Consider the following 47,995-nt stretch of genomic DNA (forward strand, 5'->3'; position numbering starts at 1 on the left):
TCGTGCTGCCGCCCGCCGACTGGCAGGCGCTTGCCGACCGGCTGAAAGGCCATGGCGTCGAATTCGTCATCGAACCGCACACGCGCTTTGCCGGCCAGCCGGGCGAACAATCGACGATGTTCTTCCTCGACCCGGCGGGCAATGCGCTGGAGTTCAAGGCCTTCGCCGACGTTGGACAGTTGTTCGCCAGATAGCGGCTAGTGCCCGCCGCCCATCGATATCTGCTTCGGGCGCGGTGCGAACCACACCGCTATCGCGGCCAGCACGAATACCACCGCCGCCGCGAGGAACAGGTGCAGCACGCCGAGCGTCGAGGCCTGGACATCGACGAGGCGCTCGATCGCGGCCCGCGCCTGCTCGAGCGTGAGCCCGGCATTCTGCAGCGAGGTCATCGCCGCCTCGGGATTGTTCAGCGACGACACGAGCTCGGAGCGCGAGGTGCGGCTGGCATCGTCCCACGCGGTCGTTGCGACCGCGGTCCCGATCGCCCCGCACAGCGTGCGCAGGAAGCTCATCAACCCGGCGGCCGACGTCTGGTGTTGCGCGGGCACAGAGCTCAGCGCGAGCGCGGTGAGTCCGACGAAGAAGAAGGGCATGCCCATCCCCTGCAATATGTGCGGTAGCGCCAGCGTCCAGTAACCGACATCGGCGTTCCAGCTCGCCCGCAGAATCGACATGAGCGCCATCCAGAGGATACCTCCCGAGATGGTGATGCGGACATCGACCTTCGTCATCAGGCCCGCCGCGACCGGCGACAGCAGGACGGCGAACACGCCGAGCCAGGCAACGATGAAGCCGGTCTCGGTCGCCGTATAACCCGCGACCTGCTGGAGCCATAAGGGCGTCAGCACGACCTGCGCAAAGAAGGCGCCGAAGCCGAGCGAGATCGCCATGGTCGCGAAGGTAAAGCCGCGGAAGCGGAAGATGCGCAGGTTGACGACCGGATTGGCGTCGGTGAGCTCCCAGATCACGAAGGCGGCGAAGCTGATCGCGGCGACGATTGCGAGCCCGACGATCCACGTCGATTCGAACCAGTCATGCTCGCGCCCGGTGTCGAGCATGATCTGGAACGCCCCGACCGACATGACGAGCAGGATCAGGCCGATGACGTCGATCCGCGCCTTTGCGCGCTTCGTCTCGAACGGCGTGAGCAAGGTGAAGACGCCGAATGCGCAGATCGCAACGACCGGCAGGTTGATGAAAAAGATCCAAGGCCAGGTCCAGTTGTCGCTGATCGTGCCGCCGAGGATCGGACCGAGGATCGGCGCGGTGGTCGTCGTCATCGCCCAGATTGCAAGGCCGACGCCGGCCTTTTCCTTGGGAAAGATACGCAGCAACAGGATCTGCGACAGCGGCATCAAGGGTCCGCCCGACAGCCCCTGCAGCACGCGGAAGAGCACCAGCGCGTCGAGCGTGCGCGAAACGCCGCACAGGAAGGAGAAAATGCCAAAGCCGACGATCGAGACCATGAACCATCGCACCGTGCCGAACCGCATCGCGAGCCAGCCGGTCAGCGGTACGCTGATCGCGTCGGCGACCGCATAGCTGGTGATCACCCATGTCCCCTGCGTCGGCGACACCGCAAGGCCGCCCGCGATATGCGGGACCGAGACATTGGCGATCGTCGTGTCGAGCACGACGACGAAATTGGCGAGCGCGAGCGCGAAGGCTGCGACGATGAGCCGCACGCCGGTCAGCGGTTGCGGTTCGGCCGGAATGGCGGATACGGCGGCGGCGCTGGCCATGCTCAGCTCATTTCCCGCGCGTGTCGATCACTGCTTCCATCGACAGCCCGACGCGCAGCGGATGCTCTTTCAGATCGCGGGGGTCGATCGCGATGCGCACCGGCAGGCGCTGCACCACCTTGACCCAGTTGCCGGTCGCGTTCTGCGCCGGGATCAGCGCGAAGGCCGCGCCGGTGCCGCCCGCGATGCCGATCACCTTGCCGCGATAGACGACATCGCCGCCATAATAGTCCGAGGTGAGCTCGACCGGCTGGCCGATGCGGATGCGCCTGAACTGGCTTTCCTTGAAATTCGCGTCGACATAGGCGGTCGCGACAGGGACGATCACCATGATCGGCGCGCCCGCGGCGATCCGCTGGCCGACCTGCACCTGCTTGTTGGTGACGACGCCGTCGACCGGCGCGCGGATCACGGTGCGCGCGAGGTCGAGCTCGGCCTTCTCCAGCCGCGCCTGCGCTGCGGCGACGTCGGGGGCGGTGTCGATCGTCGTGCCGCGCACCACCGCTTCGGCGGCGCCGAGATCGCCGCTCGCCGAACCACGCGTTGCTTCGGCCGAGGAAATTCCCGCCGCCGCAAGGTCGCGCGCAGCGATTGCCGAGGCGAGCGCGGTGCGCGCGGTCGTCAGTTCCTCGGCGGAGACCGCGCCGGTCCCCGCGATGCTTTCGCGCCGCGCCAGTTCGGCGCGCGCCTTGGCAACCGCCGCGTCGGCGTCGCGAAGCCGCGCCCGCGCCTGCGCGATATCGGCGCCGCGCGCGGCGACGCGCGAGCGCGCCGCATCGGCGGTCGCGCTCGCCTGGCCATAGCGTTGGCGCGCCTGGCGCAGCGCGGCCTCGGCATCGGCGACCGCAATCCGCTGGTCGGCATCGTCGAGGATGACGAGGATGTCGCCCTTTTTAACCACCTGCGTGCCGCTAACGCGGACATCCTTGACCGGGCCCGCGACGAGTGCGGTCACCGTCGCCGAATCGGCGCCGACATAGGCGTTGTCGGTCGACACGCGTCCCGCCTGCGTCAGGAAATACCAGAGGCCCCAGATCGCCGCGATCGACACGACGGCGATTGCGAGGATGCGGAGCAGGCGCGCGCGCTTCGCGGTGCGCGTGGCCGCCGCTTCGGCGCTTTCTTCGGCGGTTTCGGGGGTCGGCGCAGCCGTATCGTCGGCCATCGTCATTCTCCTGCGTTTGTCTGGTAACCGCCGCCAAGCGCGCGGATCAGGGCGATATCGAGGGAGAGCCTGCGCGCTTCGAGGTCGGAGACCTGCCGCGCGAGCTGGGTCATGCTGTCTTCGGCGGTCAGCTGCGGCAGCTGGGTCGACAGGCCCGCGCGATAGCGGAGGCCCGCAAGCTGCGCCGCGTCGGTCGCCGCCTTGAGCGCCGCGCGCCGGTCGCCCAACTGCCGCTCGGTCGCGGCGCGGCTCTGGGCGATATCGGCAACGTCGCGCAGCGCCGCGATCAGTGTCCGGTCGTAATTCGCCACGGCCGTGTCAAATTCGGCGCGGGCGCCGCGATAGCGGCCCGCGAGGCGCCCGCCTTCGAAGATCGGCAGGCTGATCGCGACGCCGCCATTGCCATAGTCCGATCCCTTGTCGAACAGCTTCGACAGGCCGAGCGACTGGAACCCGACGAGTGCCGAGAGGTTGATATTCGGATAGAAATCGGCCCTTGCAACGTCGATGCGCTTCGCCGCCGCCTCGGCGCGCAGCCGCGCCGCGACGATATCGGGCCGGCGTCCGACAAGATCGATCCCCGCCTGCGGCGGCAGGTCGATATCGGGCGAGGCAAGCGTCGGCCGCGTGATCGCGCGGCCGCGGTCGGGGCCCGCGCCGACGAGCGCGGCGAGCCGGTTGCGCGTCGTCGCGATCGCCTCGTCGAGCGCCGCGATATCGCCGCGTGCCGCCGCGGCGCGGCTTTCGGCCTGCCGCTCGGCCGACTGGTTCTCGATCCCCGCCAGCGTGCGCTTGGCCGATACATCGGCGCTCGCGCTGCGCACGCGAACCGCTTCCTCTGCGACGTCGAGCGCCCGGTAATAGCCCGCAAGGTCGGCATAGGCCGAAGCGATACCGGTGGTCAGCATCAGCCGCGCCTGCGCTTCGTCGACAAGCGCGGCCTCGGCCTCGGATGTCGCGGCGGCGAGCGCCGCGCGATTCTTGCCCCACAGGTCGAGATCGAAGCCGAAGGTGGCGGCGACATGGCCGGTGTCCTGAATGCCGTCGGGCACGAACTGCGGCGGGATGCCGTTATTCTTGCTTTGCTGGACGCCGCCCGCGCTGCCCTCGACCCCGACGCGCGGAAGCAGCGCCGCCCCCGCCTGCTGCGCCATAGCTTCGGCGGCGCGGACGCGCGCGGCGGCGGTGGCGATATCGGGCGAGCCCTTCAGCCCTTCGGCGATCAGCGCATCGAGCTGCGGATCGCCAAGAGCCTGCCACCAGCCCTCGACCGGCCAGGCACCCCGTGAATCGGCAAAAGTCGCTGACGATTCAAGCGAATCGGCCGCAGCCGGGGCCGGTCTTGGACCGAGATCGGGAACGCTGGCGCAGCCCGCAAGCAGGCTCAGCACAAGGGCGGAGGGGAGAATCCTATTAGGCATGGCATCCAGTGATACTAGCTGGTATCATGCGCCATTGCACCTTGGAGATTCAGTTGTCAATCGAAATGATACCAGCCAGTACGGCCGGCCTCGACGATGCCGCCGCGGCGCGCCGCAAGGCGTTCGTCGACGCGGCGCGCGAGGCCTTTTTCGCGAACGGCTATGCAGGCACCACCATGTCCTCGATCGCCAGCAAGGTCGGCGGGTCGAAAACGACGCTCTGGAGCTATTTCCCGTCGAAGGAGGAATTGTTCGAGGCGGTCGTCGACGACATCGTCGAGCAATACGGCCATATGCTCACGATCGACCTGCCGGTGGACCAGCCCGTGCCCGGCGTGCTCCGCGGCTTCGGCACCATATTGATGACCAAGCTCACCGCGACCCCGCTGCTTTCGCTCTATCGGCTCGTCGTCGGCGAGGCCGACCGCTTCCCGCACCTCGCTGAGACCTTCTACGACCGCGGCCCGCGGCGCGGCAAAGCGCGCGCCGCCGAATGGGTTGCCGAAAAGATGGCGCGCGGCGAGATCCGCATGGGCGATCCGATGCGCGCGGTGCAGCATTTCTCGGGCCTCTGCCAGTCGGGCGTCTATCAGTTCGCGCTGCTCTGCCTGCCCGGGGGGAACGACCCCCAACGCCTCGCGGCCGAGGTCGACGATGCGGTCGAAACCTTCTGCCGCGCCTGGTGCCTGCCCGCACCCGAATAAAGCCGATTGCCAAAATATGCCATCGCGCTATGGGCGGCGGCGCGGGGCCTTGGCCTCGCATGATCGCGCCGGTGCCCCGAAAGGGGCTTAATAGGGAACACGGTAGGAAGGATGGCACGCGCCGCCCTTCGAAGCCGAGGCTGTCCCTGCAACTGTAAGCGGTGAGCGCGATGCACCGCCCCGGACCCGTCCGGGGCAGCCACTGGGCCCAGCCCGGGAAGGCGTGCATCAAGCGATGACCCGCGAGCCAGGAGACCTGCCGGCGTGGGTCGCTCAATGCCTTTGGTCCAGGGAAAGACCGGGGCACGGGATATTCCGTCGAGCGACGACCAGGCGGCGGGTCCGCCGCGGTGCAGGATGCGTGGGCTCTTTACGCCACCCCGCTCCCTGCGCCGGCCGGTCGCAGGACGTGCCCGGCAGGCCCCGCCTTCGTTGCTGGCGTGCGGGGGATTCCCATGTTGAAGAGCATTTCCATTTCCGTGCTTACCCTGGCGGCGACGCCTGCCCTTGCCGAAACCGGCGACATCGCCGACCGGCCGGGCGAGGAAATCATCGTTTCCGCGTCGCGATCGGGCGAGGGTGTCGAGGCCGACAAGCTCGGCGCCTCGGTTACCGTCATCGCCCCCGATACGCTCGAGGCGCGCCAGACGCGCATCGTCTCCGACGTGCTGCGCGACGTCCCGGGTGTCGCCGTGAACCGCATCGGCGCCGTCGGCGGCCAGACGCAGATCCGCATCCGCGGCACCGAGGCCAATCACGTCCTCGTCCTCATCGACGGCATCGAGGCCGCCGACCCCTTTCAGGGCGAGTTTGATTTCGGCACGCTGATCGCCGACCCCGCGGCGCGGATCGAGGTGCTGCGCGGCCAGCAATCGTCGCTCTACGGCTCCGACGCGATCGGCGGCGTGATCAACTATATCACCCTGTCGGGCCGCGAGGCGCCGGGCTATGCCGCGCGCATCGAGGGCGGCAGCTTCGGCACGATCAGCGGCGGCGCCCGCGCCGCGGGCGCATCGGGCGATTTCGACTATGCGCTGTCGGGCTCCTACTACGGCACCGACGGCTATGCGACCGCGCGCGGCGGCACCCGCGACGTCGGATCGGACAGCGTCGGTGCGACCGCGAAGCTGGGCTGGGCTCCGGGCGAGGCCTTCAAGCTGACCGGCGTGCTCCGCTACAGCTATACCGACGCCGATACCAACAACAGCGAGTTCGATCCGACGAGCCCGCTCTTCGGTTATACGGTCGACAGCCCCGGCGTGCATTACACGAACGAGGCCTTCTACGGCCTGCTCTCGGCGCAGTTCAGCGCGCTCGACGGCCGTTGGGTGAGCACGCTTTCGGGCCAGTTCGCCGACGCGACGCGCAAGAGCTATACCAGCGTCGGGCTCGACTATGGCAACAAGGGCCAGCGCTACAAGGGCAGCTTCACGTCCAGCCTGTCGCTTGGGACCGCGGCGCTTACCCATCGGCTGACCGCCGCGGTCGACGTCGAGCGGGAGAATTTCCGCAGCCTCAGCCCCTTCGCCTTTCAGGGCAAGCGCCACACCGACAATCTCGGCATCGTCGGCCAATATGAGCTGATCGGCGACGCCTTCTCGCTGGGCGCCTCGGTGCGCCACGACGACAACAACCGTTTTGCCAATGCGACGACCTGGCGCGTGCAGGGCAGCTATCGCCTGCCGACCGGCACCCGCATCCGCGCCGCCTATGGCACCGGGGTCAAAAACCCCGGCTATTACGAGCTCTATGGCTTCATCGATGGCGTTTACATCGGCAATCCCGACCTCAAGCCCGAAAAGTCGAAGGGCTGGGAGGCCGGGATCGAACAGAGCTTCGGCGCCGACAATTGGGCGACGCTCGGCGTCACCTGGTTCGATTCGAAGCTGACGGACGAGATCTTCACCGACTATCCGCCGCCGAATTTCGTCGCGACCCCCTCGAACCGCACGACCGACAGCAAGCAGCATGGCATCGAAGCCTTCGCGACCGCGCAGCCGATCCCGCAGCTCCGCTTCGATCTCGCCTATACCTGGCTGAAATCGCGCGAGAATGGCGTCGCCGAAATCCGCCGACCTAAGCATGTCGCGAGCTTCAACACCACCGTGACCAGCGCCGACCAGCGCCTCGCGGGGACGCTGACGCTGCGCTACAACGGCCGCACCACCGACAGCGCCTATATCGACCCGAGCTATATTCCGGTCACCGTCGCGCTGAAGGAATATGTCCTCGTCAACCTCGGCCTCGATTACAAGGTCAGCCGCGCGATCTCGGTCTTCGGGCGCGTCGAGAATCTGCTGGGCGAGGATTATGAGGAGGTTTTCAGCTTCGTCGGCTCCGGACGCGCTGCCTATGGCGGCGTGCGGCTGAGCTTCTGACGATGAAGCCGCAACGCCCCGGCGTTGACCGACGCCGCAGACTCATCCCCCAAGCGGCGCCGTTAAAGCGTCCGTTCCGCGAACCGAAGGTTCGCGCGCAGGCGGGCTTCGGGGTTTGAGGCACACCCGCCTGGCCCTCGGTGCGCTGTTGGCGGCGACCGGCGCGGGCGCGCTCTGGGCGGCAGTGCCCGCGAGCGCGCCCAAGGCGCCGGCCGCGCCGGCCGCGCCCGACCGCATCGTCTCGATCAACCTCTGCACCGACCAGCTCGTTCTCGCACTCGCCGACCGGCGCCAGATCGCGGGGTTGACGCGCAACGCGATCGACCCCGAAATGTCGGGTGCCGCCATCGCGGCGCGCGGCCTGCCGCTGCTCGGCAATTCGGCCGAGCAGATCCTCGCGATCGATCCCGACCTTGTCGTCGGGATGCCCGCGAGCCGCAGCGCCGCGCTCGCCGCGCTGCCGCGCCAGACCTACCCGCTGCTCGATGTCGACAACGCGACCACGCTGGACCAGATCTACGCCTCGATCCGGCAGACCGCCAAGGCGGTCGGCCACGTCGGCCGCGGCGAAGCGCTCGTCGCGCGGATGCAGGCCGAGCTCGCGAACCTGCCGAAGCCCGGGCGTGGCCGCGTCGCGGCCTATTACCAGCGGCGCGGCTATATGACCGGAACGGGCACGCTGGTCGACGAACTGATGGGCCGCGCCGGTCTCATCAACCTCGCCCGAAAGCTCGGCAAGCCGCCGCTGTCGCAGCTCAGCCTCGAGGAGATGGTCGCCGCGCAGCCCGATTTCCTGATCGTCGAAAGCGCGACCGACACCGTCACCGACCAGGGCAGCGAAATGCTCCATCATCCCGCGCTGAAGCACATTCCGCGCATCAGCATTCCGGAGGCTTGGACCGTGTGCGGCAGTCCCGGCTATGCGAGCGCCGCGCGCGCGATCGTCGCGCAGATCGCCGCGATCGACCGGGGCGGCCAATGAGCCGCTCGCTGCTCCTCGCGCTGCTCGCCGCGCTGACGCTCGCCGCCGCGATCGCCTCGCTGCTGTTCGGCCCCGTCGACCTGTCGGTCGGCCGGTTGCTTGCCACCGCATCGGGTCATGGCGATTCGATCGCGACCACGATCCTCTTCGAACTGCGCCTGCCGCGCACGGTGCTGGCGCTGGTCGTCGGTGCGATCCTCGGCCTCGCGGGCGCAGCGCTGCAAGGCTATCTGCGCAACCCGCTTGCCGAGCCCTCGGTGCTCGGCACCTCGAACGCCGCCGCGCTCGGCGGGGTCGCCGCGCTCTATTTCGGTTTCGCGCAAATCCACCCCGCGGCGCTGCCGCTGCTTGCGATCGGCGGCGCGCTGCTGTCGCTCGCCGTGCTCTTCGCGCTCGCCGGGCGTTCGGAAAGTCCATTGACGCTGATCCTCGCCGGGCTCGCGGTCGGCACGCTCGCCGTCGCCGGAACCAGCCTCGCGCTCAACCTGTCGCCCAATCCCTTCGCGGCGATGGAGATCATGACCTGGCTGCTCGGCAGCCTCGAAAACCGGTCATTCGAGCATGTCTGGATCGCGCTGCCGTGCGTCGCCATCGGTGCGGCGATGCTGCTCTGGAACAGCCGCGCGCTCGACGCGCTGACACTGGGCGAGGATGCCGCGCAGGCGCTCGGCGTCGATATCCGCCGCCTCCGGCTCCGCCTGCTTGTCGGTACCGCGATCGGGGTCGGCGGCGCCGTCGCGGTAGCGGGCGCGATCGGCTTCGTCGGGCTGATCGTCCCGCACCTGATGCGGCCGCTCACCGACCGCAGCCCCTCGGCGACCCTGCTGCCCTCGGCGATCGGCGGCGCGGCGCTGCTGGTGCTCGCCGACATCGGGGTGCGGATCATCCCGACGACGAACGAGCTGAAACTCGGCGTCGTCACCGCCTTCCTCGGCGTCCCGATATTCCTTGTCCATCTGATGCGGGAGAAGCGGATATGGTGACGCTCACGCTCGATCGGGTCGGCGTCGCGCTCGGCCGCCGCCCCGTCGTCCGCGACGTCAGCGCCGCGTTCGCCGCAGGCACGCTGACCGGCATCGTCGGCCCCAATGGCGCGGGCAAGTCGACGCTGGCGCGCGCGATGCTCGCGCTCGTCCCCGCGACCGGCGCCGTGCGGATCGACGGCGACGATGTGGCGGCGCTGCCCCGCGCCGGGCTCGCGCGCCGCATCGCCTACCTGCCGCAGGGCCAGACCCTGCACTGGCCGCTCACCGTCGAGCGGCTCGTCGGCCTCGGCCGCCTGCCGCACCTCGCGCCGATGTCGCGGATCGCCGCTGGCGACGCCGCCGCGATCGAACGCGCGATGGCGCGGGCCGACGTGCTCGATCTCAGGGACCGTATCGCAACCGAGCTTTCGGGTGGCGAGCGCGCGCGGACACTGTTCGCGCGCGCGCTCGCGGTCGAGGCGCCGGCGCTGATCGCCGACGAGCCGCTCGCCAGCCTCGACCCCGGCCACCAGATCGACGTAATGGAATTGCTCCGCGCCGAGGCCGACACGGGCAAGCTGGTGATCGCAGTGCTCCACGATCTCACCATGGCGGCGCGCTACTGCGACCGGCTGCTTGTCATCGACCGGGGCACGATCCTGGCCGACGGCACGCCGCGCGACGTGCTGACGCCCGACCTGCTGCGCGCGGTCTATGGCATCGACGCACGGATCGAGACCGGCGGCGACTGGCCGACCGTCACCACCTTCGGCCGCGCGCAACCACCCGATTAACCGCCGCCCGCGATTCGCGCCGACGCCCGCGCCGCGACAGATTCCCCCGCGACGGCGCCGTAATCGAGTAGGGACCCTACGCCGCCTCGAACCGGATCGGCAGCCGCTTCAGCCCGCCGACGAACACCGATTCGACCCGCGCCGGCTCGCCCGCCAGTTCCAGCTTTTTCAGCCGCGGCAACAGCTCTTCCATCATGATCCGCATTTCCATCCGCGCGAGATGCTGGCCGAGGCAGACATGCGCGCCGAAGCCGAAGGCGATCTGCGGGTTCTTGTCGCGGTCGGGGTCGAAGGTGAAGGGATCGGCGAAAACCTCCTCGTCGCGGTTGCCCGAGACATAGCTCAGCATCAGCCAGTCGCCTTCAGGGATCGTCTGCCCGCCGATCTCGACGTCCTCGCGCGTGCTGCGCATGAAATGCTGCACCGGGGTCGTCCAGCGGATCGCTTCCTCGATCAGCCCCGCCTTGTCGGTCCCGGCATCGCGAAAGCGTTCGAACAGCGCCGGGTTCTTCGCCAGCTCCATGATCGCCCCCGCGGTCGAGGCGCTCGTCGTGTCGTGCCCCGCGGTCGCGATGATCATATAATAGCCGGCGAGCTCGCGGTCGGGGATCTGTTCGCCGCCGACCATCGCGTTGGCGATCACCGTCGCGATATCCTCGCGCGGATTCGTTCGGCGGTCGGCCGTGAGTTCGCGGAAATAGGTCTCGAAATCGGCGATCACATAATGCAGCATCGCGATCGCCTGTTCGGCGCTGGTGATCTCGACCTTGTTGCGGTTGAGTTCGGGATCGGTCGATCCGAACAATTGCTGCGTCAGCATCAGCATCCGCGGCTCGTCCTCGGGCGGAACGCCCAGAATATCCATGATCACGCGCAGCGGATAATGCGCCGCGACGTCGCGGGCGAAATCGGTCTCGCCGCCTGCCTCCAGCATCCGGTCGACCGTCTCGCGCGCGATAAGGCGGATGCGGTCTTCGACGATCTTCAGATTCTTCGGCATGAACCAGCTCTGCGTCAGCAGGCGGTATTTCATGTGGTCGGGCGCATCCATCTGCACCAGCGAACGAATGAGGTGGCCGTCATTGTTGGGTGTCGCGGCGCGCGCCAGGGCTTCGCCGTCGCGGTTGGTGAGCACGGTCGGGCGGATGCCGTTCGCAAAGCGCTGCGGATCGCGGCTGATCGCCATGATGTCGGCGTGCCGAGTCACCAGCCAGAAGGGATCGTAATCGGGGTTTTCGGCCACCGCGAGCGGCGCGTTGGCACGCGCCCACGCGAGCTGCTCGTGAAGGGGTTCCCAATCGCCATAGGCAACCGGGTTGACGACGGCGGCGGATACCTCTCCGGGCAATATAGGTTTTGTCATGAAACCAAAACTGCCCCAACTCCTGTCGTCTGTCGAGACTTGTCGCGAATCCACCGAAACTTGTCTTTGCGCAAAGCCGGACGTGGGCTTAGGCGCGCGCAAACCATATCGGGGATCGCCATCATGAAAAAATATCCGACTCGCCATCTGCTCGTCGCCGCCGTCTCGTCGCTCGGGCTTGCCGCCTGCGCCGCACAGCCTGGAATCGCCCCCGCCGCGCCGGTCGCCGCCGCGCCCGCCTTCACCGGCGCCCCGCTCGACGCCAGCGTCCCCAGCCAGCTGCCCCGAATCGCGCGCCCGCTGCACTATGCGATCAGCGTCACCCCCGATGCGCAGGCGCTGACCTTCGCCGGCGAGGCCGCGATCGACATCGAGCTCTATGAAGCGTCGGCGACGCTGACGCTCAACGCGCTCGACCTCAAATTCGCCGGCGCGACCCTCACCGGCGCCGACGGCAAGTCGGTTCCGCTGACCGTCGCGACCGATGCCGCGGCGCAGACCGCGACCTTCACTGCCCCCGCGCCGCTCGCGCCCGGCCGCTATCGCCTGACCACCGCCTACACCGGCGTCATCAACACGCAGGCGAACGGTCTCTTCGCGCTCGACTATCCCGACAAGGCGACGGGCAGGGAGGTGCGCGGGCTCTTCACCCAGTTCGAGGCGCCCGACGCGCGCCGCTTCGTCCCCAGCTTCGACGAGCCGAGCTACAAGGCGACCTTCGACCTCGCGGTGACCGTGCCCGAGGGCGACCTCGCGGTCAGCAACATGCCAGTGGCGAGCGAAACCCCGGCCCAAGGCGGGCGGAAAAAGGTCGTGTTCCGGACCTCGCCCAAAATGTCGTCCTATCTCCTCTTCTTCGCGACGGGCCAGTTCGAACGCCTCGCGGCGAAGAGCGAAAGCGGCGCCGAGGTCGGCATCGTCTCGCCAAAGGGCTCGGGCGAGCAGGCGCGCTTCGCGCTCGACAGCCTCGGCCCGCTGCTCACCTACTACAGCGACTATTTCGGTCAGCCCTATCCGCTGCCCAAGCTCGACAATGTCGCGGGGCCCGGCCAGTCGCAATTCTTCGGCGCGATGGAAAATTGGGGCGCGATCTTCACCTTCGAACGCATCCTGCTCGACGACCCGAAGATCACCAGCGATGCGACGCGGCAGGAGATCTACACGACGCAATCGCACGAGGTCGCGCACCAGTGGTTCGGCGATCTCGTCACGATGGCATGGTGGGACGATCTCTGGCTCAACGAGGGCTTTGCGAGCTGGATGGAAACCAAGTCGACCGACCATTTCCATCCCGACTGGCAGCCGCTGCTGGACCGCGTCGGCGGGCGCGAGCGCGCGATGAGGCTCGACGCCTTCGCGACGACGCACCCGATCGTCCAGACGATCCGCACCGTCGAGGATACCAATCAGGCTTTCGACGCGATCACCTATCAAAAGGGCGAAGCCGTCATCACGATGCTCGAATCCTATGCGGGCGAGGATGTGTGGCGCGATGGCCTCCGCGCCTACATGGCGAAGCATAAATATGCGAACACGCGCACCGACGACCTGTGGAACGCGGTCGAGGCCGCAGGCGCCAAGGGCCTGACGGCGATCGCGCACGACTTCACCGGGCAGCCGGGCATCCCGCTGCTCCGCGTCGGCGCTGTGAGCTGCACGGGCGGCACCACGACCGTCGCGCTGACGCAGGGCGAATTTTCGCGCGACCGCAAGGACAGTATCGAGGCGCAGGGACGCCGCTGGCAGGTGCCCGTGCTCGCACAAGCCGGCAAGGGCGCGATCGCGCGGCAGGTGGTGTCGGGCGGCGCCGGTACGCTGACCTTGCCCGGCTGCGGTCCGGTGCTGATCAACGCCGGGCAGGCGGGCTATTATCGCACCCTCTATTCGCCCGCGGCGCTCACCGCCTTGCGCGGCCGGTTCGCGGCGCTCGCCCCGATCGACCAGCTCGGGCTGCTCGGCGACAATTTCGCGCTCGCCAACGCCGGTTACCAGCCGATGGGCGCCGCGCTCGGCCTGCTCGCAGCGACGCCGAAGGACGCCAACCAGAAGGTGCTTGCCGAAGCCGCCGGCCGCTACGAAATCCTCTACGACTATTTCGACGACCAGCCCGCGTTGCGGGGACAGGTCGCCGCGCGCGCCAGCGCCGCGCTGTCGCCCGCGATGGCGCGCCTCGGCTTCGACCCCCGTCCCGGCGAGCCGGCGCTCGACGCGATCCTGCGCTCCGACCTGCTCGATTCGCTCGGCGCGATGGGCGACCCGGCGGTGCTGGCGGAGGCGCGGCGCCGCTTCGCAAGGCTCGACCGCGATCCCGCCGCGCTCGACGGCCCGCTGAAGTCGCGCTGGATCGGCATCGTCGCAGCCAACGCCAGCGCGGCCGAATGGGACAAGCTGCGCGCGATGGCGAAAGCATCGAAATCGGCGGTCGAACGCAGCGCCTTCTACACGAGGCTCGGCAATGCCAAGGATGCCGCGCTCGCGAAGCGCGCACTGGCGCTCGCGCTCACCGACGAGCCGGGCAAGACCGTCAGCGCCGCGATCATCAGCACGGTCGCGCGCACCCACCCCGAACTGGCGGTCGACTTCGCGCAGGCGAACCGCGCCGCGGTCGACGGGCTGATCGACGCCGCGTCGCGCGCGCGCTTCGTCGCCGCGCTGGCCGCCTGGTCGAACGACCCGGCGATGATCGCGAAGCTCGAAGCGATTGCGGCGCCGCTGCCCGCCGACGCCCGCAAGCCCTACGACAAGACGATCGCCAGCCTGAAGGAACGCGGCGCCAGCCGCCCGCGCATCAAGGGCGAAATCGCGGCTTGGCTGAAGGGCAACTAGGGTTGGGTGGCCGATCCCGTCATCCGGGCCTTCGCGCGGATGACGGGAATCGCTATTCGGCGAGCTGCGGCGCTCCCGCGGGCATTGCGCTCTTCCATTCGCTGCGCGCCTTGCGGATCATGGCTTTCAGCGCGTCGGCGTGGCGCAGCCATGCCGCGGCGGCCTCTGCGGTCCATTCGCTCCCGGCCGCGCTGCCAAGCTCCTCGACTGTCATGTCGATGAAGGCGTCATATTCGGCGATCGGCAACGCGCCATAGCTGCGGTGCGTGAACACCAGTTCGGTCACCAGCGGCCAGACCCAGGCCTCGCCCTTTGCGAGGCCCAGCATCATTTCGAACGTCTCGTCGGTCATTCGCCGCGACGCGGCATCGACCGAGATGAAGCTCGCGCGCCGCTCGGGAAAGGCCGCGAAGAAGCTCTCGAACAGCGGCAGGCGTATATCCGCGCCGGCGGCGGCGATCAGGCTCGCTTCCATCGCCGCCGCCTCGCTCATTTGAACAGACTGCCCAAAATGCCGCGCATCAGCTGCCCGCCGAACTTGCCCGCGACCTGTCGGCCGAGGCTGGTCGCCGCCGACCGCGCCGCCGACTGGATCATCTTGTCGGCCATCGACGGCTTCGCAGCCTCGCGCGCCGCCGCCTTTTCCTGTTGCAGCCGCACGCGCTCCTCGGCGGCCTTGCGCTTCGCCTCTTCTTTCGCGGCGATCGCGGCCTGCTTGTCGGCCTCGGCCTGCGCTTTCGCCTCGACCGCCGCCGCCTGCGCCTGCTCGGCCTTGGCGGCAAGCAATTCCTCGGCGCTTTCGCGGTCGACCGCCGTGTCATATTTGCCCGCAACAGGCGAGATCGACTGGATGATCGCGCGCTCCCTGGCGTCGAGCGGGCCGGCGCGCGAGCAGGGCGGCTTGATCAGCGTGCGCTCGACCGGCGAGGGCGCACCGTCGGCCATCAGCAGCGAGACGAGCGCCTCGCCGACCTTCAGCTCGGTGATCTCGCGTTCGACATTCACCTTGGGGTTGGGGCGAAAGGTGTCGGCCGCTGCCTTGACCGCCTTCTGGTCGCGCGGGGTGAAGGCGCGCAGCGCGTGCTGGACGCGGTTGCCGAGCTGGCCGGCGATCGTCTCGGGGACGTCGATCGGGTTTTGCGTGACGAAATAGACGCCGACCCCCTTCGAGCGGATCAGGCGGACGACCTGCTCGATCTTTTCGGTCAGCGCGGGCGGCGCGTCGTCGAACAGCAGATGCGCCTCGTCGAAGAAGAAGACGAGCTTCGGCTTGTCGGGATCGCCGACCTCCGGAAGCGTCTCGAACATTTCCGACAGCAGCCAGAGCAGGAAGGTCGCATAGAGCTTCGGGCTGGCCATCAGCTTGTCGGCGGCGAGGATATTCAGGTAGCCGCGGCCATTCTCGTCGGTGCGGATCATGTCCTGGATGTCGAGCGCGGGCTCGCCGAAGAAATGGTCGCCGCCCTGGCTTTCGAGCGTCAGCAACTGTCGCTGGATCGTGCCGACCGTGGCCTTCGACACATTGCCATATTTGGTCGTCAGTTCGTCGGCATTCTCGGCGCACCAGGCGAGCATCGCCTGCAAATCGCCGAGATCGAGCAGCAGCAGATTTTGTTCGTCGGCGACACGGAAGGCAATCGCGAGTACGCCTTCCTGCACCTCGTTGAGCCCCATCAGCCGCGCGAGCAGCAGCGGTCCCATTTCCGAAATCGTCGTGCGAATGGGATGCCCCTGCTCGCCGAACAGGTCCCAGAAGATCACCGGATTGTCGTGATAGGCCCAATCGCTGTCGCCGATCTCGGCGGCGCGCGCGGCGAAAATCTCGTGCAGCTTCGATGTCGGGCTGCCCGCCATCGCCATTCCGGCAAGGTCGCCCTTCACGTCGGCGACGAACACCGGCACGCCGACCGCCGAAAAGCCCTCGGCCAGGCCCTGCAAGGTCACCGTCTTGCCGGTGCCGGTCGCGCCCGCGATCAGCCCGTGGCGGTTCGCCCGCTTCAGCACCAGCGACTGGCGCGGCCCGTCGGGCGCTCCGCCGCCGCCGAGGCCGATGTAGATTTCGGTCGCTTCGCTGCCGTCGCTCACTCTGCATTCCTCCATTCGGGCACCCGATCAATGGTCTAGTGCGGCGGACAAGGTCAGGCAATCGGCAAAGCCGCGCGCGACGGGCGCACGCCACAAGCCTTGCCAACCCCGCCGCATCGCGCCATCGCTGGCCCGATGCTTTCGCGCCTCTTCCCCGACCGTTTCGTCCCCGTCCTGCTCGCGACGCTCCTGCTCGCCAGCCTGCTGCCGGTGCGCGGCGCTGCGGTGCCGGTGGCGCAGGGGCTGTCGACCGCCGCGATCGTCTTTCTCTTCTTCCTGAACGGCGTCCGCCTGCCGCGCGACGAGGTGCTCCACGGCATCCGAAACTGGAAGCTGCAGGGCAGCGCGCTCGCCTTCTGCTTCGGCGTCATGGCGCTGCTCGGCCTCGCCGCGCAGGCGGCGACCGCGCCCGTCCTGCCCGCCACCCTCGCATTGGGATTCCTCTTCCTCGGCATTCTGCCCTCGACCGTCCAGTCGGCGACTGCCGCGAGCAGCCTCGCCGGCGGCAATGTCGCCGCCAGTGTCGTCGCCGCCGCACTGCTCAACCTCACCGGCGTCGCCGCCTCGCCGCTGCTTTTCGCCGCGCTCGCGGGGGCCGAGGGTGCGATTCACGGGCAAGCGGTGCTACGCATCGTCGCGATCCTGCTGCTGCCCTTCATCGCCGGCCAGCTCGTCCAGCGCTGGCTGCGTCCGTGGGTGCTCGCGAACCGCGGCCTCGCGACCTTCATGGACCGCACCGCGATCGCCATCGCCGTCTACGTCGCCTTCTCGGCCGCGGTCGTCGCGGGCATCTGGGGCCTGCTCGACGGGCGCGAGATCGGCATCGTGTTCGCGGCCGTCGCCGCGCTGCTGGCGCTCTCGTTCGGCGGCGCCTGGGCGCTCGGCGGGCTGCTGAAGCTCGCCCGTGCCGACCGGATCACCCTGCTTTTCTCGGGCGCGCAAAAGAGCATCGCGGTCGGCGCCCCGCTCGCCGCGACGCTCTTCCCGCCCGCGACCGCCGGCATGGTGCTGGTCCCGATCCTCGTCTATCATATGGCGCAGCTGATCCTCTCGGCGTGGATCGCGCCCGTGCTCGCGCGGCGTCAAGAGGTGTAGTGCTTGAATAACACAGGACTGCATGCCATATAGTTTGGCGGCATAGGGGTTGGAAGGAACAGGAATGAGCGAAGAGACCGCGACGGCCACCGCACCCGAAACACTGACGCTGACGCCGCCCGAACCCGTCCCCGCCGTCGCGCCCGAAAAGGCCGCGGGCCTTGTCCCGCTGTCGGGCGAACAGAAATCGAAGCTCGAGGAGCGCGTCGACGGCTTCATCGACGACCTCGTCGCGCAGGACGAGAATTCGCCCGAATTCGGCAAGCGCGTCGACCAGATCACCAACATGGGCCGCAAGGAAATGCTGGAGGCGGCGGGCCACAGCAACCGGTTCCTCGACCGCCCGATCCGCGCGATGGACCGCGACACCGACATCGGCCAGAGCCTCATCGAACTCCGTACCACGGTCGAACGGCTCGACCCCTCGGCGAACGGCAAGCTGCTCAGCAAGCGCGGCTTCCTCGACAAGATCTTCGGCAGCAAGATCAACAATTATTTCGCGCAGTACCGCAGCGCGCAGACGCATATCGGCGGCATCCTGACCGCCTTGTCGAACGGCAAGGACGAGCTCTTGATGGACAATGCCGCGATCGACGTCGAGCGCCGCAAGATGTGGGAATCGATGGGCAAGCTCGAACAGATGATCCACATCGCCAAGACGCTCGACGAGCGGCTGGAGGCGAAGGCGACCGAGCTCGACGGCAGCGATCCCGCCAAGGCGAAAATCATCCGCGAAAATGCGCTTTTCTACGCGCGCCAGCGCACCCAGGATCTGCTCACGCAGATGGCGGTGACGGTGCAGGGCTATCTCGCGCTCGACCTCGTCAAGAAGAACAATGTCGAGCTGGTGAAGGGGGTCGACCGCGCCTCGACGACCACCGTCGGCGCCTTGAAGACCGCGATCACCGTCGCGCAGGCGATGACGAACCAGAAACTCGTCCTCGAACAGATCACCGCGCTCAACACCACGACCGCGAACATCATCGACGGCACGTCGAAGATGCTGAAGGACAACACGGCGCGCATCCACGAGCAGGCGGCATCGAGCACCATCCCGATGGAAACGCTGCAGCGCGCGTTCCAGAATATCTACGACACGATGGACGCGATCGACACCTTCAAGCTCAAGGCGCTCGACACGATGAAGACGACCGTGACCACACTCGAAGGCGAGGTCGCCAAGTCGAAAGGCTATATCGCGCGCGCCGAGGGTGCATCGCAAGCGCAGGCGAGCGTCGGCGGCGAGGGCAGTCCGCTCGCCGCGATCGAGGGCTGACGATGTCGATGAGCGAAGTCGATCAGGTCCGGCTCTCGGCCGCCTCGGCGATCGAACGGTCGCGCGAGCGGCGCCGTCCGATCGGCACCAAAAGCGTCGCGCTGCGCCGCCAGCATCTCTACAGGAAGCTCGGCCGCGTCCTCGTCGCGGGCGGCATCGTGCTGATCGGCGCGGCGCTGTTCGGCGCGCTGATCCAGCCTTTGGGCTTCACCGGCCTGCTCGCGCTGTTCGTGCTGCTGATCGGCGTCGCGGTGCTGTTCGGCAAATGGCCGCCCTTTCCCGAGCCGCGCCAGCAGGATCTGCCCAAGGCCGACCTCAAACAGCTCGCAGGCCGCACCGAGATCTGGCTCGAGGCGCAGCGCCCCGCACTCCCCGCGCCGGCGCGCCAGCTCGTCGACGGCATCGGCGTCCAGCTCGACCTGCTCGCGCCGCAGCTCCAGACGCTCGACGCGTCGAGCCCGGCGGCGGCGAACATCCGCAAGCTCGTCGGCGAAGACCTGCCCGAACTCGTCGCGGGCTATCAGCGCATTCCCGCGGGCCTCCGCAAGGAAGCCCATGCCGGGCGCACCCCCGACGAAACGCTCGTCGGCGGGCTCACGATGCTCGAACGCGAAATCGGCGACGCCGCGCGCAGCCTCGCCGCGGGCGAACTCGACAAGCTCGCGACGCGCGAACGCTATCTCCAACTCAAATATCAGGGAATCGAGGGCGAGGAACCGCTCCAGGACAACCGGTCCTAGCGCCGCTTGCCAAGCGCGAAGCCCGACGCCACAAGACCCTGATGTTCGATCAGCTGCTCGCGTCCGAAAATGTCTTCTTCAGTTCGGCCTTGCTGCTGATGCTGTTGATCGGCACGGTACAGGCGACGGGGCTGTTCGGCGACATCGACGGGATGGATATCGATGCCGACGGCGATGCGGGCGTCGCCGACGCGCTGCTCGCCTGGGCCGGGATCGGGCGCGTCCCCTTCCTGATGTGGCTCGTCCTCTTCCTCGCGCTGTTCGGCGCGATCGGGCTCGGGCTCCAGCAACTCATGACCGGCCTCACCGGCGGGCCGGGTTCGAACCTGCTGATGGTGCCGCTGACCGCCGTCGCCGCGCTGCCGCCGACCGGCGTCGCCGCGCGGCTCGTCGGAAGGATTTTTCCCGGCCTCGAAACCACCGCGATCGACCGCGACGAACTGATCGGCCTCTATGCCGAAATCAGCATCGGCATCGCGCGCGAGGGCCATCCGGCGCGCGCGACGGTGACCGACCATCACGGGCAAATCCACCAAATCATGGTCGAACCCGACAGTCCCGGCCAGTCGTTCCAGACCGGGGAAAAACTATTGCTGGTCAAACGCGAAGGCGAATTGTTCAAGGGTTACTCCAAGGGCGATTTTTATTTACCCCGGCTCGACTAACCCTAATATTCGCGCATGACCTTCCAACTCTGGAAGCGCGAATCGGGGGTTAAAACAGTCCATGATTGAAATTGGCATTTACGCGGGGATCGGCCTTGCCGTCCTCCTGATCCTGGGACTCATCATCACGCGGCTCTATCGCCGCGCCACCAAGGAAATCGCGTTCGTCCGCACCGGTTTTCGCGGCGAGCGCGTCGTGATGAACGGCGGCGCGCTGGTGCTGCCCGTGCTGCACGAGACGATGCCGGTGAACATGAATACCGTGCGCCTCGCGGTCGAACGCAAGAACACCGACGCGCTGATCACGCTCGACCGGCTGCGTATCGACGTGAAGGCCGAATTCTACGTCCGCGTCCGCCCCGACGGCAGCGCGATCGCGATGGCTGCGCAGACGCTCGGCCTGCGCACCATGCAGCCCGAGGCGCTGAAGGATCTGGTCGAGGGCAAGTTCGTCGACGCGCTGCGCTCGGTCGCCGCGGGCATGACGATGAACCAGCTCCACGAACAGCGCGCCGACTTCGTGCAAAAGGTGCAGCAGGTCAGCTCGAACGACCTCGCGATGAACGGGCTCGAGCTTGAATCGGTGTCGCTGACCGGGCTGGACCAGACTTCGATCGAGCATTTCAACGCGAACAACGCCTTCGACGCCGAGGGTTTGACCAAGCTGACCGAGCAGATCGAGATGCGCAAGAAGACGCGCAACGACATCGAACAGGACACGCGCGTCCAGATGGAGACGAAGAATCTGGAGGCCGAGCAGAAGTCGCTCGCGATCCAGCGCGAGGAAGAATTCGCCAAGCTCAGCCAGTCGCGCGAGATCGAGGTGCGCCGCGCCGAGCAGGCCGCCGAGATCGCGCGCGAACAGGCGCAGCGCAATCAGGAGGCCGAAAACGCCCGCATCGCGGCGAAGCAACTGATCGACGCCAAGCAGATCGAGGCCGACCGCGCGATCGAGGAGGCGCGGATCGCGCAGGAGCAGGCGATCGAACTCGCGCGGCAGGAACAGCAGATCCTGATCCAGAACAAGAGCCGCGAGGAAAGCCAGGCGCGTGCCGAAGCCGACAATGCGCGCGCGCTGGCGGTCGCCGCCGAGGAGCAGGTCGCGACAGCGCGCGAGACGGAGGTCGCCGAGCGCTCGAAGCGCATCGAACTGATCGAGGCCGCAAAGGAAGCCGAACGGCAGGCAATCTCGGTCAAGGTGCAGGCCGAGGCCGAAAAGGAAGCCGCAGCGAACCGCGCCTCGGCGCTCCGCCTCGAAGCCGAGGGCGAGGCCGAGGCCGAGAAATTGCGCGCCGAGGCTGCGCGCGTGCGCTTCGAGGTCGAGGCCGCGGGCCAGCGCGCGATCAACGAGGCGGCTAACATCCTCTCCTCAAGCCAGATCTCGCTCCAGACAAAGATGGCGCTGCTGAAGGTGCTGCCCGAGGTCGTGCGCGAGGCAGCGAAGCCGATGGAGGCGATCGATTCGATCAAGATCGTCCAGGTCGACGGCATCAGCCAGTCGGCGGGCGGCGGCGCGGCCGGCGAAGGCGGCAGCGGGAACCTCGCCAGCAACGCGGTGTCGGCAGCGCTCGCCTACCGCGCGCAGGCGCCGGTGATCGACAGTCTGATGAAGGAACTCGGCTTCGACGGCGGCTCGCTCGACGCGCTGGTCAAGGGCGCGGCGGCCACACCCGCCGAGCTGCCCGCCGCCGAAGCCCCCGAAAAGCCGAGCCGTCGCCGCGCGGCACCGCCGCCGCCGGTCGAGGACGACGACGAAGAGACCTGATCGCCCGTCCCATTCGCCGTCAAAGCCGCCGCAGCCGCTGCGTCCCCGCAAACCACAGCGCGAGGACCAGCAGCAGCGGCGGCGCAAGGCCCCAGTGCGCGGGCCCCGCGAGCGGCGCGAGCAGGTCCGACGACGACAGCAGCCACAGCGCCGCGAGCAACGCGCCGATCGCCAGCGCCTCGAAACCGAAACTCTTCCAGAAGCGGCGCTCGGCGCGCGCCAGCGCCGCCTCGGCGTCGATCCGGTGCTCGACGCGGACCAGAAACGCGCGGTCGCCCGGCCGCTCGGGTGGTGCCAGCGCCGCGCCCAGCATCGCGTCGAAAGCCTCGTCGGGCTGCGTCATGATGCGCCTCCTTCGCCGATCATCTTCTGCGCCTTCGCGCGCCCGCGCAAGACCAGCGATTTGAGCGTACCGAGCGGCACCCCCATGATCTCGGCCGCCTCGCCGTGCGAGCAGCCATGGCCGAAGCACAGGGTGAGCGCGGCGCGTTCCTGCGGCGACAAGCCGGCGAGCAGGCGTTCGGCGTCGATCGCGGCGTCGCTTGCCGGCCGCGGATCGCTCGACGTCGGGACATCTTCGCCGGCCGCCAGCCCCTCGCGCCGCCGCGCCGTGCGGCGCTGGTCGAGGAAAAGCCGCCAGCCGATCCCCATGACCCACGCGCCATAGCTGCCCTGCCCCCGATAATCGCGCGCGCGGCTCCAGGCCCGCACCAACGCCTCCTGCGCCAGATCGTCGGCATCGCTCCCCGCGACGCGCGACAGGAAGCTCCGCAATCGCCCCTCGTGCCGCAGCACGAGGAGCTGGAATGCGGCGCGATCTCCCCCGGCAACGCGCTGGTTGAGCGCCCAATCGGCATCCGCGGCAACTTCACCGTCACGCAGCGCCGCGCTCCTCGGCGGCGGCCGCGCGCGCGAGGCGGCGGCGATAGAGCAGCGCGGCGCCGACGAAGGCGGGGAACAGCGCGGCGCCCGCCGACAGGCGGATCAGCTGCTCATGCCCCTGGATCAGCCCGAAGCCCGCCATCGCGAGCCCGATCGCCAGCAGCACCAGCCCGTTGCGGTCGTCGCCGGGCGCGTCGCCCGACTTGCCGAACCCGATGCCAAGCTGCTCGTAGGGCTTGTTGAGCTTGTCGATCATCGGCAGCGCCGCGTCGGACTTTGCCTCGAGCGCGCGGCGGATCGAACGGTGTAGCATCCACGCATGGAGCAGCCGCGCGAGCAGGAAGAAGCCGATCACGAACAGCGCGACCATCGTGATATTCTCGAGCAGGTTGAAGAAGCTGTCGCTTACCGCAACCAGCTCGGTGGTCGGCGGCGGCGGCGGCATGAACGAGGCGATGTCGCGCGGGTCGATATAGGCGGCGACGTCGGCGGCGCTGATCACCTCGCCCGGCGCGACCGGCACGGTAACGCTTGCGGCGGGCACCGGCGCGGCGGGAACCGCGGCGGCTGTGGCGGCGGCGGCGGCAAGCAAATAGCTCATTCTCTTTCTCCTTCACGCCCGGGGCGTGTGAAACCACAGGCGGCGGCTCCCGGCAAGGCGGGACGGCTGCGCCGGGGAACGCAAGCCGAGCCCGCGCGGAGCCGCCGCCAGGACCGGCATCGCGCCGATCATCGACTGGACGGCGTCGCGGCGCCAATCGGATGCAGGCCGGGCGATATTTTTTTGGGCCACGGCTATTCGGGCCCAATTTTGGTTGGGGGCAGGAGGTGATCGTTCCAGTACAAGCGTGCGCGCCGCCACCTGGTCTCGCCAATGTCGGAAATGGGGTGGATTCCAAATATTCGTCACCCCGGACTTGATCCGGGGTCCACGACTTCAACGCCGCGCTGGATCCCGGATCAAGTCCGGGATGACGAAGAGGGGACGTCTAAATTGGGGTGGTTTCCAGACCGTCCCCTATTTCCGTTCGTGTCGAGCGAAGTCGAGACACCCGGCAGCCTTGCGCCTAGCCGGGGGGCATCTCGACTTCGCTCGATGCGAACGGATTAGGTTGGCCGTCACGTGCACAACCGGTCGCTTCCTGTCATCCGATCCAGATCGGCGCCGAGGGGAGCCGATGCCCGAACCCCGTCGCGCCACCCCGCGATCGACATGACGTCCCCGACACGGCGTTTCGGCGCGATCCGCGTCTCAGCTCGAAAGCGCGGCCTCGCGGCCCGGCGCTTCGCCGGGCGGGTCGTTGAGGCAGCGCTGGATGACGACGCAGTCGCGCCCGCTGCGCTTGGCGTCGTACAGCGCTTCGTCGGCGAGCCGGTAGAGCTGCTGGAAATCGCTTGCGGGCCGCACTTCGGCGACGCCGACGCTCGCGGTCACACTCCCCTCGCCGATCACGACGCTATGGTCGCAGGCGGCGATGCCGCGCCGCACGCTTTCGGCAAAGCGCGCCAGCACCATCCCTTCCATGCCCACGGTCAGCAGGCCGAACTCCTCGCCGCCGAGGCGCGCGACCGAGCACATCGGCCCTTCCCAGCGTTCGATCCGGCGCGCGACCTCGCACAGCACGGCGTCCCCCGCGTCATGGCCATGGACGTCGTTGATCGATTTGAAACGGTCGATGTCGACAACCAGCAGCGCGGCGGCCAGATCATCGGCGTGCGCGCGGTCGAGCAGCGGGGTCACGCTCTCGACGAAGCCGCGGCGGTTGAGCAGCCCGGTCAGCGGATCGCGGCGCGCGAGCTGCTGCGCAAAGGCCTCCGCCGCGCGCGCGCGGTCGCGCTCGATCCGCAGCTGCGCGAGTCGCCGCGTCGCCGACGCCGACAGCCACAGCGCCTGCCAGGTCGCGGCGAGCAGGACCATGACCTTCGACCCGCCGCCCCACAGGCTGTCGTCGACATCGACGATATGGATAAAGGCAAGCACCGCCATCGGCAGGCACCAGGCGGCGAGGAAATCGCGCGCCTCGACCGACCCGCGCCGCCAGGCGATACCGAGGCAGGCGGCGACCGCGGCGAGATCGGCGAGGATGACCAACCCCAGCAGATCGCCCCACCACGCCAGATTTTCGCTGCGGATCAGCGCCAGCGGCACGCCGACGACGCCGACGAACCCGCCGAGCGCGAGCGCCGCCAGTCGCAGGCGCCGCGCCACGAGCCGCGCGTCGATGGCGAGCACGGCGCTGGCGGTGGCGATAGCGATCGCGAGGCAGGCGAGGAAGGTTCCGATCTTGGCCGACGCGGTGCCGGCGAGCCCCGGCAGCAGGCCGAGATGCGCCTGCGACCAGACCGCGCCCCACAGCAGCATCGTCGCCGACCAGCCGGCCTGCCACGCGAGATAGGAGCGGCGGACCGCGACCGCGAGCGACAGGCTGTAGATGCCGCTGACGAGCAGCAGGGTCAGCGCCGCGCCGATCGCGATCGCCATGCCGGTCGACTGGACGATCGCGTCCCCCTTCGGGATCAGGCGCGCGCGGAGCAGGTCCACGCTCGCCAGCCGGTCGAAGCGCATTGTCACCGCGGTCAGCGGTACCGTCCGCTCGGGCGCCTCGAACAATATCTGCCCGCCCGCGCGCCAGTGCGAGCCATAGTCCCCCTGACGCACCTGCTGCCAGCGGGTCTGCCCGTCGGCATAGGTGAAGGCGACCGCGAGCCGGTCGAAGCGCGACTGGTGGATCATCAAGGCGGCATCGCCGCGCCAGCGCTGCCCGCGCTCCGGCGCGGCGCGCAGCCAGAGGCTCGCCTTATGGTATCCGGCGGGCGAGCCGGCGCAGGAAAAGACCAGCGAGCGAAGACCGGCATCGGGCAGGGCGAGCGGGCTTTGCGCATGGCAAAGCGGGGCACCCACTTTGAGCGTTTCGGCGCGCGACGGCGCCGCCGACAGGGCGCAGACGAGCATCGCCAGCCCCGGCACAAGGCGGCCGCGCAGCATCGTCCACAGATTGCCCCCCGCAGTCATGTGCCTCCTATTGCATGAAAATCTTCGAAAATCTTTACCGGCGTCAGCCGCGCGGCCGCCCGACGCGCAGCCGGACCGCGATCCGGTCGCCGCGACCGATCGCTTCGGCGCGCTGCACCGCGACCTTGACCGGCACCAGATAGCCGCCGTCGCGCGGGAACAGCGAGGTGGTGAATTCGGTCGACCCGACCCGCGCGACCACCGGCACGACCCCCCAGCCATAGCTTTCGGTGAGCGCGGCATAGCGGATGTCGGCGACATGCGCGTCGGGCACGACCGCGAACAGATAAGGCGCGGGGCCGCGCCATTCGATCACCTCGGCCTCGAATGCGATATCCTCGTCCATGCCTCAGTTCCGCGGCGCCTGCCGCCGATAGCTCAGCGCTTCGGCGATGTGGATGCGGCCGATGGCGTCCGCCCCCGCCAGGTCGGCGATCGTCCGCGCCACGCGCAGGATGCGCGTATAGCCGCGCGCCGACAAGCGCATCGCTTCGGCGGCCTGCGCCAGCAACTGCCGGCCGGGCTCGTCGGGCGTCGCGACGGCTTCGAGCAGTTCGCCGTCGATCTCGGCATTGGTGCGCGCCTTGTGGTCGGCGTAGCGCGCGGTCTGGATATCGCGCGCCGCCGCGACGCGCGCGGCGACCTCGGCGCTGCCCTCGGCGGGCGGCGGCAGGACGAGGTCGGCGGCGCGCACCGCCTCGACCTCGACATGCAGGTCGATACGGTCGAGCAACGGCCCCGACAGCTTCGCCTGATAGTCGGCGGCGCAGCGCGGCGCGCGGCTGCACGCGAGCGCGGGGTCGCCGAGGTGGCCGCAGCGGCACGGGTTCATCGCCGCGACGAGCTGGACCCAATTTGCGACGCATGTAGAACAAAATCCGTTAACGGCTGTCCTGTAAGCGGAACCCAAGATGACCCAGAATGCAATCATATACGCTCGTTTTAGCACCGCAGAACAAAGCAAGGGCTATAGCCTAGAACGACAGAAAGCCACGGCAATTGAATTTGCTGCCAATCGTGATTGGTTGGTTGAAAAGACCATCACAGACGAAGGGCGAAGCGCATTCCACGGCGCAAATCGTTTGGAAGGGTCAGCCCTTCACGATTTTGAACTGGAGGCACGAAATGGCCTCCATCGTGGCAAAGTCCTAGTCGTTGAAAACATCGACCGTTTGAGCAGACAGGGAGCCAAGGCGGCTGCTCAGCTTATCTGGTCCCTCAACGAAGCTGGCGTTGACGTCGCCACCTATCACGATAGCCACATTTATCAGGCTGCTAACAACAGCGACATGATGGACTTGTTCAAAGTCATCATCCTTGCCCAGCAGGCGTATGATGAAAGCGACAAGAAGAGCAAGCGCACGAAGGCCAGTTGGGACGACCGCTTTAACGCAATCGAGAACGGCAACCAAAAGCCTGAAAAAGTCCCACATATGCCCAATTGGGTGAAGCGCGTTGATGGCGCTTATGTGCTAGATGAACACCGAACGAAGGTGCTCAACGAGATTTTCGACCTCTACATAAATGGCGTCGGCATCCATCGGATTGTCACCATTCTGAATGAGCGTGGAGAGCCAAGCTGGACCAGCATCTACCATAAGCGGAACGTCAATGGCTGGTTCTATAGCTATATCTATCGGCTGCTCACCAAGCGCACCGTGTTGGGCGAATATGTCACAAGCGATGGCCGCATACTGGCAACCGATTTTTACCCTCAGGCTGTCACCGCAGAGAAGTTCAATCTAGCCCAAGCTGCCTTAGGAATGAGAAAGGGCAACCAAAAGCGGACGGGCACCAATCGAAATCGGAACCTGCTTAGCCAACTCGTTGTTTGCTCAGAATGTGGCGGCGGCGCTCATTTCAACCACACAACCGATACCGTCCAAAAATACACCAAGGTCAGCGGCGAGGTGGTCAACTACCGCCGTAAGACATATCGAAAGATGCGCTGTGACCGCGCCCGCAGAAAGCATAACTGCGACAACCAGACGATCCTCAACTACGATGTGATCGAAAAGACCGTGCTGGACGAATTGCTCCCGCTTCTGGTGGACAAGCCGACGAACAACCGTGCTGCCAATGAACTCAGTGAAAAGATCGCTGAGCTGGCACGGCTCAAAGATGCCAATCAATCGCGCTTAGACAACCTCATTGATGCCGTGGCTGACGGCGGTTCAAAAGCACTCGTCCAGAGGATCGAGAAGCTAGAAGCAGATATGGAACGCCAAGCAGCCGAGATTGATGAATGGCAAAAGCAGCTTGCCATCGAACTCGCGCAGCCGTCGAACGATGACGACATTGCCCTAGTGGACAGCTTGCGTGACGAGCTTATCAGCGATGATGACGAGATTAGGACTTACACTCGCGGGCGGGTCAACATCGCATTGAGGCGGTTGCTCCATCGTATCGACATTTTGCCGAACGACACCTTTCGGATTTGGTCTAACGAAAATGCTTGGTGGCTGTTCGATGATGCAGGGACGCTGTTGGAAGGCGAACAGACCCTAGCGGCGCAATCTGCTCACCAGATATTTCCATTGGTCCTCTGAGCTAGGAAGCCAGTTGATCGTTGGCTCAGCGTCCGTAGGAACCAGCGTTGCCCGCTTTACGTGACATTGGGTGCAACGAAAGCGTCGTGCTGCCTGTCGCTTGTCCCTGTTCCATCGATGGCACATGGCTGCCATGACTTATCAGGATGCAAACTACGAAACGATATATACCGCCGCAGTATCGATCATGCGTATGGAGATGAAGGTATTTTGTTTAGCGGATTACGTCATCAACAATGCCGCATCTTCTGAATTTCGTCTTTGGTTTCAGAGTGAAGAGGATCTAGATTTTTCTCTAACGGGCCTCGAGGTTTTTTTGAATATCGTGATGAAGATATCGCCCACGTTCGGTGGCCATGAACAGCGAGAATCGATAATCAAGACCCTCAATGCCTACATGCTTGAAGATGGCTTTGGCTTCCAGTTTGAGGGCGGTCAGATCATCGAGATTGGTTCAACTTACGTCCACAAGGAAGTGGTCGTGCCAGTGCTCGGACTTCTATCTGACCCGCAATATGCGACGGTCAATCAAGAGTTCCGCAAGGCGCACACAGAGTTCCGCCAGGGCGACTATGAGGACTGCATTCACGATTGCTGCAATGCGTTTGAGAGCTTGATGAAGATCATCGCTGCCAAGCGTGGATGGACTGAGATAACCGAAAAATCGACGGTGAAGGACCTCGTCAAAGCGATCTTCGACCATCAGTTTATCCCTGCCTACATGAGCACAGAATTCACAGGCCTACGGACGATCCTAGAAGGCGGTGTCAACGTGGTCCGCAACAAGGCAGGTGGCCACGGACAAGGAGCAACACCGCGCACGATCGACAAGCAGGTGGCAGAGTTCCAGCTTAACCAAACCGCTGCGGCATTGAAGCTGCTGGCTGAATACGACACATAATCGCGAAGCCACAGAAAAGCCCGCCCAATGACATGCTGAGCGGGCCTTCTCGCGTCTACCGTGTGGGGAACGCAGCCACGACCTGATTGGTCCCGTTCATCAACAATCCGCACTGAATGTCAGCAACGAGAACCGTAGCATTGACCGTCACGTCTGTGGGGTTGCTGATCGTCGTATCGCCATAGGGATAAGTCGCGCGAACCACGTAAGGTAGTTTGGGAACGGCGACGATTGCGATCTTCGCTTGCGGCTTAAACGCCTGCGCTTCCGCTACGCTCATTGGCACCCGTCCAACGACAGCATCCTTGTCTGAGATAAACAGGTTGTCGTTGTAGCGAGCTGGTTCGCCTTCAAAGATGGCCTTTTCCGTGCGCGTTATCTTCGTCACCGTGGTTTTGGCGCCAAAGCCGTTCTGAGCAGAGTATGTGCCCGTTTCGACCTCGCTGCTCGATATTGTGACGTCCAGATTGCCCATCGTGCTGGCCTTGGGCGACGTTACCTTGGCGTAGTAGAAGGTGTCCCATGCACTGAAATTGGTGTTGTCAAAGAGATAGGACTTCACCTCAAATGCGCCCGCGTCGGCATTGTAGGCCAGGTATTGAGCACCTTCGATCTTCTTGGAGATTATGAGGGGGCCAGAACCGCCAGATGAAGCAAGGCGCGCCTGATAAGCATCGCTGGTTTCGAACTCGCCCTTGGGCGCCACAGGCTTGATGCTCCCAACGGCTTGATCGAATGTCAGGGGCGCGACCGTTGTTCCTACATAGGACGCGCACGTCGATTGAGCTTGAGCAGCGGCTGGCGCAGCAACGAGCAGCACGCCAAGAAAGGTATTTTTCATTCCATCCCCCATATTTTGGAACAGGCCAGCAATGCGCTTCATCCCTTAGAACTTACGGGCTGGGAAGCCGGTGAATGGCGCAGGGACGCAAGTGCCCGACCTCATGCTCGTGAATGAACCGATCTTGATCGTTGAGAGATAAGCACCGCTTTCCCTGTTGACCTTCACGAAAGAGGCCAGCGTCTCCGAATTATTGAGATATTTGAAGACCAATTCCGTGTCCGTAACGGCTTCGAGCTGCGACGTGCTTTCACACTTATCCATGCAATAGCGACGGCCATCCAGATCAATTCGATACACCATGGTAAAGTCGTCAGACGTGGTTTTGGCGCTTGGCCCTGTGCCAACCACGGTCAATCCGGTGCCAGAGCATATCAGATTGAACGCCGCGGCCGCCGCCATCAAAGCTGTAGCAGTCATTGCGAACCCCCTTTGAGATGCCAGCCACTATCCGTTCAGGCTTAATTTCGCCCTAACGCTAGGCCTGTGCTTCCCCGCCCTTCTTGCCAAGGTAGCTGACGAGCATTTCCACATTGGTCATCTGGGCTTCTAAGCGTCCAACCCTGTCATCCATCTTCTCAAACAGGTCATCGAAGCGGCCTGATGGTTGGCCTGAGATAGCAATCGCTGGCGCTGACGCACATCGAGCAGGAGATGACGCGCTCATGCTTACTGAGGCTGTCGTGATGGCTGATTGGTATGATGCCTTTGCCTGTTGGGAAGACGCCATAGCAGCCTTCGTTGGCTTATCCTTGAACCATTGCCCTATGTCAGCATCCAGCTCAAAAGTCTGATGGATGAAGTTAGGCGTGTCGATCACGTCGGACCCAATCTCAACGACCTTTGCCGTATCGGTTGGATAGAAAGCGAACGTGCCTGCTTGGCATCCGCCTATCAGATTGTAGCACCCTATGATCGTTGAAAGGACCGACGCAAGGCGCGTGTATTGCCCAGCAGCAGCGGGGACAGACAACGGGAAGATGACGGCAAAGCCGTTCACTGTGTCGATGACAAAGCACTTAGAGCCTAGCTGATTTAGGACCGCGCTAACCGCTGCTCTCTCGCCTTCTTTGTATTCTAGCGCAACGGCAGATGCCTCAACGAAATTGCTCATATGATGCGAGCCATTCCAACTGGACATATTCCAAAGACGCGGTTCGCCCACTCTATTGGCCTGTGCCTTGATGAATTTACGGAATGATATAGCGGGATAGGTAGGATCGATTGCTTCGACCTTTTGAGCTTTGTGATTGCCACCTAAACGGTGGAATAGGGAAATATATATCGACATAATCATGTGACCTCAATTAAAATAAACAAGTGTGGTCTCCGCCACATCTATATTTATAAAAATCGGTCATTCTGGCGCATTTATGCCGCCAACTGCTAAATACAAATGCGAGCAATGCTCGCTTTCCTCCTTGCAGAGGTCTTTTTACAACTAGCCCGTCAGAATCTCGGTTTTGGCGGGCTTTTCAGTGAATTCGAGCGATTTGGGCGATGTCAGGCAACCAAGGCCCATGTGCTATAGCTGACCGTGAAAATCGCTGTTTTCATGCCCTTCAAACCCGCAGAAAAGGGTGCGTTTTTCATACCCAAAACCATGAAATCGCCAGAATCGAGCTTTTTTCCGGGCTATCTGACCCCGTAAAACTCATCTCGTTGATAGCTACATTCACGGATGATCCTGAAACGAGCATCCTCATCAAGCTCAGGGAATGACGCGCCATAGCCGTATCGTTTCTCAGTCTCGTCTCTCCAGCATTGAACACGGTCGAACTTCGGACGCTCAGCATATGGAGTGATATGGACGGGCGGTGCAGGCGGAAGAATGCCAACGTATCTGAGACTGCCTATCACCAGACCAGCCACCATAAGCAGCAAACCCGGTGTCGCGATGATAATGGACACCCGTTCGCCACCTGTCCGCTTAGCCCACCATTCCTTCATTCAAGCCCCCTTTGAATTCAACGCCGTATATACGCTCTCACGATGGCACCCAAGCTGATTGACGATTGCGCGCACTGAACGGCAACAAACCCATCTGAGCACATGCGCCAAATTGGCCGTTTTTGGCCGCGCGCCTTCGCGGGCCAGGAAAAATCGCTTTTCGCGACATTTTTTTGCATAATTACTAAATACAAATGAAGCAAAAAACGATGTTTTCCGCCGCTGTATCGTGCCCAAAGCATCAACATAAAAGAGCGATCACGTCGTTTTTTGCTTTCCGCTTTTTGGGCAGCGGTGATGATGCAGACGAGATTTCAAAAAATCTCCTTCTTCACAAAAAATCCAAAAATGACATTGCTGCTTTTACAAAGCCCAAGCTCGAATTCAGGACGAGATGGTTGAGCGCGCAGCACGCGAACAAGAAGACAGAGTTATGCTGGCGACAGCATAGATGGCACTTGTATAAAAATGCACTCTCTTAGGCGACGATAAGCACTGAAACGGCAGTTTGGTAGGTGAAATAACGTGGCTAGGACTGGACGTAGGCAACGCGCTGACAAGCACGACCTACAGTGCTGTGACGGCTGATTTGGTGGTCGTCATTGCATACCGCCGCATTACAGATGAACTGACAGCAAACAAGACAGGGCGACCCCTTGGCTGCGAAAGCAGCGTCAGACCAAGTATGTTGAAAGCGATGGACTCAAGCGCATAACGCGATCCTCACAAACATAATCATCCCCCTTCCGTTTCACGAAAAAGGCCAGCCATCAAAGCTGTTTCTATTTGTGGGGCGGAGGGGGGATAAAAATGTATCTGCTCCATGCCTAAGCGCATGGATCAAAGAATCCAAAAAAATCATCATTCATATCATCGAAATTAATCAAAAGATAAAGCCAAACAAATCACATCGAGCATTGGTAAACGGAAACGAGCGTAAGCGAGTTGGAGTGCGAGCAATGCGATGATGTTGGATTGCTAAGCGATAGCGAAGGCAAGCCATTGTAAGGCCAAACAAGGCCATCGAAAATCATATCCCGATAAATATCAAGAGCGATCATCTAGGAGAAACGCAACGAGTGATATTCCAAGTCCATCCATCAAAAAAATGGCGCTTCTATTCCACTGACATATTCCGTCCGCATGAAGCGATAGGTGTTATATCTGGCGCAAAAAAGGATATGGCAACATCAGGAAATAGATTGCTCGATCACCTGATATTGGAAGGACGCATAGCCTTGATATAATTGATGAGCCGAATTGGCCCATCAATGAAAATAGTTTTTGCTCTTTGGTATATGCTCATCACATCGGTATTTATCCGAAGTGTGTTGATCCTTAGGCTTCTGGTTCAGGGCTTATCGGCTCGATTGGTTCTTCCGTAAGCTCATTGTGCCGTGCGATGATGCGTGGAAAATCGCCGCCTATAACGATGCTAAGCCTATCCAAGCACTGGCGAGTATTGAAGTCTTGTGAAGCCAAGACAGCTTCCCTGATTGCTTCCATAACAAGCTCATAATCCAAAGTCTCAATCAAGCTGCTCAATGCGGCTGCTTCTGTTTGTTCTGTCATTCTTTGTCGCCCTCTCAATGTGGTTTGTTCTGTATTTATAAATACCGAAGAACACCCACGTTCATGTCGGAAAATCAGACATGATCGCGTAATTATACGTCTGGTTTAGATCGTTTTGTGTCCCTCCAGAGTGTAATGTGAACAGTGTTCACATACTTAGGAGAGACAGGAAATGATGAAGGAATTGATGATTGGCGTTGCATCGCTAGTGAGCTTGATGGGTGTTACGGCCGAAGCCCGCACAACCGTAAAGCTAGGCAATTCGATTGTAGAGATTGCCAATAGCGCAACCGCTTTGGAAAGTGGCGATTTGGCGTTGATGGAGCAGCACCGTAAGGCACTTGAACCTATCCATCGCGTAGCAGCGTTGCCTATCGAGACCGTGGCTTCGTTGCCTGATGCGCGTGACGTTGGTTACGGCGATTGCAAAACCCTTGCAAAGACCTTCCGCACCATGATGGCCAACGAAGGCTTCGTTCCAGATTCGATGTTGATCGCGCTTGTGACCACAGAAAAGGGCGATCCTCACGCTGTTCTGGTTATCCGTGCTATTAAGAACGAAAAGGTGGTCAGTTATGTGTATGACATTCGCGTTTTGAGGATCGAAACGCTGGATGAATCCTTGCGTCGTGGTTACAAATATGAAGCTATTGAAGCATATCCTGAGGGACAGTTTTTGGGCTGGAATGGCAAGGAATATCTCTAATAGCCTGTCACGTCGCACATCATAACGCCTGAGCCAGCTTGTCTGGTTTCCCCTCCTGCGAAGAACTCAATCGCTTCACGTCTGAATGCTACGTTGCCGTTTGACCATGCGGCTGTTGCCCGCATAGAGAAGCGTGGATTGATGAGACCGTCATAATGATCGTAGATTGTTTGCGCTGTCCCAAAAGCGAAGAAGGCATAATCGCGTCCAGTTGGTAGGGTGACGTTCACGAGTCCAGCCGTTCCGCCGGGGACAACTCCTCCAAGGCTAGGCAACACATATTTCGAGCATTTGAGGATTTTTGGCTGCTTCGTCGTGAAGTTGACCTTGCCTGTTGCTGGATTGACTATTTCCATACCAAAGCCGCTAGTTGAAGGAGTCAAGGCTGTGTAGCTGCGGAAGACCCACCAATCGACAAAGCCGCCTGTTCCTTGGATTTGAAGGGTTGTTGTGGTGTTCGCCGCTACCGTCGATGGGGCCACATCCGTAATGCGAGGCCGCGCGCCTCCACGCCCTCGAACAGCCATTATGTCATATGCCACTGTGGGAGTGATTTCGACGGCACCTGAACTGAAATAGAAATTGGTGGCATTGCCGCTTCCATCGACCGCGCAAGCTGGGGCGGTCACTGTCCCTTTTTGGATGCAATAGTAATTTGCTGCCGAAGCGCCGATTTGGAGTTTTCCGTAGGCGTTGTAGAGTTCCATCCCCCAAGCCATCGCGATTAAACTTCCAATACCCTTGCGGCCATACGGAACGCGCCGCCTCCACCTCCGCTAACGACAAGACGCTGATTTGCTACGTCTGGGATAATCTGAGGCGGTATTCCTGATCCAGAAACCTGATTCACCACGACAACGCTATTGCTCGTCAAAGGAACGCTGTTGATGTTTCCTGTTGATGTGATGTTGTCGTTGAAATATGCGCTCATATCTTTGAGCGTATCGTCGGTTATATCCAACGTGATGTTGCCCGTTGCAGGGTCGTATAATCTCAATCCAAATGCCATACTGTATTTAGTAATCAGAGGGACAAGTTGCCCATTTTCATAACGAGGTTTCCGCTGTCATCGTAGATTTTTATCACGTTCTTGAAGATATTGACGCGGCCACCTGATGTTCCACCGACATTTAACTCCCCTTTGAAGGTGGCAACTCCGCTGTTGATGGTTAGACCGCCTCCTGTCGTGCCGAGTTTAATTTCATCGGCTGTTAGGCTGATTTGTGATGCTGCTGATCCACCTGAATCTAAGGCAGTCAGCTTCAATTCGGCTGTGCCTGCGCCCGCGCTTACTCGCGTTAGGTAGGAGGCCAGTTTCGTGTCGTGTGTCGCGAGGACGCTTGAATGAGTGGCAACCGTTGCTTCCATAGGAGCGAGAACGGTTTTGTCCCGCACCTCTGTCTGGTCAGCGTTTCGGAAAACAGCTTTGAAGACGTTGAACCACTTATATGGGTTCGTAGCGGTGCTATATCCAAAGACACCATATTGGTATGCGCCACAGATGCCCATATCGGCGAACTCGGCACCCGCTGGGGCTTGGACCAGCTTGGACCACACTTTCTTGCCGTAGCCTGATCCTGCTGACCCTGCTGTGGTTCCGTCCGTTGTAATGTCAGTGTTGAAGTCCAGCTTTGAAACTGAGATTTCCCCGTTGCTGCCATTCTTCCATGAAACGAGAACACCAGAGCCAGCCCATGAGCCTGAGCCCATTTCAGCTTCGACATAGACGACATACCATGAGCCTTGCTGGACGCGCATTTGTGGCGCCCAGATCGAGTTGAACGCGGTTCCATTTCCTTGCTGTAGCTGCGCTGAATATGGGCTGTTCGTGTTCTTGTTGTTGCCAGCTACCCGCTCAAGGGCCGTCCCCGCGCTGTTGGTCCCTGCCTTATACCAAGTCGCGTGATTATACTGGTCCGTCCAGTTGACGAACGCAGGGTCTTTGTTGAGGCTGCTCTGCCCAATGCTGGCAGCTAGAACGGCGCTGGTTTGAGCAGCACCGGCTTGGGCGGTGGCAATCGCAGCTTGTGTGGTGGATATGCTGGCCGACGTTGCGGCACTTTCGCTTTCGGTCACGTCCTCTAACCAGAGGCTATCCAACCCCCAAACCTGTGACGCTGCGCCATTGTAATTCAGGAAAGCAAGGATGCGACATTGCTTCGTGCCGCCGCGCCACCAGTTGGATGTGTCTGCGTTGATTCCTTCGCCAGTTAGGACTTGGCTTTCTATGTCATACCAGCCAGCCGCCTTGGTGGCTGGAGCCCAGCCGACAATGTAATTATGCCCTGTATTCGCTCCGATCGCCGCACCCGCTCCATCATGTGATGTTGCCCCGATGTAGATATTTCCTGAATGCCCGCTGGAATATACCCGCCCTCTGATCTTGTATTTTCTGCTAGTGTCGATTGGTATTAGGGCTGAGTATAGATAGCTGCCGGGATTGGTGCCTGTGTTGCTAACCCAGACGCCAGACGCACCTTGAAAGCTCGCATTCCACGAACCACGTAGCGGAGGGCCAGACGCTGGATCAGTGTGGACAGCAAACCAGCTATCCATCCCCGAATTAAATCGAGCATTTGGTGTCAGCCCCAATGTCTGAGCATTCGACTGCGCTGTTGTGGCATATGCGGCAGACAGGTTGGCTTGGGTGGTTGCGACTGCCGCCTTATCGTTTGCTAGAGTGGCCTGTGTGGTGGCAATTCCTGCCTGTGTTGTGGCAATTTCTGCTGCGTCAACGTCGATCAATTCTAGGGCATAGACACGCTGAGCAGCGGTATATGGCGCGGGATAATTCATCACCACGCAGGGGGTGATGAATGCTCCAGCATTGGTTGATGTTAGGACAGCTTCAATCCAAACGGGGGTTGAAGATGATAAAACTGGATCGCCATAAACCGTTGCGGTGACGTAGCTGCCACTGTTGACCGATGGAAAGTATTGTATGCGAAGCTGAATGCGCCCTGCTGTCCCGCTGACGTGCTGGACGAGCGCGCGCACTTTCCACTTTTTCCCGTTGGTAGTCGGGACGCGAGTTTTCCACGCGACGGCACCATAACCGGCCGTATTGCTAACTTGATAATATGGGCCGTAAGTTGGGTCTGTCCCTAGAACAGCGTTGGAAGGATTAACCTCGTCACCGATGCCAACATGGTAAAGCAGACCATTTTCAAATGTGGTTGGCTTTGATGCTAGAGCGGCCTTCTGGGCAGCGGTGGAGTAGGTAGCGGATAAGCTGGCATTAGTGGCAGCAGATGACGCAGAATCTGACGCATCGACCGCAGCACCACTGGCAACACTGGCTGATACTTCTGCCTGATATTCCTCAGTGACGTCCCTTATCGTCAATGAAGAGACTTGAATGAGGCTGTTGCCGTTTGTCCCGCCATTACCCCAATTGAAATACACCCTTGGACGAATCCAAGCGTTCGGAATTGAGTTAGGAGCAAAGTCCTGATTGAGCGTTATCCAACCATCCGAAACCGTTATGTTGTCGCTGGCAACGCCGTGCAAAACGCCGTGGCTTCCCAGTGTTGTCTCGACGTTGAATGATGCATTTAACCCAGTAAAATCGACGGCAGCAAAAACGCCTCCACCGTTTGATGCATCAACGGTGCAACGAAGCCGAGCAGATACCCTGTATCGACGGCCAGTTATGGGCTTGATAAGTCCTTTTGTGCAAACCTGCCCAAAGCTGTTATATGTGAAAACTCGACCAATACCGCTGACGGTTACGAATGTGTCTGGCCCGCCTAGATCGGCAGGAAATTCACCGTTGAGGTCACCTGAGAAGTATTTTCCATCGTCTCTAAAATCATTCGGGAACAATGCGGCTGCTGCCCTGATCGCAACAAGAGCATTTGCGCTTGATGAAGAAGCAGATGCACTAGCTGCGGTTGCAGCATCAATTGCATCATTTTTGGCGTCAAGAGCGGCGGCAGCAGAAGCAGACGCAGAAGCTGTGTCACCATATGTCTCGATAAGGTCGGCAAGCTGCTCCTGAGCCGCCTCCAATTCCTCATTCAATTCCGAAAATATGTCCTGAGCAGGGTCAGTCGGTGTTGTTATCTCGACTTCGTTCTCAATCGCACCATCATCACCAAACGCATCGTATCCGCTATATCGGACATAATAGGTGGTGGCTGGCTCAGCCTTGAAACTGACGATTGGATTAGGACCAAATGCCTTTTCGTTTTCGGAGGTTTTAGCAACAGGTGAGGTTTCGCTTGCCCAAACATGATACCCCACAAAGTCCGAGTCAGTCCCCGGATAGAAGTTCATTATGATGAGATTATGGGACACCTCTGATTGGAATGAAGGTGCAGAAGGTGCCGGATTTGACGCTTCCACAGTGAACGCACCAGAGCGTTTATCGTTGGCATCAACGGTATATAATCTGATCGTTGGCGTTCTGGTTAAACCGGCTGTGACGTGTTCCTCATAGAGCAGCGTGTCGGTATAAATCCGCATTCCATTTTCGGGATTAATGCCAGTGTTCGCATTCTGGTCGATGGCATGAGGAACGACCTTGTTGGCGCATTGATACTCGATTTCGTATCGCAACTCCGCCTTGTTTTCTGGGTTTTCCTCGAATGTGACTACTAACGAATTTCCTGTGAATGTGGCTGATACCATTACCTTAGTTTAATCCTATGAATATGGGCGGCTGCACATCTCCTGTTGATCCAAATTCAAGGTCATAAACGATGGACGCGACTTCGCTGCTTTTGTTATATGTATTTATAGCTTTGACGGAGAACACATAGCGTCCGGGCTTAGCGTTATGCAGTTGGCATTGCGTCGAACCGCCCTCATAAAGCTCAACCCATTGCCCCAATGGCGTATAGACTTCAGCGTAAAATCGGCTGAGCATGAGGGTTGGATTGGTGCTGTCTTTTTTCCAGCTAAATGTCAGATTATGGATTGGTCCAAGCACGTCATCTGTCTCGAATTGATGGGAGACATTTAGATTGGTTGGAGCAGGCAAAAAGCCGGTGGTATTGTAATCTGTGAACGGAACAGATGGGACAGGCACGTTGCCTTCGACCCATTCATGCTTGCCCTGAGCATATCGACGAGCGTTCACCTGATAGGTGCCGCTCCCTGCGTCAATGATTTCCATGATGCGGAACCAGACAGGCTGAGTGCCATCGTGCCTGACGACGCCGAACGGCAAATATGGGACCATATCGGTGGTGCTGACCGTCACCACGTCTGTTTCTGTATCTTCTGACACGGTGGCGATCGGACGGATGACAAGCTGGTTGCCCACGACGCACCAAAGGTCATAAGCCTCATAGGCTTCCTGCAGGAACGAATGGTCTAGGGTGACGGTGGTGCTGCCAACAGCCTTCAAGCGTCCAGCGGATATCCAAGACTCATCGCCCTTTGGCGGTGGCGCATAGATGATGCGTTCTAGGACGATTGGGTCAGAGGTTTTTCCTGTGAAGTTGAAATTAGTGACTGCTGGCGTCCAGCTTGCGTCAGTCTCGCGCTTAACGTCCAATCCGACCGATATGTTGGTGCTGGATTGGTTGCCCTTTTTGCTTGTCTGGACGAGGCCATTGACTGCTAGTTTGATTAGCGCACGGTTGACCGATGCGTCTGTGACAGGAATCTCAATCGCGTTCCCAAGACCCGCCTTGAGTTCTATGGTGGCATCGAAATTGTTTGCAACGAATGGAGTGATTAGAATTGGGGATTGGCCCTCTTCCCCTATGCGTTCTTCCCACTTGACCCCTTGGAATTGAATTTGGCCTGTGCCGTGGTCCCTCAACGGCAATTCGTTGATGTAGATATTCTTCTCTTTGTCATCATCTGTGGCCCCAACAATGCCACCAATTGGGCCATCACCTAGCGCAACCAATGCGCTCAAAGTGGCATCGGTGAATATGGTGTTTTTGATTGTCTTGCCGCCGCCTTTTGCACCGCTTACGCGGTCATTTAGTAGGTTATATCCGTCAGAGTTTTCACCGAACCCATAGAGGCGACTTTGCTCCAATTTGTTGTTTATCCATTCTTCCGACAGCACTGTCGTTGAACTGCCACCACCTGAGTTTGTGTGTGTCACCATTCCTTCGATTAAGTTGGACCCGCAAAGCACGTCCAAGCCAGCGATATAGTTTAGAGGTATGCCCTCCTTTTGTGTGACCAATCCACCTTGGTAGAGCTTGGATTTTCTATCATCCTGCGTTGTGACTGTTGGCGGGAAAAGGAGGCTCATAATCAAGCTGACGGCAATGCCAACAGCGGCGGAAATTAGAGCAGTCACAAGCATTGCGCCTGTGATGAAGTCACCGCCTGATACGACAGGGACAAAATGGACGTTGCTGCCTTCTGGCAACTCCAATTTGACCAATTCGTCAGCGGTTAGGAAACGGCTCTTTTTGAGCGTTTTGCCAACACGGATTTGGAATTTGTTGAAGCGGATATAATCGTTTAGAACGTCATATTGCTTTAGGTAGGAGAGGATTTCTCCTGTGGTGCGAGCATAGATTGTATGCGGACGCTTTTTGCCCTTGGGCAGTAAATCCTTAAATATCCCATAGAAATGGAGTTTGATGAACATCTGTGAGCCTCATATTTGTGCGCTCACGTATTTATTTTGATGTTCGTTTTCGCTCGGGTAGTCGATAGAACTCGAAACTCCATTGCTCGATCAACGACTGCTCGTTTTTAACCTGCCATTCCTCAGAATATCTGTCGGTGAATTGCGTAAGGTATCGGCTCTCACCTAGATAGACAGCGCAATGGTTTGGTCGTGATGACCTCAGATTCATAACGACGAAATCACCTACCTTGCGCTCATGTGGCCTGACTGGCTTGAAGCCGACTTTAGGTGGCCAGTAGGTGAAAGGATCGCTCTGAGGATGACCCTGAGGATATTTGGCTGGATCGGCAGCGCGTGGCACGTTTTGAAGCTGGAACCCCTCTAGCCGGTAATAATCGCGGGCAAGGGTCCAACAGTCCCGTATGCCCCATTTGAAGGAGCGCCCGACGAGCGGGAGAATGTCTAGGCCATCACCCCAGCACTCAGGATAGGCTACGCTGTAAACGTCCCCTATGGCATTGCCCACGACAGCCACGATGCCCCAATTGATGCCTGTAGCTATCTGCTGGGCGCTATCCTCGTCAGACGCATCTGATTTGCCGTGTGGATGGGAATGGAGCAGCAAGTCGGGCTTGTCTGTCAGTATGCGGGCCTCATCCTCAGGGCGAAGCTGGAAATAGAACATCGGCTTTGGGGATATGTTCTCCAACTGGACGAAGGTGTCACCATAGACAGCGACAACAGCCTCGTTGGGATATGCCTTGTGGAAGATCGGCCTAATCTGTTCCCATAATGCCTTGGGCAATTGCCTGATATAATCGACCATAGGTTAGCCTCTAAGGATGGCGCTACCTAAGCCGGGATAATCCTCGCGCGTCATTATGAAGCCGGGGAATTTGCGTGTCGCGAAGTCCAAGTGGGTTGCTAGTTCTAGGTCGAGAGTTGCGCCTGTCTTAGATGGCTTCACCAACACATAACGCTCTGGCATAAATGGGCCGTTGACCCCTGCAATCACGTCCTCTGCGAATGCGCGGAATAAGGTGATAGGAGCGCCAGCACCAAAGCGGGCAGTCCGCAATGTGGCGTATAGCTCGCCCGTATAATCGAAAAGCTGGATTGATGGGCGCACTAGGTTTTCGCCGCCTCGTTGGAAGCCGCCAACTTGGAAGGGGTAGCATGTCCAGCTAAACCCTTGGTGGGTTATCGTTGATGTTTCTGGCAATGAGCCTGAGAAATTCGTAGTATCAACGAAGCGATAAACTGGCAGGGAAAACGCGGTCAAATCGACTTGGAGAAACTGGATATATCTTTCATAGGTAAGCGTATTCAATTCTGTCATTAAATTCGTTTCACTCCTGCTGTCACCGTTGCCTTCTGTGTCCCTCTAACCTCGTTGTATGAGTATTCGCCCGTCAGCCTGATCTTGATCGCGCCACGGAACAGACAGGTATAATCATAAACCCCGTTGAAATTGGTTGCCTGAAATGTCTCAATCAAAGCCAATGCGTCGGCCTTTGGGAGCGTCCATCGCAGGGTTGCGGTTTCAGAATATGGACGCCAGCCTATGGTGACTGAAAGGTCATATCCAGCCGCAGACATATTCGATTTTTGCGTGGTGCCTTGCCAGTCGATCGGCACCGACATTTTGCTCTGTTGTGGTAATGCTGTCATCCGCGCCACCCCCTCTGATTTGCTTGTGATCTAATTTGGGCATTTTGCTGCGCTTGGCTCATTTTAATCTGCGCCAATGTCTGAGCATTGACGGCTGCATCGCCAGATAATTGTATGTGGTAAACTGGCGCTAAGGTCACGCCACCACCGCCACCCATAAGCCTTGATGTTTTGCGGTTTGTAAGCACTTGCCCCGCACGGCCTGGCACCATCAATTCTGGTCCACGTTCACCAACGATATATGGCTTGTTTGCGCTGACGCTTCCGCCATTTGCCCTAAAGCCAATTGCGCTTGTGATGGCAGTTTTTAGGAGGCCACCTATACCACCACCACCGCCGAGTTTTTCCCCTAGCAATGCTGCTCGTAGGATTGCTTCAAGGAGTTTCTTCATCAAATCGGCAAAAAATCTCTTCATTGTGGCCATTGGATCGTCCCACAAATCAGAGAGGAATCCAGCCATCGTATCGACCGCATCATTCTGCTGTTGTTGGAGAGCAATTTGCTCCTCTAAATTCGCCTTGCGCTGCTCGTCAGATACGAGGATTGCCTTCTGGCCCTCGTCCAGTTTCTCATCGGCATTTATTTCAGCTATCTTGAGCGCCAGACGTTCTTGCTGGACCTGTTTGCGTAGCTGCTCAGCCAACGTAGCATTGCCGCGCAACTCGGCTAATTTGGCTTCCTGCTCAAGCTCGCCTAACTCGTTGTTGGCATGTTCTGTGGCGACTTGCTTCTTGGTCTGCTCAGCCTGTTCAACAGCCTTCTTGGCAGCAATCAGACGGTAATATGCCAATGCGGCAGCATCGACGGCTTTGGTCTGCTCATTCTGAACATCGAGGTTGGTATCAAGGCCAGCCTTGCGACGGCCCTCCACCATAGCAAGCTGTGTCTCGCTGTATGAAGCCTCGCGTGTCTTGGTGGCATAGTCATCGAGGGCATCATTGTATTTCTTCTGCGCTGCCTCAGCTTCACGAGCTGCCTTCTCAGCATCTTTGTCGGCTTGGCTTTTCTCCTTGCCCTTACCAGCGCCGCCCTTCTTGCCACCACCGCCCTTGGCACCACGGCCAGATGGTGCTTGTGAACCGGGATCGGCGCCATCGCGATCACCGCCAAAGACATTGCTGCCAATGCCCATAACGCGGTCGTAGCCCTCTTTGTATGCTAACGCCCCTTCTGCACCCGCATCGCGGTATGCCATCTTATTCACGCCTAGAACGCTGCCTAAGAAGGAATCAGCTACATAGTTGTTCATCGCCGCAACGGCGTTGTGGACATAGGCTGACAGTCGCTTGAACACGCTCATCACCGTGCCGACCATTGCGGCGGCGGCGCGCTGCATTCCGCTCATCACGCTGCCAAAGGTGCTGCCTGTGCTGCTCGCCTGACGAGCTACCCATTGGATAATCTGACCTAGAGGGGTGAAATTGGCTATTACGTCATAGACGATTTCGATGATGGTTCCGAAAATGTCCCAGAGCGTTCTAAACACCACGACGATAACGTCTATGGCTACACCTAGAGCGTCGAATGCGGCTGCTAGATATGGGATTGCTGCATTGGCCATATCTGACAGCAATTCAGCTACAGGGGCGAATGCGTCGATGATGCCAGCTTGCGCGACGTTGCCGATCATTTCCATTGATGAGGTCAAGCCCGCGGCTGACTGGATAGATTCGTCTGAGGCAGTTGCGTAGTCACGTATAGCCTGTCTGCTGGCTTCATATTCGGCGGTCGACATTTTCAACAATCCGGCGAGTTCTTTTGACCCCTTACCGAATATGTCTTGTGCCAATGCGGCGCGCTCTGTGTCAGAGGCAACGCCAGCTAATGCAGTCCGTGTTTCTTCAAATATCTGTTGGCCTGATTTGACCGAGCCATCGGCATTTTTGACGCTGACACCTAGGGCAGCGAATGACGCATTTGCCTTCTCATTTCCTAGGACTGCATCACCGACAGTCTGGTTCATTTTGGCAAATGAGTTCTGGAACGCCTGAGCAGAACCACCGGCAGCTAATGCCGTGCCATTCATCTGTTGGAGGAAGCCGGTTGTGACGCCTAGATTGTTAGCTGTATCTGATAGCTCGTCTGCCATCTGAGTAGCGGCCATTGCGCCACCGATTAGGGCTGTCCCAATAGCAGTGACGCCAATGGCAACTGGATTGAGCATTGGTGTGAGCGTTGACAGGATATTGCCGAACCCGCCTATAGATGGAGCCATGCTGGCAAACGCACCTTGAAGGTCAGCCGCACCACCTTTGGCCAACAGTCCCATTTCTGAGAATTGGCTTTTGAAACCCGACATGAAATCGGCTTTGAATTTGTGGGCATCGACCTTATCGAACGCATCGACGATCTTCTTCGCCTCTTGCTGCGCGTTCGTTGCTGTGTCGTCTAATTTGCTATCAAATCTGGTTAGATCGCGGAGAGCATCTTGGACGTCTGATAATACCTTATATTCTAATACTTCTTGTGCCAAACAGGGCGTCCTCCAGCGGTGTTTTTTGTATTTATTTTATCTGCTGGAAGGCCGCTTAGGTGCTATGGGTTTGTCACTCAGGAAGGCTGTTGCCTCGTTGAGTGATTCAATCACTGGTTCGTCATCCTCGCTTTCAATTTCCTGTTGTCCGATGACGATTAAAAGCCATTCAGACCATGACACAGAACCTGCTTGTTCAGGTGTATAATGGAAGCGGTGTATCAGCGAGATTATCGCCGCCTCATGCTCCTTTAGACTTGAGGTTCCGGCTTTTTTTTAGTGTTGCCCTTCACGTCCTTAATGCGCTTTTGATAATCAACGCCCATCAATATAGCCCCGACCTTTGCGAGCTTTTCGGTAGTTTGGCTGTCTTGCCATACCTCTATGTCTGAGAAGAATGCAGCGTATATCTCATTTTCGCTATAATCTGATCCTGACTGGAAATAGTAGAATATCTTTGCCATAGATTGCGGGTCGGTAATGTGGTTGGTCATATATTCGTAGAACGGTATGCCTGTGTTTTCGACCAATGCGTTGATAGCGTCTAGCTCTGCCCTAAGGGTGATAACGTCGCCATCATATTCATAGACGGCTGTTCCGATTCTGTTTTTTAATGCCATTTGAATTCTTCCTTTTGTAAATGCGATATGTCGGTGAGTGGGCCACCTCCCTGAACCCACTCATCCGGTTTTATGTGTGCTTATGCACCGCCACCTGTGACCAATGCTCGTGGTGGATTTGACATGGTGACTGCGCCAGCTTTGACCAATGTGCCTGAGCCAGAAATGGTGTTCTTTGACTCTGCGTTATATTCGAGTTCGCTGAGGATGAAGTCACCTTCAAGCCATACTTCGCCAAGGTATCTGATTTGATATGCCCAAGGTGTGTTGAACGCATCGTCGAAGATGGCCATGCCTGTGTCCTCGAAGTTCTGATTGAAATCGAAAGTGATTTCGTATGTTTCATCCCCGGGATTATTTTGGACACCAATCTCCTTGGTGCTGTCCTCTTGAACGTCGGCTGATTTTTTGATTGATAGGTTGTTTTCGTTGACTACTTTAAGGAAGCTGGTGTCATTCGCAGGTGCCGCAGTAGCACCGATATATAATCTGAAATCCTTTCCTAATTCGCGCTTTGATACGGCCATGTTTATATTTCCTCTTATTATTATTGGTGGCCTTCCAGCGACCACATCGGCTATCTGTGATTATTTATCCTTTCGACCCTACCTGTTGGCATCTCTGAGCTTCTGACGCATACGAGCAGACAGCTTTGGGCGGGTGCGCTCAAAGGCTCTTTGTAGGAATGGATTTGCTTCTATTTTTGCGGTGCCATCGTGGACATACGAGGCATAAGGAGCAGACGCATAAACGCGGATTTGATTCTGGTTTACCGCGCCGTCGATGCTCTCTTGTAGATCGCCTGTTTCACCGACAGGACATTCAGCTTTGGCTACGGGTTTGAAATCCTGCTCAACCCATTCGCTGCCCGCATCCTCGAATAGATCATTTTCTATTGCGCGCTTTACGCTGCCGATTCTGCGTTTAAGTCCGTTGATGCCTTTCAGTGCCACTTGCCATCAAACCTCCATCAAACGGAAAGACATGATGATACGGCCTAGGCCAGTTTCTAGGTCGGTTCTAACGTCGCGACCTTGGCCCTCAATTCTAATGCCTTCTGGTGTAATTTGTTCGTGCAGAAACTGCATCATATTGGCTGATATGGCCTTGGCCTCATCAAGCTCATCTTTGCTGTTGGCTGGCTTCTCAAACCACAAGGACACCTTGACGAATGTGTTTTCCACATACTCGCCTTTTATGTCCTCAACTGTGGTGAACTCGCCGCCATCTATGGTGAGTTGTGGGCCTGATTGATCTAGGTCAGGAAGGCCGCTTCTGATCCAATTGTTTGCAGCAAAGTAGCTGTCCCAAGCGGGAATGTCGTGTCGGCTGTCAGCGATAAAGTATGCTAATGATTCTGTCGGTTCCACGCGATAAACGTCCCCTTATTATGATATTTCCAATTCGTAATATAAGGGCTGGCCAACGCCTCCCTCTATGATGCTTTTGACGGTCCATTTATTCCCGTTGGCTGTGACGGTATCGCCTAGCTTTGGAACAAAGCCGTCTGGCAGCGGGATTGTCACCGTGCTGACCTTGATCCAGTAGCCATCGCGCAAGACGCTCTTTTGCCAGTTGAACACGCCCATGCCTGTCCAGCTTGCTGGCGCGGCTGGATTGCGGTCATACCCACTGACGACGCGGCTGATTGTGACCTCTGTGTCACCTAGGCCGTTAATGAGGCTACTAGCTAAGCCTGCAAAGCTACTCCAATCTGCCATATCAGCGCGATCCGCCCGCTCTGACGATGCTGGAGCCTTTGAAGCTGCCTAGCTTAGCTAGGGCTTGAAACACTATGTCTGCTTCTGCGACGGCGTTCTTGGGGTTGGATAACTCCATGCTGCCTAGCTTGACCCGCTCAGCGTTGTATTTGGTATCGTCCCATAGGTTGATGCCCTTGACGAGGAAGGCCGCTAGGTAAGCCTGTGCGCGCCTAACGTCCTGTGGTGTCCCGTCTGGCAGATACTCCATGCCAGCCAAGTCAGGGTTGAGCAGATATAGCTCATAGGCGACGCGCTGTTGCGCCTCGTCCAGATAGCCAAACATCGCAGCTATGCTGGCAGCGGTAACGACCTTACGAGCAGCAGGGACGTTCTTGCGAGGCCAAGCCAATATCTGGTCTTCGTCCGCAAGCTCGCCTTTGAACCACCAATTGTCTGAAATCATCCGTGCGGCGGTAATGAGATGGGGTATATGCCCTGTGACGTGACCCCCTGATTTTCCTCCACGAGCGATTAGAGTCTGGCCTGAAGGAAGGACAGACGATGAAGCGCAAGAGGTTTACCGAGGAACAGATCATT

General features: G+C 60.7%; 44 protein-coding genes, 1 pseudogene and 1 riboswitch (1 of these 46 running past the window's edge). Of the genes and pseudogenes, 15 read left to right on the top strand and 30 right to left on the bottom strand.

Annotated features, from left to right (window positions below; all coding sequences use genetic code 11):
• A protein-coding gene (locus ATE64_RS05400) for a VOC family protein (protein ID WP_058454384.1) crosses the window boundary here: on the top strand, window positions 1–194 show its end. The gene continues 229 nt to the left of window position 1, outside the view; only the last 194 of its 423 coding nucleotides appear in the window; its start codon lies off the left edge, out of view; it ends in the stop codon at window positions 192–194.
• A 3-nt stretch (window positions 195–197) separates the two neighbouring features.
• Here ATE64_RS05400 and ATE64_RS05405 read toward each other — a convergent pair whose 3' ends face one another.
• From ATE64_RS05405 to ATE64_RS05415, 3 genes are read right to left on the bottom strand one after another with little or no spacing between them, the layout of a single operon-like run.
• A complete protein-coding gene (locus ATE64_RS05405; protein WP_058454174.1) occupies window positions 198–1,745 on the bottom strand; it encodes a DHA2 family efflux MFS transporter permease subunit in 1,548 nt (515 codons plus the stop codon).
• 7 nt (window positions 1,746–1,752) lie between these two features.
• A complete protein-coding gene (locus ATE64_RS05410) occupies window positions 1,753–2,910 on the bottom strand; it encodes an HlyD family efflux transporter periplasmic adaptor subunit (RefSeq protein ID WP_058454173.1) in 1,158 nt (385 codons plus the stop codon).
• Between the two features lie 2 nt (window positions 2,911–2,912).
• Window positions 2,913–4,331 carry an efflux transporter outer membrane subunit gene (locus tag ATE64_RS05415; RefSeq protein WP_058454172.1) on the bottom strand — a complete coding sequence of 473 codons (1,419 nt, stop codon included), beginning with the start codon at window positions 4,329–4,331 and terminating at the stop codon, window positions 2,913–2,915.
• Window positions 4,332–4,384: 53 nt separating this feature from the next.
• Here ATE64_RS05415 and ATE64_RS05420 point away from each other — a divergent pair, with 53 nt between their 5' ends.
• The 5 genes from ATE64_RS05420 to ATE64_RS05440 all read left to right on the top strand — a co-directional run bounded on the left by ATE64_RS05420 (window position 4,385) and on the right by ATE64_RS05440 (window position 10,154).
• Window positions 4,385–5,035 (top strand): TetR/AcrR family transcriptional regulator, encoded by a 651-nt coding sequence (locus ATE64_RS05420; protein WP_058454383.1) that lies wholly within the window; start codon window positions 4,385–4,387, stop codon window positions 5,033–5,035.
• 52 nt (window positions 5,036–5,087) lie between these two features.
• A riboswitch (cobalamin riboswitch) is annotated at window positions 5,088–5,314 on the top strand.
• Window positions 5,315–5,490: 176 nt separating this feature from the next.
• A complete protein-coding gene (locus ATE64_RS05425) occupies window positions 5,491–7,413 on the top strand; it encodes a TonB-dependent receptor (protein ID WP_231729041.1) in 1,923 nt (640 codons plus the stop codon).
• Window positions 7,414–7,528: 115 nt separating this feature from the next.
• On the top strand, window positions 7,529–8,395 hold the full coding sequence (locus ATE64_RS05430) for an ABC transporter substrate-binding protein (RefSeq protein ID WP_058454171.1): 867 nt from the start codon (window positions 7,529–7,531) through the stop codon (window positions 8,393–8,395).
• Window positions 8,392–9,378, top strand: a complete 987-nt coding sequence (locus tag ATE64_RS05435; RefSeq protein ID WP_058454170.1) for an iron ABC transporter permease — start codon at window positions 8,392–8,394, stop codon at window positions 9,376–9,378. Before ATE64_RS05430 ends, ATE64_RS05435 begins: the two co-directional genes overlap by 4 nt.
• Entirely contained in the window at window positions 9,372–10,154 is a 783-nt protein-coding gene (locus ATE64_RS05440; RefSeq protein WP_058800152.1) for an ABC transporter ATP-binding protein, read from the top strand. The genes ATE64_RS05435 and ATE64_RS05440 overlap by 7 nt, the downstream gene beginning before the upstream one ends.
• A 76-nt stretch (window positions 10,155–10,230) precedes the next feature.
• Here ATE64_RS05440 and ATE64_RS05445 read toward each other — a convergent pair whose 3' ends face one another.
• Window positions 10,231–11,517: a cytochrome P450 gene (locus ATE64_RS05445; protein WP_058457424.1), complete on the bottom strand. Its 1,287-nt coding sequence runs from the start codon at window positions 11,515–11,517 to the stop codon at window positions 10,231–10,233.
• 123 nt (window positions 11,518–11,640) lie between these two features.
• On the opposite strand from ATE64_RS05445, the gene ATE64_RS05450 reads away from it, so the two are divergent.
• Window positions 11,641–14,343, top strand: a complete 2,703-nt coding sequence (locus ATE64_RS05450; RefSeq protein WP_058457423.1) for a M1 family metallopeptidase — start codon at window positions 11,641–11,643, stop codon at window positions 14,341–14,343.
• A 52-nt stretch (window positions 14,344–14,395) separates the two neighbouring features.
• Here ATE64_RS05450 and ATE64_RS05455 read toward each other — a convergent pair whose 3' ends face one another.
• Window positions 14,396–14,836, bottom strand: coding sequence for a hypothetical protein (locus ATE64_RS05455; protein ID WP_058457422.1), 441 nt, complete (start codon window positions 14,834–14,836; stop codon window positions 14,396–14,398).
• The gene (locus ATE64_RS05460) at window positions 14,833–16,401 is read right to left on the bottom strand and encodes a helicase HerA-like domain-containing protein (RefSeq protein WP_156416485.1); all 1,569 of its coding nucleotides are present in this window, start codon (window positions 16,399–16,401) and stop codon (window positions 14,833–14,835) included. Before ATE64_RS05460 ends, ATE64_RS05455 begins: the two co-directional genes overlap by 4 nt.
• A gap of 162 nt (window positions 16,402–16,563) precedes the next feature.
• Between ATE64_RS05460 and ATE64_RS05465 the strand changes: the two genes are divergently transcribed.
• The 5 genes from ATE64_RS05465 to ATE64_RS05485 all read left to right on the top strand — a co-directional run bounded on the left by ATE64_RS05465 (window position 16,564) and on the right by ATE64_RS05485 (window position 21,969).
• The gene (locus ATE64_RS05465) at window positions 16,564–17,523 is read left to right on the top strand and encodes a bile acid:sodium symporter family protein (protein ID WP_058457420.1); all 960 of its coding nucleotides are present in this window, start codon (window positions 16,564–16,566) and stop codon (window positions 17,521–17,523) included.
• A gap of 64 nt (window positions 17,524–17,587) precedes the next feature.
• Window positions 17,588–18,799, top strand: coding sequence for a toxic anion resistance protein (locus ATE64_RS05470; RefSeq protein ID WP_058457419.1), 1,212 nt, complete (start codon window positions 17,588–17,590; stop codon window positions 18,797–18,799).
• 2 nt (window positions 18,800–18,801) lie between these two features.
• Window positions 18,802–19,539, top strand: a complete 738-nt coding sequence (locus ATE64_RS05475; protein ID WP_058457418.1) for a hypothetical protein — start codon at window positions 18,802–18,804, stop codon at window positions 19,537–19,539.
• Between the two features lie 41 nt (window positions 19,540–19,580).
• Entirely contained in the window at window positions 19,581–20,204 is a 624-nt protein-coding gene (locus ATE64_RS05480) for a YqiJ family protein (RefSeq protein WP_058457417.1), read from the top strand.
• Window positions 20,205–20,265: 61 nt separating this feature from the next.
• A complete protein-coding gene (locus tag ATE64_RS05485; protein WP_058457416.1) occupies window positions 20,266–21,969 on the top strand; it encodes a flotillin domain-containing protein in 1,704 nt (567 codons plus the stop codon).
• Window positions 21,970–21,988: 19 nt separating this feature from the next.
• On the opposite strand, the gene ATE64_RS05490 is transcribed toward ATE64_RS05485, so the two are convergent.
• From ATE64_RS05490 to ATE64_RS05515, 6 genes and pseudogenes are all read right to left on the bottom strand, one after another.
• Window positions 21,989–22,312: a hypothetical protein gene (locus ATE64_RS05490; RefSeq protein WP_058457415.1), complete on the bottom strand. Its 324-nt coding sequence runs from the start codon at window positions 22,310–22,312 to the stop codon at window positions 21,989–21,991.
• Window positions 22,309–22,896 (bottom strand): RNA polymerase sigma factor, encoded by a 588-nt coding sequence (locus ATE64_RS05495; protein WP_082657587.1) that lies wholly within the window; start codon window positions 22,894–22,896, stop codon window positions 22,309–22,311. Before ATE64_RS05495 ends, ATE64_RS05490 begins: the two co-directional genes overlap by 4 nt.
• Window positions 22,844–23,452 (bottom strand): hypothetical protein, encoded by a 609-nt coding sequence (locus ATE64_RS05500; RefSeq protein WP_058457413.1) that lies wholly within the window; start codon window positions 23,450–23,452, stop codon window positions 22,844–22,846. Before ATE64_RS05500 ends, ATE64_RS05495 begins: the two co-directional genes overlap by 53 nt.
• Before the next feature lie 651 nt (window positions 23,453–24,103).
• Window positions 24,104–25,864: a GGDEF domain-containing protein gene (locus tag ATE64_RS05505; protein ID WP_058457412.1), complete on the bottom strand. Its 1,761-nt coding sequence runs from the start codon at window positions 25,862–25,864 to the stop codon at window positions 24,104–24,106.
• A 43-nt stretch (window positions 25,865–25,907) separates the two neighbouring features.
• Complete coding sequence (locus ATE64_RS05510; protein ID WP_058457411.1) at window positions 25,908–26,210, bottom strand: DUF1905 domain-containing protein; 303 nt, start codon at window positions 26,208–26,210, stop codon at window positions 25,908–25,910.
• Between the two features lie 3 nt (window positions 26,211–26,213).
• Window positions 26,214–26,714: pseudogene (locus ATE64_RS05515) on the bottom strand (ATP-binding protein); the annotation flags it as partial.
• 61 nt (window positions 26,715–26,775) lie between these two features.
• On the opposite strand from ATE64_RS05515, the gene ATE64_RS05520 reads away from it, so the two are divergent.
• On the top strand, window positions 26,776–28,413 hold the full coding sequence (locus tag ATE64_RS05520) for a recombinase family protein (protein ID WP_082657588.1): 1,638 nt from the start codon (window positions 26,776–26,778) through the stop codon (window positions 28,411–28,413).
• Window positions 28,414–28,537: 124 nt separating this feature from the next.
• Window positions 28,538–29,314 (top strand): hypothetical protein, encoded by a 777-nt coding sequence (locus ATE64_RS05525; protein WP_058457409.1) that lies wholly within the window; start codon window positions 28,538–28,540, stop codon window positions 29,312–29,314.
• A 55-nt stretch (window positions 29,315–29,369) separates the two neighbouring features.
• Here ATE64_RS05525 and ATE64_RS05530 read toward each other — a convergent pair whose 3' ends face one another.
• The 5 genes from ATE64_RS05530 to ATE64_RS21495 form a co-directional block, all read right to left on the bottom strand.
• A complete protein-coding gene (locus ATE64_RS05530) occupies window positions 29,370–30,197 on the bottom strand; it encodes a hypothetical protein (protein ID WP_231729042.1) in 828 nt (275 codons plus the stop codon).
• A gap of 3 nt (window positions 30,198–30,200) precedes the next feature.
• Window positions 30,201–30,575 (bottom strand): hypothetical protein, encoded by a 375-nt coding sequence (locus ATE64_RS05535; RefSeq protein WP_058457407.1) that lies wholly within the window; start codon window positions 30,573–30,575, stop codon window positions 30,201–30,203.
• A 58-nt stretch (window positions 30,576–30,633) separates the two neighbouring features.
• Entirely contained in the window at window positions 30,634–31,452 is an 819-nt protein-coding gene (locus tag ATE64_RS05540) for a hypothetical protein (RefSeq protein WP_156418175.1), read from the bottom strand.
• A gap of 338 nt (window positions 31,453–31,790) precedes the next feature.
• Window positions 31,791–32,105: a hypothetical protein gene (locus ATE64_RS21490; protein WP_156416475.1), complete on the bottom strand. Its 315-nt coding sequence runs from the start codon at window positions 32,103–32,105 to the stop codon at window positions 31,791–31,793.
• A 1,338-nt stretch (window positions 32,106–33,443) separates the two neighbouring features.
• Complete coding sequence (locus ATE64_RS21495; RefSeq protein WP_156416476.1) at window positions 33,444–33,677, bottom strand: hypothetical protein; 234 nt, start codon at window positions 33,675–33,677, stop codon at window positions 33,444–33,446.
• Between the two features lie 172 nt (window positions 33,678–33,849).
• Here ATE64_RS21495 and ATE64_RS05545 point away from each other — a divergent pair, with 172 nt between their 5' ends.
• On the top strand, window positions 33,850–34,383 hold the full coding sequence (locus tag ATE64_RS05545; protein ID WP_058457405.1) for a transglutaminase-like cysteine peptidase: 534 nt from the start codon (window positions 33,850–33,852) through the stop codon (window positions 34,381–34,383).
• On the opposite strand, the gene ATE64_RS21500 is transcribed toward ATE64_RS05545, so the two are convergent.
• The 13 genes from ATE64_RS21500 to ATE64_RS05590 all read right to left on the bottom strand — a co-directional run bounded on the left by ATE64_RS21500 (window position 34,380) and on the right by ATE64_RS05590 (window position 47,861).
• Entirely contained in the window at window positions 34,380–35,090 is a 711-nt protein-coding gene (locus ATE64_RS21500; protein WP_156416477.1) for a hypothetical protein, read from the bottom strand. The two genes, ATE64_RS05545 and ATE64_RS21500, sit on opposite strands and share 4 nt — an antisense overlap.
• A gap of 316 nt (window positions 35,091–35,406) precedes the next feature.
• Window positions 35,407–39,015 (bottom strand): hypothetical protein, encoded by a 3,609-nt coding sequence (locus ATE64_RS21510; protein ID WP_156416479.1) that lies wholly within the window; start codon window positions 39,013–39,015, stop codon window positions 35,407–35,409.
• 4 nt (window positions 39,016–39,019) lie between these two features.
• Window positions 39,020–40,948 (bottom strand): hypothetical protein, encoded by a 1,929-nt coding sequence (locus ATE64_RS05555; RefSeq protein ID WP_058457403.1) that lies wholly within the window; start codon window positions 40,946–40,948, stop codon window positions 39,020–39,022.
• Between the two features lie 31 nt (window positions 40,949–40,979).
• Window positions 40,980–41,756 (bottom strand): NlpC/P60 family protein, encoded by a 777-nt coding sequence (locus tag ATE64_RS05560; protein WP_058457402.1) that lies wholly within the window; start codon window positions 41,754–41,756, stop codon window positions 40,980–40,982.
• Window positions 41,757–41,759: 3 nt separating this feature from the next.
• Entirely contained in the window at window positions 41,760–42,269 is a 510-nt protein-coding gene (locus ATE64_RS21515; RefSeq protein WP_058800153.1) for a hypothetical protein, read from the bottom strand.
• Window positions 42,269–42,601 carry a hypothetical protein gene (locus tag ATE64_RS21520; protein ID WP_156416480.1) on the bottom strand — a complete coding sequence of 111 codons (333 nt, stop codon included), beginning with the start codon at window positions 42,599–42,601 and terminating at the stop codon, window positions 42,269–42,271. The genes ATE64_RS21515 and ATE64_RS21520 overlap by 1 nt, the downstream gene beginning before the upstream one ends.
• Window positions 42,598–45,075, bottom strand: a complete 2,478-nt coding sequence (locus ATE64_RS05565; protein ID WP_058457401.1) for a hypothetical protein — start codon at window positions 45,073–45,075, stop codon at window positions 42,598–42,600. Before ATE64_RS05565 ends, ATE64_RS21520 begins: the two co-directional genes overlap by 4 nt.
• A 251-nt stretch (window positions 45,076–45,326) precedes the next feature.
• The gene (locus ATE64_RS05570) at window positions 45,327–45,695 is read right to left on the bottom strand and encodes a hypothetical protein (RefSeq protein WP_058457400.1); all 369 of its coding nucleotides are present in this window, start codon (window positions 45,693–45,695) and stop codon (window positions 45,327–45,329) included.
• Window positions 45,696–45,775: 80 nt separating this feature from the next.
• A complete protein-coding gene (locus ATE64_RS05575) occupies window positions 45,776–46,222 on the bottom strand; it encodes a phage tail tube protein (protein WP_058457399.1) in 447 nt (148 codons plus the stop codon).
• Window positions 46,223–46,300: 78 nt separating this feature from the next.
• Window positions 46,301–46,648: an HK97-gp10 family putative phage morphogenesis protein gene (locus ATE64_RS21525; RefSeq protein WP_156416481.1), complete on the bottom strand. Its 348-nt coding sequence runs from the start codon at window positions 46,646–46,648 to the stop codon at window positions 46,301–46,303.
• A 6-nt stretch (window positions 46,649–46,654) separates the two neighbouring features.
• The gene (locus ATE64_RS05580) at window positions 46,655–47,065 is read right to left on the bottom strand and encodes a hypothetical protein (protein WP_058457398.1); all 411 of its coding nucleotides are present in this window, start codon (window positions 47,063–47,065) and stop codon (window positions 46,655–46,657) included.
• Between the two features lie 18 nt (window positions 47,066–47,083).
• On the bottom strand, window positions 47,084–47,416 hold the full coding sequence (locus tag ATE64_RS05585; protein WP_058800154.1) for a hypothetical protein: 333 nt from the start codon (window positions 47,414–47,416) through the stop codon (window positions 47,084–47,086).
• 1 nt (window position 47,417) lies between these two features.
• On the bottom strand, window positions 47,418–47,861 hold the full coding sequence (locus ATE64_RS05590) for a hypothetical protein (RefSeq protein WP_058457396.1): 444 nt from the start codon (window positions 47,859–47,861) through the stop codon (window positions 47,418–47,420).
• Window positions 47,862–47,995: the final 134 nt, after the last annotated feature.

It is taken from the genome of Sphingopyxis sp. H073 (assembly GCF_001468395.1).
Lineage (GTDB): Bacteria > Pseudomonadota > Alphaproteobacteria > Sphingomonadales > Sphingomonadaceae > Sphingopyxis.

Bases quoted from the DNA above. Each gene is read 5' to 3' on its own strand.
- ATE64_RS05405 (WP_058454174.1), bottom strand. From the start codon at position 1,745: ATGGCCAGCGCCGCCGCCGTATCCGCCATTCCGGCCGAACCGCAACCG.
- ATE64_RS05410 (WP_058454173.1), bottom strand. From the start codon at position 2,910: ATGGCCGACGATACGGCTGCGCCGACCCCCGAAACCGCCGAAGAAAGC.
- ATE64_RS05415 (WP_058454172.1), bottom strand. From the start codon at position 4,331: ATGCCTAATAGGATTCTCCCCTCCGCCCTTGTGCTGAGCCTGCTTGCG.
- ATE64_RS05425 (WP_231729041.1), top strand. From the start codon at position 5,491: ATGTTGAAGAGCATTTCCATTTCCGTGCTTACCCTGGCGGCGACGCCT.
- ATE64_RS05435 (WP_058454170.1), top strand. From the start codon at position 8,392: ATGAGCCGCTCGCTGCTCCTCGCGCTGCTCGCCGCGCTGACGCTCGCC.
- ATE64_RS05440 (WP_058800152.1), top strand. From the start codon at position 9,372: ATGGTGACGCTCACGCTCGATCGGGTCGGCGTCGCGCTCGGCCGCCGC.
- ATE64_RS05445 (WP_058457424.1), bottom strand. From the start codon at position 11,517: ATGACAAAACCTATATTGCCCGGAGAGGTATCCGCCGCCGTCGTCAAC.
- ATE64_RS05450 (WP_058457423.1), top strand. From the start codon at position 11,641: ATGAAAAAATATCCGACTCGCCATCTGCTCGTCGCCGCCGTCTCGTCG.
- ATE64_RS05455 (WP_058457422.1), bottom strand. From the start codon at position 14,836: ATGAGCGAGGCGGCGGCGATGGAAGCGAGCCTGATCGCCGCCGCCGGC.
- ATE64_RS05465 (WP_058457420.1), top strand. From the start codon at position 16,564: ATGCTTTCGCGCCTCTTCCCCGACCGTTTCGTCCCCGTCCTGCTCGCG.
- ATE64_RS05470 (WP_058457419.1), top strand. From the start codon at position 17,588: ATGAGCGAAGAGACCGCGACGGCCACCGCACCCGAAACACTGACGCTG.
- ATE64_RS05475 (WP_058457418.1), top strand. From the start codon at position 18,802: ATGTCGATGAGCGAAGTCGATCAGGTCCGGCTCTCGGCCGCCTCGGCG.
- ATE64_RS05480 (WP_058457417.1), top strand. From the start codon at position 19,581: ATGTTCGATCAGCTGCTCGCGTCCGAAAATGTCTTCTTCAGTTCGGCC.
- ATE64_RS05485 (WP_058457416.1), top strand. From the start codon at position 20,266: ATGATTGAAATTGGCATTTACGCGGGGATCGGCCTTGCCGTCCTCCTG.
- ATE64_RS05490 (WP_058457415.1), bottom strand. From the start codon at position 22,312: ATGACGCAGCCCGACGAGGCTTTCGACGCGATGCTGGGCGCGGCGCTG.
- ATE64_RS05500 (WP_058457413.1), bottom strand. From the start codon at position 23,452: ATGAGCTATTTGCTTGCCGCCGCCGCCGCCACAGCCGCCGCGGTTCCC.
- ATE64_RS05505 (WP_058457412.1), bottom strand. From the start codon at position 25,864: ATGACTGCGGGGGGCAATCTGTGGACGATGCTGCGCGGCCGCCTTGTG.
- ATE64_RS05510 (WP_058457411.1), bottom strand. From the start codon at position 26,210: ATGGACGAGGATATCGCATTCGAGGCCGAGGTGATCGAATGGCGCGGC.
- ATE64_RS05520 (WP_082657588.1), top strand. From the start codon at position 26,776: ATGACCCAGAATGCAATCATATACGCTCGTTTTAGCACCGCAGAACAA.
- ATE64_RS05525 (WP_058457409.1), top strand. From the start codon at position 28,538: ATGGCTGCCATGACTTATCAGGATGCAAACTACGAAACGATATATACC.
- ATE64_RS05530 (WP_231729042.1), bottom strand. From the start codon at position 30,197: ATGAAGCGCATTGCTGGCCTGTTCCAAAATATGGGGGATGGAATGAAA.
- ATE64_RS05535 (WP_058457407.1), bottom strand. From the start codon at position 30,575: ATGACTGCTACAGCTTTGATGGCGGCGGCCGCGGCGTTCAATCTGATA.
- ATE64_RS05540 (WP_156418175.1), bottom strand. From the start codon at position 31,452: ATGATTATGTCGATATATATTTCCCTATTCCACCGTTTAGGTGGCAAT.
- ATE64_RS21490 (WP_156416475.1), bottom strand. From the start codon at position 32,105: ATGAAGGAATGGTGGGCTAAGCGGACAGGTGGCGAACGGGTGTCCATT.
- ATE64_RS21495 (WP_156416476.1), bottom strand. From the start codon at position 33,677: ATGACAGAACAAACAGAAGCAGCCGCATTGAGCAGCTTGATTGAGACT.
- ATE64_RS05545 (WP_058457405.1), top strand. From the start codon at position 33,850: ATGATGAAGGAATTGATGATTGGCGTTGCATCGCTAGTGAGCTTGATG.
- ATE64_RS21500 (WP_156416477.1), bottom strand. From the start codon at position 35,090: ATGGAACTCTACAACGCCTACGGAAAACTCCAAATCGGCGCTTCGGCA.
- ATE64_RS21510 (WP_156416479.1), bottom strand. From the start codon at position 39,015: ATGGTATCAGCCACATTCACAGGAAATTCGTTAGTAGTCACATTCGAG.
- ATE64_RS05555 (WP_058457403.1), bottom strand. From the start codon at position 40,948: ATGTTCATCAAACTCCATTTCTATGGGATATTTAAGGATTTACTGCCC.
- ATE64_RS05560 (WP_058457402.1), bottom strand. From the start codon at position 41,756: ATGGTCGATTATATCAGGCAATTGCCCAAGGCATTATGGGAACAGATT.
- ATE64_RS21515 (WP_058800153.1), bottom strand. From the start codon at position 42,269: ATGACAGAATTGAATACGCTTACCTATGAAAGATATATCCAGTTTCTC.
- ATE64_RS21520 (WP_156416480.1), bottom strand. From the start codon at position 42,601: ATGACAGCATTACCACAACAGAGCAAAATGTCGGTGCCGATCGACTGG.
- ATE64_RS05570 (WP_058457400.1), bottom strand. From the start codon at position 45,695: ATGGCATTAAAAAACAGAATCGGAACAGCCGTCTATGAATATGATGGC.
- ATE64_RS05575 (WP_058457399.1), bottom strand. From the start codon at position 46,222: ATGGCCGTATCAAAGCGCGAATTAGGAAAGGATTTCAGATTATATATC.
- ATE64_RS05585 (WP_058800154.1), bottom strand. From the start codon at position 47,416: ATGGCAGATTGGAGTAGCTTTGCAGGCTTAGCTAGTAGCCTCATTAAC.
- ATE64_RS05590 (WP_058457396.1), bottom strand. From the start codon at position 47,861: ATGATTTCAGACAATTGGTGGTTCAAAGGCGAGCTTGCGGACGAAGAC.